This window comes from Cellulomonas sp. PhB143, assembly GCF_003752595.1.
In the GTDB taxonomy this organism is placed as follows: domain Bacteria; phylum Actinomycetota; class Actinomycetes; order Actinomycetales; family Cellulomonadaceae; genus Paraoerskovia.
Genome location: NZ_RKIJ01000012.1, coordinates 114,653 through 171,226, shown reverse-complemented (window position 1 = coordinate 171,226; position 56,574 = coordinate 114,653). Strand labels below are relative to the sequence as shown.

The following is a 56,574-nucleotide window of genomic DNA, read 5'->3' as shown; positions in this document are numbered from 1 at the left end:
TTCCGTCAGATCATTGACGGAAAAATCGGCCTCCCCTACGGTCAGGATCACCAGGCCCTGGACAGCGCTGTCAGGCCGACATGCTGCGCACGACCAGGCACCGCTTCCTGCCGACGGCCACCGACGGCCCCGGCAGGGCACGCTTCGAAGGAGAAGCACCGATGCGAAGAAGACGAGTGGTTCAGGCGGCCGCGGCCGTGCTCGCGGCGGGGGCGCTCGCCGTCCCGGCCGTCGGGATCGCCGAGGGGGCTCCGCTCCCGTCAGCGCCGGCAGTCACGCCGGCCGTCACCGCGGCCGTCGCTGCTGCCGACGCGCCGGCCGGGACGTACGAGAACCCGGTGAGCGCGGGCGTCGTCGACACCTTCCCGGACCCGTCGATGATCCGCGGCAAGGACGGGCGCTACTACGCCTACGGCACCCAGAACCCCGTCTTCGACAGCGCGGGCGAGGCCGGCGAGCGCATCGTGCCCGTCCTCGTCTCGGACGACATGGCGCACTGGCAGTACGCCGGCGACGTGTTCCCGCAGGGCGCCCGGCCCGGGTGGTGGCCCGGCGACTCGCGGATCTGGGCGCCGGACATCCGTTACGTGGACGGCAGCTACCACCTGACGTACGGGCTCTCGAACGGCGGGATCGGGCTGTCGACGGCGCCGACGCCGACAGGCCCGTGGACGGACCGGGGCGCGGTGGTCGCGCACGGCTCCGACGGCGGCTGTCCGTCCGGGACCATCGACCAGGCGATGTTCACCGACGACGACGGCACGCGCTACCTGTACTGGGGCAGCTACGACGTGCTGTGCGTCTCCGCGATGACCGCGGACGCGACGGCGCTCACCGGCCCCGTGACCCAGATCGCGGCGGGCCGCCGCGCGGAGGGCTCGTTCGTCGTCCGCCACGGCGACCACTACTACCTGCTGTACTCCGACGCGGGCTGCTGCGACGGCGAGTTCAGCGGCTACACCGTCAAGGCGGGCCGCTCCACCAGCCCGCTCGGCCCGTTCGTCGACCCGGACGGGGTCGACCTCATGGCCTCCTCCAGCAAGGGCGGGATCGTGCTCGCGGGGAACGGCAACGGCTTCGTCGGGCCCGGCCACAACGCCGTCCAGACGGACCTCGCCGGCCAGGACTGGATGGTCTACCACGCCATCGACGAGAAGGACCCGAACTTCGGCCTCGTCCCCGGCGCGCCCGGCAACCTCTCGAAGCGGCCGCTGATGATCGACCGGCTCGACTGGATCGACGGCTGGCCCGTGGTGAACGCGGGCGCCGGGGCGTCCGCCGGGCCGCAGCAGGCCCCGGTCACGACCTGGGACGTGGGCTCGACCTTCGACGACCTCACCGGCTGGGACGCCACGGACGCCTCGCCCGCCACGGAGGCCGACGCCGGCGGGTACGTCGCGCTCGACGGCGGCACCGTGCGCAGCCGGGCCACCGTGGACGGCGACGTGCGGGTGCAGGGCGACGTTCGGCTGGCCGACGCCGGCAGCGTGAGCATCGGGCTCGACGGCTCCGGCACGGGCGCCGACGTCACCGCGTCTCTCGACGCCGCCACCGGCGAGCTCGTCGTACAGGGCTCCGGCGGTGCCGCCAGGGCGCCGCTGCCCGCGGGCTTCTCGGCGACGTGGGCGACGCTGAGCGTCGAGGTCCGCGGCGGCGAGGTCACGGCCTCGCTCGCCGAGGACGCGGCGGGGGAGCCGCTGGCGACCGTGACGACGTCGTCCGCCGGGGCGGTCGACGGCGCGGCCGTCGTCGCGTCGTCGACGGGCGCGGCGGACGTGGACAACCTCGGCGCGGCCGCGCTGTCCACGCCGGTGACCGAGCGCGTCCCGGACCCCCGGGTGGGTGAGCTGCTGCCCGCATACTCGGACGACTTCGACGGCTCGGGCCGTCCCGAGACGGGTGACCCCGCGTGGCGCTGGGTGCGCGGCGGTGCGTCCCAGGCGACCCTCACGGGCGGGCGGCTGTCGTGGCCGACGCAGGGGGCCGAGCTCTACCGCACCGACAACAGCGCCTCGGTGCTGCTGCGCGACGCGCCGGAGGGCGACTTCGTCGTCGAGACGAAGCTCGACCTGCCCGCGCAGAGCGCCAACCGTCAGGCGGGCCTGCTGCTGTACGCGAACGACGACAGCTTCGTGAAGCTGGTGCACTCCGTGCTCCCGCTGAGCCGGATCAACAGGTCCGCGCAGGTCACGGAGTTCACCAAGGAGGCACCCCGCCCGACGACGGTCCCCGCGACGGCCGTCTTCTCCGGGCCGATGTTCGGCCCGGCCCCGGCGGACACGATGTGGATGCGCCTGAAGTACCACCACGACGTCGAGAACGGGGAGCACGAGGCCCGCATGGCCACGAGCACGGACGGGTCGACGTGGACGTGGGGCGGCACCTGGACGTGGCCCGACGGCCAGCCCGTGCAGATCGGCCTGGTCTCGATGAACACGGCGGGCGCGACCGCGAGGTTCGACTACGTGCACACCTACGCGGTCGCCGACCCGGTGCCGGACCCGCAGGTGGAGGTGACCGCCCAGGCGCGGTGCGTGGGGTCGAGCGCGGTGCTCGCGGTGCGGGCGCTGAACACGGGCGACGCGCCGGCGGGGGTCGCGATCGCGACGCCGTTCGGGTCCAAGCCCGTCGCGCAGGTGGCGCCCGGGCGCAGCGCGTACCAGTCGTTCGCGGTGCGCAAGGGCACGGTGCCGGCGGGCGAGGCCACGGTGACGGTGACGCGCCAGGGCGGGGAGCCGCAGCCGGTGGTCGCGGCGTACGACGCGGTCAGCTGCACCTGAGCGTGAGCGTCCGGGGCCGGGCGGCGAGCGTGCCGCCCGGCCCCGGGCGTGCTGAGGTGGTGGCACATCACCACCGGCGAAGGAGCCCGCCATGATCCACCGCATGCTCGCCCACTGCACCGTCACCGATCTCGACCGTGCCGAGCGCTGGTACACGGCGCTGTTCGAGCGCGGCCCCGACGCCCGCCCCATGCCCGGCCTGGTCGAGTGGCACCTCGGCGACAGCTTCGGCCTGCAGGTGTGGTCCGAGCCCGACCGCGCCGGGCGGTCGACGGTGGTGCTCGACGAGACCGACCTCGACGCCGCTGCCGCCCGGGCCGCCGACGCCGGCATCGAGCACGACGGTCCCCAGCCGGGCGGCGGGGCACGCATCCTGCAGCTCAGCGACCCCGACGGCAACCGCGTGGTCCTCACCGGGTCCTGACGGCCCGGCGGGCCAGTGACGAGCGGGTGCCGGACGATGAGCCGATGCGACGACACGGAGCACGCGCGGCGGCACGACGGACGGCTCAGCGGCAGCTGCAGCGGGTCGCGGCCGGCGCCGCCGCGACCGGCGCGATGACCGCGTGGCTGCTCGCGGCGCAGGCCGCCGGGCTGCTCGAGCGCCAGCCCCCGCGCCTGATCACCGACCATCTGCTCCCGCACGGGGACCGCACCCCGGGGCACGCGGCGACGATGCTCTCCCACGTCGCGTACGGCGTCGGCGCGGGCCTCGCCTACCAGGCCCTCGTGCCGCGGTCCCGCCGCGACGCCCTGACCGGTGCCGGGTACGGGATCGCCCTCTGGGCCGCCGGCTACGAGGGGTGGGTCCCGGCGCTGGGCATCCTGCCGCCCGCGCACCGGGACGACCGCCGCCGGGCCGCCACGATGCTCACCGCCCACCTCGTCTACGGCGCGTCCCTCGGACGGCTCAGCCGGTAGCGCCGCCGGAGGAAATCTTCCGGACGTCCGGAAGATAGTTCTGTCGGGTTGTTGACGGAATAATTCGGGCATCCCAGGATCGTGCGCATGACACCGCACGACGACGTGTACGGGCCCGTCCGCCAGCAGCACCAGGCGCGCGTGCTCAAGGTGCTGCGGGCCCACGGCGCGTGCACGCGGGCGGAGCTCGCCGAGCGCGTGCGCCTCTCGCGCAGCAGCCTCTCGGAGATCGTCGGCGACCTGATCGCCCGGGGCGCGATCATCGTCTCCGCGACCGACGCGGGCTCGCGCCGGGGGAGCGGGCGGCCCGCCGAGCGCCTCTCGCTCGACCCGGGGTCGGCCCAGTACGTCGGGATCGACCTCGGCCACCGCCGGGCGCACGTCGTCGTCGCCGACGCGGCGCACGAGATCATCGGCGACGCCGGCCTCGACTATCCGGAGACGTCCACCTGGGACGAGCGGCTCGACCGGGTCGTCGCGCTCGTCGCCGAGCTCGGCCGGGACCAGGGGCTGGGGTTCGCCGCGCTGCAGAGCGTCGCGGTCGGCGTCGTCGGCCCGGGCAACGCGCGCTGGCCGGGCGCCCAGGAGCGCCAGGACGTGCGCGGCCACGTGCACCGCCGGATCTCGCAGGCGTACGGCGGGGTCACCGTGATCGTCGGCAACAACACCCGGTTCGCGGCGCTGGCCGAGGCCTCCGTCGAGGGCCGCGGCAGGGCGAAGGACCTCGTCTACGTCCGGCTCTCCGAGGGCATCGGCGGGGGAGTCGTCGTCGGCGGCAGGCTCGTGCCCGGCTCGGGCGGCGCCGCCGGCGAGCTCGGGCACGTCACCGTCGTCCCGGACGGCGCGGTCTGCCGGTGCGGGCGCCGCGGGTGCCTCGAGACCGTCGCGACCGCGCCCGCCGTCCTCGCCGCCGCGCGCGCCGCGGGCCTCGTCGTCGACGACCTGGCGGCCCTCGGCCGCGCCGCGGACGCCGGGGACCCCGTGGCGGGGCGCATCGTGCGCACGGCCGCGGGCCACGTCGCCACGACCCTGCTCGCTGCGGTCCAGCTCCTCGACCCCGCCCAGGTGGTCGTGGGCGGGCGGGTCGCGCGCGAGCTGCCGCGGTTCGTCGACCACGTCCGCGAGGAGATCGACGCCGACCTCGCGCCCTCGTGCGGGCGGCCGGTGCTCGTGCGGGCCGCCGTCCTCGACGACGACGACGGCGCGCTCGGCGCCCTCGAGGTGCTCTACCACCAGAGCCCGCTGATCGCGGGCGACACCGATCTCGCCGGTCCCGGCCCGGGGCGGCAGCACGCGAAGGAGCTGCACATGAGACAGACAGCGACGACGTCGGCCTGGGTGGTGGGGGCGTGACCGGCGTCGCGGTGCTCCCGCGCCGCCGGGCCGCGTCCGGGCGCCAGGGCGCCGGGGGCGGCCGGCGGATGCTGGTCCTGAACATCGTCTCGGTGCTCTTCGGCATCGGCGTGTGGTGGCTGCTGTCCGCGACGGTCGAGAACATCCCGTCGCCGCCCGCGGTCGCCGAGCGCGGCTGGGAGCTCCTCGCCGACGGGACCCTCGAGGGCGACATCCTCGCGAGCCTCACCCGCGTGATCGCCGGGTTCGCGATCGGCACCGCGCTCGCGATCCCGGTCGGGTTCCTCATGGGCTGGTACTCGACGGTGCGCGGGCTCGCGGAGCCGTACATCCAGTTCTTCCGCACGATCCCTCCGCTCGCGATCATCCCGCTCGCCATCGTGCTCATGGGCATCGGCGAGACGCCGAAGATCTTCGTCATCGCGCTCGCCGCGTTCCTCGTGTGCGTCATCTCGGCGTTCCAGGGCGTCGTCGACGTCGACAGGACCCTGATCAACGCTGCCCGGGTGCTCGGCGCGGGGGACCGGACCATCTTCCTGCGCGTCGTCGTGCCCGCCTCGACCCCCTTCATCCTCGTCGGGATGCGGGTCGGGCTCGGCTCGTCCTGGGCGACCCTCGTCGCCGCCGAGCTGATCGCCGCCCAGCAGGGCCTGGGGTTCCGCATGCAGAACGCGCAGGTCTACTACGACCTCCCGACGATCTTCGTCGGCCTGATCACCATCGGGATCCTCGGCCTCGTGATGGACCGGATCCTCCTCTTCGCAGAACGGAAGCTGACCTCGTGGCAGGAACGACGATGACCCCGGACCGGCCGACCGCGAGCACGGAGGGCGCCCCGCCGAAGATCTCCGTCGACGCGGTGAGCAAGGTGTTCCCCGTCAAGGACGGCGAGTTCGTCGCCCTCGACCGCGTGTCCCTGGACATCGCGGAGAACGAGTTCGTCACCGTCGTCGGCCCCTCCGGCTGCGGCAAGAGCACGCTGCTGAACGTGCTCGCCGGGCTCGAGGAGCCCTCGGGCGGCCGCGCGACCGTGGACGGCGTCGAGGTCGACGGCCCGGGGCCCGAGCGCGGCGTGATCTTCCAGCAGTACGCGCTGTTCCCGTGGCTGACGGTGCGCAAGAACGTCGAGTTCGGGCTGCGCACCGCCGGGGTGCCGGCGCGCGAGCGGGCCGAGCGGGCGGACCACTTCATCCGGCTCGTCGGGCTCGAGCAGTTCGCCGACGCGCTGCCCAAGACGCTCTCGGGCGGCATGAAGCAGCGCTGCGCGATCGCCCGCGCCTACGCCGTCGACCCCTCGATCCTGCTCATGGACGAGCCGTTCGGCGCGCTCGACGCGCTGACCCGGGTGCGCCTGCAGGAGCAGCTGCTCGAGACCTGGAGCCAGGACCGGCGCACGGTCGTGTTCATCACGCACGACGTCGACGAGGCCGTGTTCCTCGCCAACCGCGTCGTCGTGATGGCCGCCCGCCCGGGCCGCATCCAGGAGGTCGTCGACGTCGACCTGCCCTATCCCCGGACCGAGGACGTGCGCCTCAGCCCGGAGTTCGGCGAGCTGCGCAACCGCGTGTGGCACGCCGTCTACCACCAGTCCACCTCGCTCGCCCAGCCGTCGACGACGACGGCCTGACCCCCAGGAGCACCACATGTCCAGCACCAGGAACGCCGCCCGCCTCGTCGCCCTCGTCGCCTCCGTCGGGCTCCTCGCCACCGCCTGCAGCGGCGGCGACGACGCCGGGTCCGACGGCGCCGACGGCGGCTCGACCACCGACGTGAAGTTCGGCTACATCGGCGACTTCAACGGCGCGAGCCTGCTCGCCGTCGCCGAGGACCAGGGCTACTGGAAGGAGAACGGGATCTCGGCGGACACCTCGGTGTTCACCGACGGCCCGACGCAGATCCAGGCGCTCGGCGCCGGCGACCTCGACTTCGGCTACATCGGCCCCGGCGCGATGTGGCTGCCGGCCTCCGGCAAGGCCCAGGTCGTCGCGATCAACACCCTCGGCAACGCCGACCGCGTCTTCGCCCAGCCCGGCATCACCTCGCTCGCCGACCTCAAGGGCAAGAAGGTCGCCGCCCCCGAGGGCACCTCGGGCGACATGATCCTCACGCTCGCGCTGCAGTCCGTGGGCCTGACGAAGGACGACGTCGACTTCGTGCCCATGGACCCCGCGACGATCGTCTCGGCGTTCGGCTCCGGGCAGATCGACGCCGCCGGCCTCTGGTACCCGATGCTGGGCAACATCAAGAAGCAGGTCCCCGACCTCGTCGAGCTCGCGAAGAACGAGGACTTCGCGGACACGGTCTCGTTCCCGACGGCGTTCGTCGCCGGCAACGACACCGTCAAGGACGACCCGGACACGGTCGAGGCCGTCGTCGCGGCGCTCAAGGAGGCCACGGACTACCGGGCCGAGCACCCGGAGGAGACGGTCGCCCTCACCGCGAAGATGCTCAAGGCGGACGAGGCCGACGTCGAGGCGGACGCGGCGAACTCGAAGACGATGAGCTCGCAGGAGCTGGACTCCCTGACCGAGGACGGCACGGTCGGCACCTGGCTCGACGGGATGAACGACTACTTCGTGGAGGCCGGCAAGATCACCGAGAAGAAGGACCCGACGACCTTCTACACCGGCGACCTGTACACGGAGGCCGGGAAGTGACGTCCCGCCCCAACATCCTGTTCCTCATGACCGACCAGCACCGGGCCGACACCCTCGGCGCCTACGGCAACGACCGGGCGAGCACCCCGGCGATCGACTCCCTCGCGGCGTCGGGCACCCGGTTCGACCGGTGGTACACGCCGTCGGCCATCTGCACGCCCGCCCGGGCGAGCCTGCTCACCGGGCAGGCGCCGTTCCGGCACAAGCTGCTCGCCAACAACGAGCGCAACGTCGGCTACATCGAGGACCTCCCGCAGGACCAGTTCACGTTCTCCCAGGCGCTGCGCGAGGCCGGGTACAGCTGCGGGCTCGTCGGCAAGTGGCACACGGGCACCGAGCGCGAGCCGGCCGACTTCGGGTTCGACGGCGTCCACCTGCCCGGGTGGCACAACCCCGTCGACCACGAGGACTACCTCGCCTACCTCGCGGAGCGGGACCTGCCGCCGTACGCCATCAGCGACCGGGTCCGCGGCACGCTGCCGAACGGGGGGCCGGGAAACCTGCTGGCGGCGCGCCTGCACCAGCCGGTCGAGGCGACGTTCGAGCACTACCTCGCCACGCGCGCGATCGAGATGCTCGAGCGGTACGCGGCGCAGCGCGAGGCGGACGGCACGCCGTTCTACCTCGCGCTGAACTTCTTCGGTCCGCACCTGCCGTACGTGGTGCCGGACGCCTACTTCGACCTCGTCGACCCCGAGACCGTGGAGCTGCCGCGCTCGATCGCCGAGACGTTCCAGGGCAAGCCCCCGGTGCAGAAGAACTACAGCGACCACTGGACGTTCGACACCATGCCGATCGAGGTGACGCGCAAGCTCATCGCGGTCTACCGGGGCTACGTGACGCTGATCGACGAGCAGGTCGCCCGGGTGCTCGCGGCGATGGACCGGCTCGGCCTGACGGACGAGACGGCCACGTTCTTCACGTGCGACCACGGGGAGTTCACGGGCTCGCACCGGCTGCACGACAAGGGACCGGCGATGTACGAGGACATCTACCGGACGCCGGGGATCGTGCGGATCCCCGGCGGCCCGGCCGGGCAGGTGCGCACCGAGTTCGTCAGCCTCATGGACTGCACGGCGACGATCCTCGAGCTCGCGGGCGTCGAGGACCGCTCGGGCGCCTGCGACTCGCGCAGCCTGGTGCCGCTCGTCTCGGGGGAGGACGTGCCGTGGGACCAGGAGATCGTCTGCGAGTTCCACGGGCACCACTTCCCCTACCCGCAGCGCATGCTCCGCGACGCGCGCTACAAGCTCGTGGTCAACCCCGACTCGACCAACGAGCTCTACGACCTGCTCACCGACCCCGACGAGCTGATGAACGTCTACGGGCACCCCGAGATGGCACCGGTCCGCTCGGACATGCTGGGGCGGCTGTACCGGCGCCTGCGGGACCGGGGGGACAAGTTCTTCCACTGGATGACGTCGATGTACGACGTCGGGGAGGTCTCCTACGACCCGACCATGAGCGGTCTCGACGAGTCGACGTACCGCGCGGACGAGGCCTCCCCGCACGGCGAGCCCGCGGCCCGGGGCGGGGGAGGCGGTCGCGCGTGACGTCGTCGGGCACGGCCGGGCGGCCGAACGTCGTGCTCGTCCTCACGGACGACCACGCGAGCCACGCGATCGGCGCCTACGGGTCGCCGGTCGCGCGGACGCCGCACCTCGACGCGCTCGCCGCCTCGGGGGCGCGGCTCGACCGGTGCTTCGCCACCAACTCGCTGTGCGCGCCGAGCCGCGCGTCGCTGCTCACCGGCACGTACAGCCACGTCAACGGCGTGTCCACGCTGCTGACGCCCATCGACGCGAGCCAGCCGACGTTCGTCTCACAGCTGCGTGCCGCGGGGTACCGGACCGCGATCGTCGGCAAGTGGCACATGGGCGACGGGCCGGGGCACGACCCGGAGGGGTTCGACCACTGGGACGTGCTGATCGACCAGGGCGAGTACCTCGACCCGACCTTCCGGTCGGCGGCGGGCCTGCGCACCGAGACCGGCTATGCCACCGAGGTCATCACGGACCTCGCGCTCGCGTGGCTCGACTCGGTGGATGCCGACGGCGGCGGCCCGTGGTGCGTGCTGGTGTGGCACAAGGCCCCGCACCGGCCGTGGGTCCCGGACCCGCGCCGCGAGGTCCGCGCCCTGCCCGACCTGCCCGTCCCGGAGACGTTCTTCGACGACCACGCGGGCCGCAGCGACTCGGTGCGGCGCGCGGAGATGAGCATCGCCGAGCACCTGACGGCCACGGACCTCAAGCGGCCCGTGCCGGACGGGCTGAGCGCGCCCGAGCAGGCGGCGTGGAGGTACCGGCGGTTCATGGAGGACTACCTCGCGTGCGTCGAGTCCGTGGACGACGGCGTGGGGCGCATCGCGGGCTGGCTCGCCGACCGCGGGCTCACGGACGAGACCCTGCTGATGTACGCCTCCGACCAGGGCTTCTTCCTCGGCGACCACGGCTGGTTCGACAAGCGGCTCATGTTCGAGGAGTCGATCCGCATGCCGTTCCTCGTCAGCTGCCCGGGGCGGGTCCCGGCGGGCTCGGTGCTCGGCGACATCGTCACGAACGTCGACGTCGCGCGGACGGTGCTCGAGGCGGCCGGCGTCGAGGCGCACCCGCGGATGCAGGGGCGCAGCTTCTGGCCGCGGCTCGTCGGGCCCGGGGACGGGCACGGGCCCGACGGCCCGGAGCCCGAGGGGATGTACTACCGCTACTGGGAGCACGACGACGTCGACCACCACGCGCCCGCGCACTACGGCTACCGGACCGCGACGCACAAGCTCGTCTACTACTACAACGACGGGCTCGGCATCCCCGGCACGAGCCCCCACGTACACCCGCCGGAGTGGGAGCTGTACGACCTGGTCGAGGACCCGCGCGAGCTCGTCGACGTCTCCGACGACCCGGCCTACGCGGACGTGCGGGCGGAGCTGGAGCGCGCGATGTGGCGCGAGCAGGCGCGCGTGGGTGACCGGCCGCACCCGAGCCAGGCACGGCCGGCGGGCGTCTGACGGGGAACCTGCGCGCCGCCGCGCAGCAGCGTCCCGGTGCGGGCAGGATCAGGCCATGACCGAGGAGACGGCCGCGCCCGTTCCCGTGCTGGTGGCCGACGGCCTCGTCCTCGTGGGCGACGCCGACGTCGGGCCGTTCGCGCTCACGCTCGCACCGGGCGCGCTCGTCTCGGTCCCGGTCGCCGACACCGAGACGCGCGACCTGCTGGCCCTGACGCTGGCCGGTCGGCTGGCGCCCGCCGCGGGCACGCTGACGCTCGACGGCTCGCCGGGGCTCGGCTGGCTCCCGGGCCTGCGCCTGTACGAGGACCTGGCGCGGGTCGAGGAGGTGCTGCGCGACGGCCGGCGGATCCTCGGCGTGCGCACCACGCGGGACGAGGCCGCCCGGGCGCTCGTGGACGCAGGCCTCGCGGGCGTGGCCCGCACGCCCGCCGAGCGGCTGCGACCCGTGGCGAAGGCGACGCTCGGCGTCCTGGTCGCGGCCGCGCCGCGCCCGCCGGTGCTCGTCTCGGTCCTGCCCGCCGGGCGGGACGACGACGTCGCCGCCTTCCACGCCGTCGTCGGCGCCGCGCGCGAGGCGGGGACCGCCGTCGTGGTCGTGACGACCGGGACGCCGCCGGACCGTGGGAGCCCCGTCGGCCACCTGCACGGGCGGCACGCGAGCGAGGCGGTCGCGTGACGACCGCCGGCCTGCTCCTGGCGAGGTTCTGGCGCGAGCGCTTCGCCGTCGTCGTGCTCGTGGGGGTCCTGCTGGTCCCCGCGATCTACGGCGCCGTCCTCGTCTGGGCCTACTGGGACCCGTATGCCCGCTCGGAGCGGATCCCCGCGGCGCTGGTGAACCTCGACGAGCCGGTGACCGTCGGCACGGAGAAGGTCGCCGCGGGCGACGAGCTCGTCGACCAGGTGCTCGACGACGGCGACCTGGTCTGGACGACGACGGACGCGGCGGCGGCGCAGGCGGGCCTGCAGGACAAGACGTACTACGTCGTCCTGACGATCCCGCGGGGCTTCTCCGCGCAGATGGCGTCGTTCGCGACGTCGGAGCCGGTGCGCGCCGAGCTGCGCGTGACGACGGACGACGCGGCGAACTACCTCGTCGGCGTGCTCGCGAAGGACGCCGTCACCTCGGTCCAGGGGGCCGCCTCCAGCCAGGTCCAGGCCGGGTACCTCGACGTCGTCTACGACGCGGCCGGCAGCGCGAAGGACGACGCCGGGTCCCTCTCCGCGGGTGCGGACGACCTCGCCGACGGGACCCAGGACGCGTCCGACGCCGCCGGCGACCTCGCCGACGGTGCCTCGGCGGTCGCCGCGGGCGTGCAGCAGGTCGCCGACGCGCTCGCCGAGGTCGACGACGGCGTGCAGGGTCTGCCCGACGCCGTCGCCGGGCTCGAGGACACCGCGCAGAAGATCGCCGACGGCGCGGGCACGGTCGACGACTCGGCGGCGAAGACGGTGGCGGACCTGACGGCGATCCAGGACCAGCTCGCCGACGCGGGCCAGGACGACCTCGCGCAGGCCGTCGGCCAGGTGGCCGACACGGTCCGCCAGACCGCGGTCCCGGCCGCGGACCAGGCCGCCTCGGACGCGGACGACCTGGTGGGCGCCGCGGGCGACCTCGCCGACGCCGCCGCGAAGGCGGTCTCCGACGCCGACGCGGCGGACGCCGCCGCCGGCGACCTGGCCGACGGTGCGGGGCAGGTCGCCGACGGCGCGGCCGACCTGCACACGGCGCTCTCCGACCAGCTCGCGCCCGGCGCCGCGCAGCTCGCGGCCTCGCTCGACCAGCTCGCGAGCCTCGACCCGCCCGTCACCGACGCGGACCGCGCAGCGTTCACCCGGGCGCTGTCGCAGCCGGTGTCGGTCGAGCGCACCGCCGAGAACCCCATCGGGCACTTCGGCGACGGGTTCGCGTCCTACTTCGCCGGGCTCGGCCTCTTCGTGGGCGCGGTGTTCGTCTTCCTCGTCCTCGCGCCGCTCGACCGGCGCACGCAGCTCTACCGGGGCTCGCCGTGGCGGGCGGCGTGCGCGCCGTTCCTCGCGGGGGCGGCGATCGTCGTCGCGCAGGCCCTGCTCCTGTTCGCGGCGCTGCTCGCGGTGGGGCTGCGGGCCGACGCGGGAGCCGGGCTGCTCGGCATCCTCGTCGCCTCGGGGCTGAGCTTCGTCGCGCTGCTGCAGGTGCTCAAGGCGGCGTTCGGGCTCGTCGGGGAGTTCCTCGGCGTCGTCGTCCTCGTGCTGCAGGTCGCCGCGGGGGAGGGCGCGTACCCGATCCAGACGTTCGGCTCGTTCTTCCAGGCCCTGCACCCGTGGCTGCCGATGAGCTACACGAACGACGCCGTCCGGCGGACGGTCGCCGGCGGTCCGCTCGGGCCGTGGCTGTGGACCGACCTGGCGGTGCTGCTCGGCGTGGGCGCCGCGTGCCTCGCCCTGAGCGCCTGGGTGGCGCGGCGCCGGCAGCGGATCACGCTCGCCGAGCTGCGGCCCGTGGTGGAGCTGGCCTGAGCGCCGATCCCCTGAGACGACGCAGCCGGCCGGCACGCCCCCGAGGGGCGCGCCGGCCGGCTGTCTCGCCTGCGGACCGTGCCGCAGGTCGCGCGTCGCCGGCGCGCTACTCCAGGTGCGCCTCGTCGGCGTCGGCGCCGGGCCGCGGGACGACCAGCGGCCGCAGCCGCACCCAGATCAGGAACCCGGCGGAGACGACGATCAGCGCCACCCCGGTCCACAGGTTCAGGTTGAACCCGGCGTCCATCTCGAGGTCGGCGTCGGACGCCGTCAGACCCATGATGAAGATGACGACGCCGTAGATCCCGAGCAGGACGCCCACGATCGTGCGGATGTCGAAGGCGCGGACCGCGCGGGCGTCCTGCGCGTCGGCGCTCTGCCTGATGCTCTCGGACGGGGACTTCTCGTCAGACGACATGGTGGCCTCCGATCAGTGGAAGATGATGTTCAGGGCGACGACGAGCACGAGCGAGATCCCGGCGAGCCGGGTCGGGCGCCGGTACCAGGGCAGCAGGTGCTCGTCCGGGTCGACGCGGTCCTCGCGCGGCGTCAGGGAGTACACGAGACCGCGCAGCTCCTTCTCCGGCTTGGGTTGGGTCGCGAACGTGACGAGCACGCTCACCACGATGTCGACGACGAACGCGGCGCCCGCGGCGACGAAGCTCGCCCCCTGCCCGGAGAGCGGGATGGCGCCGATGCTCAGCGGGCCGAGCGCGTCCTCGCTCAGCACGGCCACGAGGACCGCGCCGATGGTGCCGCTCGCGAGGCCCGCCCAGCCGGCCGTCGACGTCATCCGCTTCCAGAACATGCCGAGGATGAACGTGGCGAACAGCGGGGCGTTGAAGAACCCGAAGAGCGTCTGCAGGTAGTCCATGAGGTTGGAGTACCCGGAGGCGAGGAGCGCGGTGAAGATGGCCACGACCGTCGCCACGACGGTCGCGACGCGGCCGACGGACGTGTAGTAGTTGTCCGGCTTGTCCTTGCGGACGTACTGCTGCCAGATGTCGTAGCTGAACACGGTGTTGAACGCGGAGATGTTCGCGGCCATGCCGGCCATGAACGACGCGAGCAGGCCGGCGATCGCGATGCCGAGCATGCCGTTGGGCAGCAGGTCGCGGATGAGCAGGAGGATCGCGTCGTTGTAGGTGACCGACCCGTCGCCCTGCCCTTCCTTGAGCTGGGTGATCTGCGGGACGAGGACGCTCGCGATGATGCCGGGGATCACGATGATGAACGGGATGAACATCTTCGGGAACGAGCCGATGATCGGGGCGCTGCGGGCTGCGGACATCGAGTTGGACGCCATCGCGCGCTGGACCTCGACGAAGTTCGTGGTCCAGTACCCGAAGGACAGGACGAACCCGAGGCCCATCACGATGCCGATCACGGACCACACCGGCGAGTCGAACCCGGTGAGCGCCTCGCCGGGCCACGACGAGAGCATCGTGTCGCCGGCGGGACCGGCCTCGACCTGGTCGACGAGCCCACCGATGCCGCCGACGCGGTGCAGGCCGGCGATCGTCAGGGGCGTCAGCGCCGCGACGATGACGAAGAACTGCAGGACCTCGTTGTAGATCGCCGCGGACAGGCCGCCCAGGGCGGTGTAGGTGAGGACGACGGCGCCCGCCGCGATCAGCGAGACCCACAGCGGCCAGCCGAGCAGGGCATTGACGATCGTGGCGAGCAGGTAGAGGTTCACGCCCGCGATGAGGAGCTGGGCGACGGCGAAGCTGATCGCGTTGGTCAGGTGCGCACCCGTACCGAACCGCCGTCGCATGAACTCGGGGACGGACCGGACCTTCGACCCGTAGTAGAACGGCATCATCACGACGCCGAGGAACAGCATCGCGGGGACGGCGCCGATCCAGTAGTAGTGCATGGTCGCCATGCCGATCTGGGCGCCGTTGGCCGACATGCCCATGATCTCGACGGCGCCGAGGTTGGCGGAGATGAACGCCAGCCCCGTCACCCAGGCGGGCAGCGACCGCCCCGACAGGAAGAAGTCGAGGCTCGTCGAGACCTGGCGCCGGGCGAGGAGCCCGATCCCGAGGACGAAGACGAAGTAGAGGGCGACGAGCCCGTAGTCGACGGCACTGGCGTCCAGCTTGAGGACGTCGTCGGCTCCATGCAGGATCACGGAGAGTCCTTTCGTGCGGCGGAGGCATTTGCTTGCTGGGGGCGACCTCGCCCCTCCGCCGCACGACGTTAGACCCTCGTACGGAACTCGCGAACCGAGCGTTCAGGTGCTGAACGCCGGGTCGTGTCGCTCACGCCGCCGCGAAGACGTGCCGCGGGGCCCTGCGCAGCGGGAACCACATGCGGGCGCGCAGCTTGTTGCCGCGGGTGAGCGTGCTGAACGGGACGGGGGTGCGGCCGGCGTCGCGGACGGTCTGCTCGAGGTAGTCGCGCAGCTCCCAGACGTCGACGGGGTCCGAGGGCCCCGTCGTGCCCAGGGTGGCGTCGAGACGCTCGGGCGTGTACCCGAGGTCGGCGGCGACCTCGGCCGCCGTCAGGCCGGTGAGCTCGAAGTTCGCGCGCAGCTCGCTGCGGGTCCGGGCGAGCTCTTGGGTGGTGAGTGACATGCTCTTCCTTCGGGGATGTGCGGTGGGTCAGGCGATCGAGCCGGCGGCCGGGGGGACGCTGGCGTCGAGTGCTGCGAGCGTGGAGGCGTCGAGGACGATGTCGCCGGCGGCGACGTTCTCCTCGAGGTGGCCGACGGACGTCGTGCCCGGGATGAGCAGGGTGCGCGGGGAGCGGTGCAGGAGCCAGGCGAGGCCGACCTGCGACGGCGTGACGCCGAGCGCCTGCGCGGCGGTGCGGACCTCCGGGACGTCGACGACCTTCGGCATCCCGGGGAAGGCGCTGCCGAGCGGGAAGAACGGGACCCAGGCGATGCCCTCGGCCTCGCAGAGCTCGAGCAGCTCCTCGTCGTCGCGGGCGACCAGGCTGTAGGGGTTCTGCACGCACGCGACGCCGGCCGGGAGGGCGCGGCGCAGGGTCTCGAGCGTGACGCTGCTGAGGCCGAACGCGCCGACGAGGCCCTCGTCGCGCATCGCGGTCATGGCGGCGAGCTGGTCGTCGAGGTCGACGATCTGGTCGTCGGGCACGGGGATGCTGACGCGACCCTCCATGCGGCGCAGGTTCACCACCGGGATCTGGTCGACCCCGAGGCTGCGCAGGTTGTCCTCGACGCTCGCGCGCAGCTCCGCCGGCTTCTGGGCGGGACGCATGGGGGCGGGACCGCCGGAGTGCGGGTCGGCGCCGATCTTCGAGACGATCGTGACGCCGTCCTCGGGGCGCAGCGCCTCGCGCAGGAGCCCGTTGGAGAGCCCGTCGCCGTAGAACTGGGCGGTGTCGACGTGGTCGATGCCGAGCTCGACCGCGCGCCGCAGGAGGCTGACGGCCGCGTCGCGGTCGCCGCGGAGGCGCTCGAGCTGCATGGCGCCGTAGCCGACGCGGGCGACGGCGTGGTCGCCGAGGGGCGCGGAGCCGCCCGGGCGGGGGGCGTTCGAGCTGCTGGACGTGGTGGTGGTGGACATCGTCGAACCTCGGTCCGTGTGAGACGATAGAGAAAAGCGGAGGTTACTCCGCTTCAATCACGATAGCACTACCGGAGGGTCCTCCGCTATGGGAACGCCCAGTTCCGTCCGCCCGCTGCGGGCCGACGCGCAGCGCAACCGGGACCGGCTGCTCGCCGTCGCCCGCGCCGCCTTCGCCCGCGCCGACGACTCCGTCCCGCTCGAGGGGATCGCCCGGGAGGCGGGCGTCGGTATCGGGACCCTCTACCGGCACTTCCCGACGCGCGAGGCGCTCGTCGAGGCCGTCTACGCCGCCGAGCTCGACGACCTCGTCGCGGACGCCGCCCAGCTTCTCGAGGAGCTCGACCCCGAGGAGGCGATGCGCGCGTGGATGCGCCGGTACGCCGGGTTCGCCGCCGCCAAGCGCGGGATGATCGACACCCTCCGCGCCGGGTGGGCGTCGGGCCGGATCACGACGTCCGCCACGCGCGCCCGCATGACGAGCGCGGTCGGCGCGATCCTCGCGGCGGGGGCGAGCGCCGGCGTCCTGCGCGACGACGTCGACCCCGGCGACGTGATCACGATGGTGCTCGGCGTCTTTGTCGCCGTGGGCGGCGACGGGGCAGGGGGCAGCGCGGCGGGGCGCGGCGCGGAGAGCGCCGCGCGGACGGCGCGGCTGCTCGACCTCATCGTCGACGCGGTGCGGGCGCCGCGCGGCTGACGGGTCGCCGCGCGCACCTCAGGAGCGGCGTCGGGCCAGCAGGAGCGTGATCCCCAGCAGGAGGAGCGCGGCCGACGCGACCGCGGCCGGGACCGTCGCCGCCGAGCCCGTGGCGGCGAGCCCGCCGGTGTCGGCGGGGCCCGTCACGCCGTCGGCGGCGAGGTTCGGGCCGTCGGCGGCCGCCGCGAACGACGCCGTCGCGGCGGGGAGCGCGGTGGCGGTCGCGACGGTGGTCGGCGTCTCGGTCGGCTCGGTGCTCGGCGTCGGCTCCGCGGTCGCGGACGCCGTGGGCGTGGGCGCCGGCGTGGGTTCCGTCGGCGTGGGCTCGGTGGGCGTCGGCGTCGGCGTGGGTTCCGTCGGGGTGGGCGTCGGCGTGGGCTCCGGGTCCGGTTCCGTCAGCGTGAAGGCCGGGACGACGACGTCGTCGCAGCCGACGGTGACGCTCGCCTGCGCCGGCTCGACCGTCGCGTCGGAGCCGGCGGCCGGCTCGAGCGTGACGACGTACTCGCCGGGCGCGACGTCGTCGAACGCGTACGCGCCGTCGTCGGCGGCCGTGGTGCGGACCGCGGCGCCGGCCGCCGGTGTGAGGACGACGGCCGCGCCGCCCGCGCCGGGGCCCGTGGCCGTGCCCCGGACGGCCCGGGGCACCGTCACGTCGAGGTCCGGGGCGGTGACCTCCGCCAGGTCCAGCACGCCGAGGTCCCGGGGCGTGCTCGCGGCGCCCGCGGGCAGCGTGCCCGGGTCCACCCGCACCGTGTAGCCGACGCCGCGCGCGAGGGGGCCGAAGGCGTAGGAGCCGTCGTCGCCTACGGCCGCCGTGGCGACGACGGCCCCGTCGGCGGAGAGCAGCTCGACCGACGGCGGGTCCTCGAGCGGGCAGGCCGGCGCCACGGCGCCGGTGATCGTGCCGCGCAGCGTGGCGAACCAGGTCTGGTACGCGGGGAGCCCTTGCTTCTGCGTCGACGTGATGGTCAGCGACGTCAGCGGCACCGTGGGGACGAAGAACGCCGCGGCGCCCTGGGTGTCGCACCGGGTCGCGTCGATGGTGGGGCACAGCGGGTCCTCGACGGTGACCGACGTCGCCGCGGGCACGACCGTGGGCGTCGCGTAGGGCGCGGCCTGCCCGGAGCAGCTCGACGAGCGGGGCGAGGCGGCGCAGTAGCTGTACGGCGGCCCGAAACCGAGGTCGGCGGCGGCGACCGGGAGCCCGTCGGCGCCGAGCGCGCTGACGACCAGCCGCTCCGCGTCGACGTCGCCGAGGTTGACGCCCCACGTCCCGACGGGGGTCGGGGTCGCGAACGTGTAGGTGGTCGTCGAGGGCGACGTCGGGTTGTCCGCGTACGGGCGCAGGCTCAGGTACGGCTGGTCCCGGCTCGGGCCGAACGTGCCCGCGAACGGGGTGCCCAGCGGGAGCCACACCGTGGAGCCGGAGACGACCGGCGGGCTCGGGGGTGTCCGCGAGTCGCTGGCCAGGGTGACGGCCGGGAACCCGGTCGCCAGGTCGACGGTGCCCGCGTAGCTGTGGTTGGTGCCGGTGAAGGTCCACGAGGCGTAGTCGGTGTCCGTCGCCGCGACCGCGCCGAGCGGTCCGAGGATCCCGATCGAGCCGACCGACACGGTGCCGGCCAGCGCCACGGCCAGCGCGGCGACGAGCCCGCGGCGCGCTCGAGGCCGTTGCCGCACCGCCGACCGCTGACCAGTCATGAGGGCTCCTGACGCGTCGGTCCGCCCGCCCCAGGGCCCGGTCCTGTTGTACTGCCCCGCGAGCCGGTGCGCACCCGGGGGCGGACCGTGCGGTCAGCCCCGTGCGGCAACCATCCCCTCCAGCGCGCTGCGCACCGTCGCCGTCGGGCGGCCCAGCAGGTCGGTCAGCGTGGGGTCGACGACGTCGAACTCCCCGCGTCGCGACGCCCGGAACAACCCGAGCGTGAACTCGGCCGCCCTCTGCGGCATGCCCTTCGCGACCGCCGCGGCCGTCCACTCGTCGTCGGGGAGGACGACGCGGGTGATCGTCCGCCCGGTGAGGTCGGACAGCTCGCGGGCGACGTCCGCGAGGTCGAGCGTCTCGGTGGCGGTCAGCGGCGGGGTGATGCCGTCCAGCGTCCCCTCGGTGGTGAGCGCGGTGACGGCGGCCTCGGCGAGGTCGGCGTGCGCGGTCCAGGAGACGGGGCCGTCGGCCGGCAGCGCGAGGGTGCCGGACTCGAGCGCGTCGCCGACGTAGTAGCCGAGCGTGCTCGCGTAGAACCCGTTGCGCAGCGACGTGAAGGGCACGCCGGCCCCGCGCAGGTGCTCCTCGGTCGCGGCGTGGACGGGCTGGGGGTCGAACAGCGAGTCCGGCGACGCGGCCTGGTGGCTCGTGTAGAGCACGCGACCTGCCCCCGCGGCGCGGGCCGCGTCGACGGCGGCGCGGTTCGCGGCCACGGCCGCGTCCCCGGTCATGCTCGCGGAGACGACGAGCACCTGGTCGGCCCCCGCGAAGGCGTGCTCGAGAGTGGCGGGGTCGGTGAAGTCGCCCGTGCGGACGCGCACGCCGCGGACGGCGAGTCCGGCGGCCTTGTCCGCGTCGCGGACGCTGACGCCGATCTCGGCGGCCGGGAGCCGCGCGAGCAGCTGGTCGACGATCTGGGATCCGAGGTTCCCGGTGGCACCGGTGACGACGATCATGGGGCACTCCTGACTATCGATGAAATCATCGATACGTTATCAGCGATATGCGCTTGATAACAAGTCGCTGCTATCGTTGATCCATGAGCGATGCGGACGTCACCGGGACGCGGGCCGGCGTGCGTGCCCAGATCGTGGAGGCCGCGGCGCGGCTCCTGCGCGAGCACGGCGCAGCCGCCGTCACGACCCGCGGCGTGGCACAGGCCGCGCGGGTCCAGGCGCCCACGATCTACCGGCTGTTCGGTGACAAGGACGGACTGCTCGACGCCGTCGCCGAGCACGTCATGGCGACGCACGTCGCCGCGAAGGCCGCGAGCGTCGCCGCGACGGGCGGCGCGCCCCAGGACCTGCTCGCGGACCTGCGCGAGGCGTGGCAGGTCAACCAGGACTTCGGGCTCGCCAACCCGGAGCTCTACGTGCTCCTCAACGCCCCGGGACGCGCCCGCCCGTCGCCGGCGACCGAGGCCGGCATCGACGTGCTGCGCGCGCGGGTGCGCCGGCTCGCCGCCGCCGGGATGCTGCGCGTGGGCGAGCGCCGTGCCCTCGAGATGATCCACGCCGCGGGGTCCGGCGTCGTCCTCACGCTGCTCGGGCAGCCGCCCGGGGACCGCGACCTCGCGCTCGCCGACGCGATGTTCGACGCCGTGGCCCGGGCGGTCCTCGTCGACGTGCCGCAGGCGCCTGGGGAGCACGACGGCGACGCGGTCACCTCCGCCGCGGTCGCCCTCGGGGCCGTCGTGCCCCGGCTACCCGGGCTGACCGGCGCCGAGCGCGGGCTGATGGCGGAGTGGGTCGACCGTGCCGTGACCGGTCTCCAGGACGCCGGTCCGCGCCCCTGAGACCCGCTCGCGCGAGGCGCGCGCCGGCCGCACGTCGCGCGGCGACAGGTGGATCCCCGCGACCATGCAGCGCACCGACCCGCCCGCGAGCTCGATCGTCGGGATGTCCAGGGCGAGGATCGGCGTCGTGCGCTCGATCGCCCGGCGCTGCGGCGCGGTGAGGCTCGCGGCGGCCCGCGTCGACATGACGAGCACGCGCCCGCGCCGCCCGCGCACCTCGATGGCGTTCCCGGCGAACTCGCGCACCTGCCGCTCGTCGAGGGCGACGACGCGCCGCCCGGACGCGCGCAGCCGCTCGGCCACGAGGCGCCGCTGCGCGGGCGCGGTGATCAGGTCGAGGCCCACGAGGGCGACGTCCGTGGCGATGCACATCAGCACGTTCGTGTGGTAGATCGGCGTCCCGTCGCCGTCGGCCGCGTCCACGACGAGCGGCTCGTACCCGAACTGCGAGCAGAAGCGGAAGAGCGCGTCGGGGTTGGCCCGGTGCGAGCGCGCCGTGTACGCGACGCGGTCGAGGTGGTCGAGGACCATCGCGCCCGTGCCCTCGAGGAAGACGTCGTCGTGCTCGAGGGGGGAGTAGTCCACGACCTCCTGGACGCGGTAGGTCCGGGCGAGCAGGTCGACGACGTCGGCCCGCCGCTCCGTGCGCCGGCTGGGGGAGTACATCGGGTACAGCGCGACCCGCCCGCCCGCGTGCGTGGAGAACCAGTTGTTGGGGAACACGGCGTCGGGCCGGTGGTCGTCGGTGTCCTCGAAGACGTGCACGCGCACGCCGGTCGCGCGCAGCGCGTCGGCGACCCCGGTCGCCTCCGCGTACGCGTCGGCGGCGAGGGCGGCGGCGTCGCGCGTCGGGTCGGTCGACTGGAAGGCGTTGTCCGTCGTCGTGGCCGGGTTCGGGGAGAACCGGTGCGGTCGGACCAGGACGACGGCGGACGGCGCCTGGGCCGAGGGCGGCGTCCTCACACCGTGACCATCGCCGGCGCGAGGAGCGAGAAGAGGTCCTTCGGGTCCGCGGGCTCCGCCACGAGGTCGATCTCGGAGACGTACCCCGTGCCGCGGGTCGCCTCGTAGGCGTGGCACAGCGCGGAGAAGTCGGCGATCGCGAAGCCCACGGAGTCGAAGAGCGTGATGTCGCCCTCCGAGGTGCGCCCCGGTGCGGCTCCGGTCAGGACCGTCCACAGCTCGGTGACCGGGAAGTCGGCGGGTCGTTGCTGGATCTCGCCCTCGATGCGGGTCTGCGGCTCGTGCTCGACGAACACGCGGGCGCGGTCGAGGATCGTGGCCTCGAGCTCGGTCTTGCCCGGGCAGTCGCCGCCGATCGCGTTGAGGTGCACGCCCGGGCGCACCATCGCGTCGGTGAGCACGGCGGCGTTCGTCTTGTCCGCGGTGCAGGTCGTCACGACGTCCGCCCCCTCGACGGCCTCGGCGCCGCTCGCGCACACGGCGACGTCGAACCCGAGCGGCGCGAGGTTCGCCCGGAGCTTCGCCATGGCCCGCGGGTCGGTGTCCCACACGCGCAGGGTGGAGATGCCGAGCGTCGCGCGGAACGCGAGCGCCTGGAACTCCGCCTGGGAGCCCGCGCCGACCATCGCCATCGTCGTGCAGTCGCGCCGGGCGAGCGCCGTCGCCGCGAGGGCCGACGTCGCGGCGGTGCGCAGGGCGGTCAGCAGCGTCATCTCGGCGAGGAACCGCGGGTAGCCGGAGGCGACGTCCGCGAGCACCCCGAAGGCGGTGACGGTCTGCAGCCCGCGCGCCGGGTTGTCCGGGTGGCCGTTGACGTACTTGAACCCGTAGGTGCTGCGGTCGGCCGTCGGCATGAGCTCGATGACACCGACGGCGCTGTGGCTGGCCACGCGCGGTCGCTTGTCGAACTCGGGCCAGCGGCGGAAGTCGGCGCGCAGGCGCGCCACCAGGTCGGCCAGGACGTGCTCGACCCCGGTCTCGGAGACCCACCGCGCCATGCCTGTCACATCGAGAAAAGCCACCATGTCGCCCACCTCCGCGCTCGCACCGGAACCGCCGTGGCTCGAGGCTAGGCCTGGGCGATATGCACGGACAATGCGCAGAAAGTACTACCGCAGCGGAAGCAGTGCGCACACGGTGGTGCCTCGGCGTACGGTGTGCGCATGGCCGACCTGGACGACCTCGACCGCCGCCTGCTCGCCGCGCTGCGCGCCGACGCGCGCGAGCCGGTCGCGAGCCTCGCGCGCCGGCTGGGCGTGACGCGCGCGACGGTCAACGCCCGCATGGACCGGATGGTCGCGAGCGGCGTCATCGCCGGCTTCTCCGTGCGCGTGCGCGAGGGACAGGAGCCGGACACCCTGCGCGCGATCGCGTTCGTCGAGGTGCGCGGCCGGGACACCGACGACGTCATCCGCACCCTGCGCGGGGTGCCCGGGATCCAGTCGATGCACACGACCAACGGCGGGTGGGACCTGGTCGTCGAGCTGCGCACCGACTCCCTCGCGAGCTTCGACCGGCTGCTGGCGACGATCCGCCGCACGGAGGGCGTGGTCAACAGCGAGACGAGCATCCTGCTGACGTCCGTCCTCGGGTGACGCGCCGCACTACCCTGGCCGGATGAGCGGCGTCGTGCACACGGACTACTCCGGGGACGGGCTCGACGAGAGCGCCCTCGCCGCCACCCCGCTCGAGCAGGTGGCCCGCTGGCTCGCCGAGGCGGAGGCCCGCCAGGCGGAGCGCGGCGACGTGCCCGAGCCGCGCGCGCTGTCGGTGGCCACGGTCGACCGCGCCGGGCGGCCGAACGTCCGCACCGTCCTGCTGCGCTTCCTCGACGGACGCGGCCCCGGGTTCGTCACGGACCTCGGCTCGGCGAAGAGCGTGGAGATCTCCGCGACGGGCGGCGTCGCGGCGTCGCTGACCTGGCCGTCGATGTACCGATCCGTGCGCTTCCGCGGGACGGCGACGGCCCTGGGCCGCGACGAGGTCGCCGACTACTTCGTCGCGCGGCCGTGGGGCTCGCGGATCAGCGCCTGGGCGTCGCACCAGTCGCGGCCCGTGCGCGGGCGCGCCGAGCTCGAGGCGGCCTACGCCGGCGCCGCCGCGCGCTTCCCGGACACCGGTTCGCCCGACGACGTCCCGGTCCCGGACGGGTGGGGCGGCTGGCGCGTCGCGTGCGACGAGGTCGAGCTGTGGGCCGGCCGCCGCGACCGGCTGCACGACCGGCTCGTGCTCGCGCGCGTGGGGCCCGGCGGGCTGGACGACGCGGCGGCGTGGGCGGTGCACCGGCGTCAGCCCTGACGCAGCGCCCGCCGTCCGGGTCACCTACCGTCGTCGCGTGCCCACCGTCCTCGAGCCGTCGTTCCTCGCCGCCGCCGGGACGTCGTCGTCCACCGCGCCGTTCCTCGCCGCCGCCGGGACGTCGTCGTCCACCGCGCCGTTCCTCACGGTGCTCGCCGGGCTCGGCTTCGGGCTCGGGCTGATCGTCGCGATCGGCGCGCAGAACGCGTACGTGCTGCGCCAGGGCCTGCGCGGGGAGCATGTCGGGATGGTGGTGGCGATCTGCGCGGCGTCCGACCTCGTGCTCATCGCGGTGGGCGCCGCGGGCGCCGGCGCCGTGGTCGCCGCCCACGAGACGGTGCTGGTCGTGGTGACGGTGCTGGGCGCCGGGGTGCTGCTCACCTACGGGGTGCTCTCGGCGCGCCGGGCCGTGCGTCCCGGTTCGCTGGAGGCGAGCACCGACGGTGCCGCCGTGCCCGCCGCCGCGGTCGCGACCACGACCCTCGCCCTGACCTGGCTCAACCCCCACGTCTACCTCGACACCGTCGTCCTGCTCGGGTCCGTGTCCGCGACGCACGGCGACGGGCGCTGGTGGTTCGCGGCGGGCGCCGCGCTGGGCAGCGTGCTGTGGTTCTCGGTGCTCGGCTTCGGCGCCGCAGCCCTGCGGCCGGTGTTCGCGCGGCCGGCCGCCTGGCGGGTGCTCGACGCCGCGATCGCCGTGATCATGGGGCTGCTCGCGGTGACGCTGCTGCTCGGTCTGCGCGGCTGAGCGACGCCCGGGGTCGTACCCTGGCCGACGTGGACGCGGAGACCGGGACCGAGCGGGCCGGACACGCATCGTGCTGCGCGCCGGCGCGGGTGCAGGACGTCGCGCCCGGGCGGACGCCGGCCGTCCGCGGCGCCGACGGTCCCGGAGCGCGCGCGGGCACGGCTGCGGGCGCGGCCGGCGCCCCGGGCCACGCCGTCGAGCAGGTGCCGGTCCCGGCGCAGACCTTCCGGATGGGCGACGCGCACGGCGACGGCCGGTGGCCCGACGGCGAGGGGCCGGTGCACGAGGTCGCGCTCGACGCCTTCTCGATCGACGCGACGAGCGTGACGAACGCCGACTTCGCGCGGTTCGTCGCGGCCACGGGGTTCCGCACCGAGGCGGAGGGCTTCGGCTACTCCGCGGTGTTCCATCTCGCGTTCACGGGCGAGGAGGGTGACGTCCTCGGCGCGCCGGCGCAGACGCCCTGGTGGTACGGGGTCCGCGGGGCGTCGTGGCGCGCGCCCGGGGGGCCGGGCTCCGGCGTCGAGGGCCTCGAGGACCACCCGGTGGTGCACGTGAGCTGGAACGACGCGCAGGCGTACTGCGCGTGGGCGGGCCGCCGGCTGCCGACCGAGGCCGAGTGGGAGTGCGCGTCGCGGGGCGGCCTCGACGGGGCGCGCTACCCGTGGGGCGACGACCTGCCCACCGACCCCTGGGCCTGCAACATCTTCCAGGGCAGCTTCCCGGCCGAGAACACCGTCGAGGACGGGTGGCTGACGACCGCCCCGGTGCGCAGCTACGCCCCGAACGGCTACGGGCTCTGGCAGACGGTCGGCAACGTGTGGGAGTGGTGCGCGGACCGCTGGGCTCCCGACTACTACGCGGCCTCGCCGCGCCACGACCCGCGCGGCCCGGTGAACGGCGACCAGCGCGTCATGCGCGGCGGCTCGTACCTGTGCCACGACTCGTACTGCAACCGGTACCGCAACGCCGCCCGGTCGTCGAACACCCCGGACTCCTCGACCGGCAACACGGGCTTCCGTACCGTCAGTGCCCGTCCCCCCGCGCCGGCTCCGGGCGTGCGTTCCTAGCGCCCCGCGTCCTCGGCGATCCGCTCCAGCCGCGCGACGTGCGCGGACCAGCCGTCCGCCGCCAGGTCCGGGATGTTCGTGTTCGCCACGCGCAGCCCGACGGCGCCGTCGATGCCCTCGCGCAGGATGTCGGCGTGCCCGGCGTGGCGCGCGGAGTCGACGGCGACGTGCACGATCACCTGCTCCAGGGTCACCGTCGCGCGCTCGGCCGGCCACCACGGCACGCGACCGGTGGCGTCGAGGTCGAGCTCCGCGATCGTGGTGTCCGCGAACGCGCACGCCCGGCGGTAGAGGTCGACGATGCTCGCGACCGACTCGTCCTCGTTCGCGAACATGTCGGCGTTCGCGTCGTCGTCGGCCTCCCAGGTGAGCTCCGCCGGATCGGGCCACGGGCGGGCGAACACGTCCCCGAAGTAGCCGATCTCGATCGCCGCACAGTGCTTGACGAGCCCGAGCAGGGAGGTGCCCGTCGGCGTGCGCGGCCACCGGGCCTCGCGCTCGTCGAGGCCGTCGAGCTTCCACAGCAGCGCCTCGCGGGGCGTGCGGAGGTATCCGTGCAGCATCTGCTTCTTGGCGTCGGTCATCGGAGCGTCGGTCATCGGAGCGTCGGTCATCCGGGAGTCGGTCATGGCGCCAGTGTGGCGGGCGCCACCCACACCGGCCCGGCGGCGGCGAAACCTTGCTCGACGGGCAAGGTTCCTTGCGCCGGGGGCCCGTCGGCGCCCACGCTGGAGGGATGGAGAGCAGCGAGGACTTCTGGGAGAACCACTATCGGCGGCTGAGCGAGGGGTGGGGCGCCCGCCCGAACGCCCGCCTGGTCGAGCTCGTGGGCGCGCTGGCGCCCGCGCCGGGGCGCGCCCTGGACCTCGGCTGCGGCCACGGGGCCGACGCCCTCTGGCTCGCCGGGCGGGGCTGGGCGGTCACGGCCGTGGACGTCTCGGCGACCGCCCTCGACCGCGTCGCGGCGGCGGCTCAGGCGGCGGGGCTCGCCGACCACGTCTCCACCGAGCGCCACGACCTGTCCGTCAGCCGGCCCGAGGGCCCGTTCGACCTGGTGACGGCGAGCTACTTCCAGACGCCGCTGGACGTGCCCCGGGCGCCGATGGTCCGGGGCGCCGCCGCGCTGCTCGCGACCGGGGGCCTGCTGCTCGTCGTGGACCACGGTTCTGCGGCGCCGTGGTCGTGGGACCCGGACGCGACCTTCCCGACGCCCGAGGAGACCCGCGCGGGCCTCGACCTCGGCGACGGGTGGGAGACCGTGCTCCTCGACGCGCCGCAGCGCGTCGCGAGCGGTCCGGACGGCGCGACGGCCACGGTCACCGACCTCGTCGTGGTGCTGCGCCGGCGCTGACCGTCCTCAGCCGCGCGTCGCGGCCCGCGGCGGCCACGGCACGAGCATCGAGGTGCTGCGGCGGTAGTCCTCGAACCCGGGGTTCCGGCCGGCCGAGATGCTCTCCGTGAACACCGTCGACCCGACGAACAGCAGGGTGAGCAGCACCGCCCCCGCGACCGTCGCCAGCCACGCCGTGCCGGCGGCGAGCGCCCCGAAGGCGAAGACGACCCACCACTGGCCGACCTCGCAGAAGTAGTTGGGGTGGCGGCTGTACCGGTACAGCCCGGTGCGCAGGACGCCGTCGGCGCGCCCCGCCGCCTTCGCCCGGTGGAAGTCCCACCGCTGCTGGTCGGCGACGCTCTCCCCGGCGAGCAGGACGAGGAAGGCGAGCGTCGCGACGACGTCGGCCGGTCCCAGCGGGCCCGGGTGCTGAGACGCCGTCCAGGCGGGGAGGGTGATGAGCAGCAGGAGGGCGTTCTGGTACGCCGCGATGAAGACCAGGTTGAACACCTGGAAGCGCCAGCCGGGCAGGCGCTCGCGCAGGATCCCCCAGCGGTAGTCCTCCCCGCCGGGCGCGTACCCGCCGCGGCGCGCGAAGTTGAAGGTCAGCCGCGCGCCCCAGACCGTGACCAGCACGGCCATCAGGGTGACCCGGGCGTCGTCGGCGTCCGCGGCGAACACCCACAGGTACGCGACGGGGACGATCGACCACAGGCGGTCCACCCACGAGTACTCCCGCGTGACCACCGACGCCAGCCAGCACGCGGCGGTCACGGCGGCGAAGATCCACAGGTTCACGGTGAGGGCGTCCACCCCACCCACGCTAGGGGCCCGACGGCGTCCCGTCCCCCCTGGGCACGGCGCGCCGACGACTATCCTGGCGCCGTGCCCTCCCCGTCCGCAGGTCCGCTGCGCCTCGTGCGCGCGCTGCTCGTCGCGGCGGTGACCGTGGCGCTCGGGGAGGCGGCGCACGTCTCGGGCGGCGGCACGCTCCCGCCCGCGCTGGTGACGCTCGCGCTCGTCGCGGGCACGCTCGCGGTGACGGCGCGGGTCGTCGGCCGGCGGGTCGGCGGGATCACCGCGGTCGCGCTGCTCGGCGCCGGGCAGCTCGTGGTGCACGCCGTGCTCGGCGCGACGGGGTCCATGGGCTGCATGGCCTCCGGGGCCACGGCTGCGCTCGCGCGCTCGGCCGAGGCTGCCGCGATGCCGGGGATGGCGGGCATGGCCGCCCCCGCCGCCCACGCCGCGCACGCCGCCGGCACGGGGTGCGCCGCGGGCGGCGCGCTCGCCGCGGCACCGGACCCGCGCCTGATGCTCCTGGCGCACGTCGCCTCGACCCTGGTCACGGCATTCCTGATCGCCCGCGCCGACCGCGCGCTGTGGTGGCTCGTGGAGCTGCTGCGCCCGCTGTTCCGCGCCCTCCCGGCCCCGACCACGGTGCCGGCCGCGCGCCTGACGCAGCCGTCCGTCGCCCGCCGCGCCGCGCGGGACGCATGGCGGGCCGTCGTGTCGCCGCGGGGGCCGCCGACGGCCCTGCGCGCGTCCACCTGCTGAGCCTGCGGGCATCCGTCGGTCGGCGCGCTCCGAACCTCGACCGACCCTGCGGCCACGCCGCACCATCATCAGGAGCCTCGCCATGCCCAGAACCACCAGGACCACCACCCGCTCGGCCGTCGTCGCGACGGCGGCGGGCCTCGCCCTCGCCCTGTTCCCCGCGGCGGGCGCCTCCGCGCACGTGCGCGTGACGCCCGACGAGACGGCGGCGGGCGGGTTCTCCGTCCTCACGTTCCGCGTGCCCAACGAGTCGGCGACCGCCGAGACCTCGAAGGTCACGGTCGACCTGCCGACGGACACCCCGTTCCTGTCGGTCTCGACCAAGCCGGTGCCCGGCTGGACCGCCAAGGTCGAGAAGGCGAAGCTCGACGAGCCCGTGGAGTTCTACGGCACGAAGCTCACCGAGGCCCCGTCCGAGGTCACGTGGACCGCGGACAAGGGATCGGAGGTCGCCGACGGCCAGTTCCAGGAGTTCGAGGTCTCGGTCGGCCCGCTGCCCGACGCCGGCACGGACGTCCTGCTCCCGGCGCACCAGACGTACACCGACGGCAGCGTCGTCGACTGGGACGAGCCGACGCCTGCCGGCGGCGAGGAGCCCGAGCACCCCGCCCCCGAGCTGACGACCACGGCGGCCGAGGGCGACGACGCGGCCGGCGCCGGCGACGGGGCGACCGCCGCCGCGGCGTCGTCGGGCACCGCTGCCTCGTCCGACGAGTCCTCGCCCGACACCGCGGCGCGCGTGCTCGGCGGTGCCGGGCTGCTGCTGGGCCTGGCGGCGCTGGTCGTCGCCGTGCTCTCCGGGCGTCGTCGGGCAGGGAAGGGCCAGGCGTGAGCCGGGCCCGGCGCCTGCGCGACGGCGCCCTCGCGCTCGGCCTCGCGGGGCTGCTCGCGACGGCCGGGGCGAGCGCGGCGCAGGCGCACGACGTCCTCGTGAGCACGGACCCCGACGACGGGTCGACGGTGGACGCCGCGCCCGGCACGGTGTCCCTGACGTTCGACCAGCCGGCGCTCGCGGTCGGCACGCAGATCGACGTCTTCACCCCCGACGGGACCGACGTCAGCGTCGGCGACGCGCAGGTCGTGGACAACGTCGTCAGCCAGGACGTCGGCGGCACGCTGCCGGCGGGCGACTACACCGTGCAGTGGCGCGTGGTCTCCGCCGACGGGCACCCCATCGACGGAGAGTTCTCGTTCACCGCGTCGAAGGACACCTCGGTCGCCGCGCCCGCCGCGTCCGGGGGGCCGTCGCGCGCGCCGGAGGCGGCCGGGTCCTCGGCCTCGGCGGGTGCCGGGGGCGCGTCGGTGGACTCCGCCGCGGACGCCGCGTCGTCGGGCGCCCCGGTGGTGCTGCTGAGCATCCTCGGCGTCGTCGTCGTCCTCGGCGCCGCCGTGGTGGTCCTCGCGGTACGCCGGCAGGGCCGGGGCGGAGCCTGAGCGGGCGGCGCGGGCGCGAATCGTTTCGGTGCACCGGGCCCCGGCGGCTATCGTGGGGCGCCGGAGCGTAGGTGAAACGATTCGGCCCGCGCCTCCCGCGCCCGCGCCGTCGTCCCGAAAGAACACCATGAGCACCGCACACCCCTACCTCGACCCCACGCTGCCCGTCGCGGAGCGCGTCGCCGACCTCGTCGGCCGGATGACCCTCGAGGAGAAGATCGGCCAGATGATGCAGCTCTGCGCCGAGGAGGACCTCGAGGACATGGTCCTGCGCAAGCACGTGGGCTCGATCCTGCACACCCCGCCGGACCGGATGGCCCGGGCGCACGCCTACGTCGCCCAGACCCGCCTGCAGGTCCCGCTGCTCGTCGGCGAGGACTGCATCCACGGACACTCCTTCTTCGCGGGCGCCACGATCTACCCGACGCAGCTCGGCATGGGCGCCACCTGGAGCGCCGACCTGCTCGAGCGCGTCGCGCGCGCCACGGCCGTCGAGGTCGCCTCCACCGGCACGCACTGGACCTTCTCGCCCGTGCTCTGCATCGCCCGCGACCTGCGCTGGGGCCGCGTGAGCGAGACGTTCGGCGAGGACCCGTTCCTCATCGGCGAGCTGTCCTCCGCGATGGTCCGCGGCTACCAGGGCGAGGGGCTCGACGACCCGACCGCGATCCTCGCGACCGCGAAGCACTTCGCCGGCTACTCCGAGACGCAGGGCGGGCGCGACGCGAGCGAGGCCGACATCTCCCGGCGCAAGCTCCGCTCGTGGTTCCTGCCGCCGTTCGAGCGGGTCGCCCGCGAGGGCTGCCGCACCTTCATGCTCGGCTACCAGTCGATGGACGGCGTCCCCGTGACCGTCAACGACTGGCTGCTCAGCGACGTCCTGCGCGGGGAGTGGGGCTACACCGGCACGCTCATCACCGACTGGGACAACGTCGGGCGCATGGTCTGGGAGCAGAAGATCCAGCCCGACCACGCGCACGCCGCCGCCGCGGCCGTGCGGGCCGGCAACGACCTCGTGATGACGACGCCGCAGTTCTTCCAGGGCGCGCTCGACGCCGTCGGGCAGGGCCTGATCGCGGAGGCGGACCTCGACCCGGCCGTGGGTCGCATCCTCACGCTGAAGTTCGAGCTCGGGCTCTTCGAGGACCCGCGCCACCCCGACGCCGAGCGCCAGGCCGCGGTCGTCGGCTCCGCGGAGCACGCCGGGCTCAACCTCGAGGTAGCCCGCCGCTCGCTCGTCCTGCTCCGCAACGACGGCACCCTGCCTTTCGCGGGGGCTACCCGGACGGTCGCCGTCGTCGGGCCCAACGCCGACGACGCCGACACCCAGCAGGGCGACTGGGCCGGCTCGTCCGGCCAGGCGCGCTGGATCCTCGACGGGCACCCGCGCGAGATGTCCGAGACGGTGCTCGACGGGTTCCGCGACCAGGCGCCGGACGGCTGGACCGTCACGCACGCGCGCGGCGCCGACATCCTCACGGTCGGCCCCGACCCCGAGGGCGCGTTCTTCCCGGACGGCCAGCCGCGCCCGCAGGTCGTCGTCCCCGCGGAGCCCGACGACGCGATGATCGCCGAGGCGGTCGCCGCCGCCGAGGGGGCGGACTACGTGGTCGCCGTCGTCGGCGACCGGATCGAGCTCGTGGGCGAGGGGCGCTCGACGGCGACCCTCGACCTCGTCGGCGGCCAGGTCGCGCTGCTCGACGCGCTCGCGGCGACCGGGACCCCGATGGTCGTCGTGGTGATCGCGTCGAAGCCGCTGGTGCTGCCGGCGTCGGCGCGCGGGGCGGCGGCGATCGTGTGGGCCGCGAACCCGGGCATGCGGGGCGGGCGGGCGGTCGCCGAGCTCGCGCTCGGGCTGATCGAGCCGTCCGGGCGCCTGCCGATCTCGTTCGCCGAGCACGTGGGCCAGCTGCCGGTGTTCTACAACCAGCTCCCGGGCCAGCACGGCACGCGGTACGCCGACCTGACGCAGCGCACGCCGTTCGCGTTCGGCGAGGGCCTGAGCTACACCACCGTCGAGTACGCAGACCTCGAGGTGCTCACGCCGCAGGTCTCGGCGGGCGGCACGGGGGCCGGGGAGAGCGTGCGGGCGCGGGTCACCGTGCGCAACACCGGGTCGCGGCCGGCGCTCGAGACCGTGCAGGTCTACGTGCACGACGTCGTCACCTCCGTCACCTGGGCGGAGAAGGAGCTCAAGACGTTCCGCCAGGTCGAGCTCGCGCCGGGCGCGAGCGAGGTCGTCGAGATCGAGGTGCCGGTCGCGGACTGCACCCTGGTCGACGCCGCCGGGCGCCGCGTCGTCGAGCCGGGGGCGTTCGAGCTGCTCGTGGGGCCGTCGTCGCGTGACGAGGTGCTGCTGCGCGCGGGGTTCACGGTCTCGGCCTGACGGACGCCGGCGGGCTGCCGCATGACGGCTGCCGCTTGCCGCCTGCCGCGCGACTGCTTCGCTGAACTCGCCGAGTTCGATGCGTACGCGCGAGTTCGATGCCGCCGGGGTCGAACTCGCGCGGCAGGGTCGAACTCGCGGGCGGGGGCGGCCGGCCCGAGGTGCGAGCGCCCGGCGCAGCGTCGACCGTGAAGGTGTCGGGGCGCCGCCGGGGCGTCCCGCACCGACGAGACGGAGGACGCGATGAACGGCGTGGCCGTGCTGAAGGACCTGTTCGGACGGATCGGACCGACCGTGACGCATGCCGTCGACGGCCTCGACGAGGACGCCCTGACGGCCCGCATCGACCCCGAGGCCAACACGATCGCCTGGCTGGCGTGGCACGCGGCCCGCGGCCAGGACGTGCAGGTGGCCGACGCCGTCGGGCGCGAGCAGGTCTGGACCTCCCAGGGGTGGGCGGAGAAGTTCGACCTGCCGTTCGACGACGACGCGATGGGCTACGGCCAGTCGCCCGAGGAGGTCGGGCAGGTGCGCGTCAGCGCGGAGCTGCTCAAGGGCTACCTCGACGCGGTGCAGGACGAGAGCACCGACGCCCTGTCGTCCCTGAGCGACGCCGACCTGGACCGCGTCGTCGACGAGGACTGGGACCCGCCGGTCACGCTCGGGGTGCGGCTCGTGAGCGTCGCGGGCGACTGCCTGCAGCACGCGGGCCAGGCGGCGTACGCGCGCGGGGTGCTGGAGCGCTCTGCCCGCTGAACCGCTCTGCCCGCTGAACCGCTCTGCCCGCTGAACCGCTCTGCCCGGCGGGTGAGATGTCGGCCGGACGCTGCCGGTGGTGCGCCGGCGGCCTAGGCTCGAAGGATGGCTCACCGCCGCCGCCGGGCGGCCGCCGGGCACCCGGTCGTGTTCGAGCTCGTCGTCGCCGACGAGGCGCCGGAGCGCGCCGGGCCGCGGGAGCCGTCGTCGGTTCCCGGTGCAGCCACTGATGCCGACCGAGCCGCCGACCGCACGTGGCACGCCTGGCGGCTGGGTGTCCCGGTCGGGCTCGTCGGGCTGGTCGGCGCCGTGCTGCTCGTGGGCGGGATCGTCGACGCCGGGCGTGACGAGGGTCGTCTCGGGCAGGCCACCGCGGCGCTGGCCCCGCTGCCCGCGGAACCCGCTCCGACGTGGACCGTGGACGTCGCCCTCGACGGCGTCGTCGAGCGGTGGGGCGCGCTGGTCACGCTGCACGAGGGGACGGCCGTCGCCCGGGACGTCGCCACGGGCGAGGAGCGCTGGAGCGCGCGCGTCGGCGACGGCGCGGACTGCGGGCAGGTCGACGGGCGGGCCCCCGCGACGCCGGGCACCGACCCGCTCGTGTGCGTGGCGGGCGCCGGGGGCGAGCGCACCGTCGTCGTCCTCGACCGCGACGGCGAGGAGGTCGCGCGGCGCGACCTGACGGTCGGCGGCGGCTCCGTCGAGCCGGGCGCCGACGGCACGGTGCTGGTCGCGCGCCGCACGGGCGAGCCCGTCGACGCCCGGGCGCTCCTGCCCTACGGGTGGACGGCGGACGAGCAGGTCGAGGTCCCCGGCGGGCGGGGCGCCGACGTCGTCGCGCAGGACGCGGTCACGGGCGAGGAGCGCTGGCGTACGAGGCTGGCGTTCCTCGCTCCGGCGAACATCTGGGAGTGCGTCGGGTTCAGCGACGACACGGCCGTCGTGGACGTCGACCGGCTGGAGGTGAGCACGGTCGGCGGCCTGGTCCACGTCGACGGCTGCGGGGTCGGGGCCGACCTCACGAGCGCGGGCGTGCGGCTGGACGTGCCCGGGTCGCCCGACGCCGTCGTCCCCCTCGAGGACGGCACGTACCTGCGGACGGCGCCCGGCGACGGGACCGGGTCGGGTCCTGTCCGGGGCCGCGGCGGGACCGGGGCCGGTGGCGACGTCGTCCTCGACGGCTCCGGCGAGCAGGTGTGGCGCGCGCCCGGCTCGCTGCTCGTGCCGGGCGCCTCGGACGGCTCGAGCGCCCGGACGCGGCTGGTGCGCACCCAAGACGGGCTGGCGGCGTTCGGCACGGACGGGGCCGAGCGGTGGCGCGACCTGCAGGACGCGGACCGCGTCCTCGTGCAGACGGTCGACACCGCCGTGCTGCTCGAGGGTGGCGACGTCACCGCCGTCGACCTCGCGACCGGCGAGCGCCGCTGGGAGCACGAGGTCGACGACGGCTGGCAGGTCGAGAGCGCCTTCACCGACGGCGACCGGGCGGTGCTGTGGACGACGTCGGCGGGGAACCTCGAGGGGGAACGGTCCCGCGTGACCGCGTACGACCTGGGCGACGGCGACCGCGCGTGGCGGGTCGGCAGCTCGCGGATCCGCGAGTCGGTCGTCGCCGTGGACGGGTCGCTGCTGCGGGTCACGGACGACGGCGTGGCGAGGCTCGGCTGACGGGCGCACGCTGGGTGCGCACACGCGACGGTGACGGCGAGAGGCTCCACGATGACCGACGACACGGCTCCGTGGGAGCCGCCGTTCTCCGGGCCGGCCGACGCGCAGATCGTCGCGGCGCTCGACCGGCTGCGGGCGACCTTCCGGTGGAAGGCCGACGGGCTCGACGCCGCGGGCCTGCGCGCGCGGGTCGGTGCGTCCGCGCTGACCCTGGGCGGGCTCCTCAAGCACCTCGCGCTCATCGAGGACCACTGCTCCGCGGTGAAGATGGCCGGGGAGCCCCTCGGCGCCCCGTGGGAGGGCGCCGGCGCGCCGGACGACGAGTTCGTCTCGGCCGCCGGCGACGCGCCGTCGGACCTCTACGCGCTCTGGGACGGCGCGGTGGCCAGGTCGCGGGCGCGCCTCGCCGCGGCGTCGGGCGACAGCGGTCTCGACGGGCCCGCGCACGTCACCGGGCCCGGCGGGGAGCCGGTCAGCCTGCGTCGCCTCGTGTGCGACCTGGTGGAGGAGTACGGCCGGCACACCGGGCACGCGGACCTGCTCCGCGAGGCGGTCGACGGGCGCGTCGGCGAGGACCCGCCCGACGCGTGGCGTCCGGTCGGCGCGGTCGGGTAGGCGGACTTCACCCGGCACCTCTCGACGCCGGCCCGGCCCGTGGGTAGGTTCGCGCCGTGAGCCCCCGACGACGTGCCTCCCGCGACGTGGCGGGCGCGCGGGGCGAGCCCGTCTCGTTCGACCTCGGCGGCCTGGCGGACGACGCCCCCGCGGTCGTGGCCGCGCCCGCGCCCGGGACGGCCCCGTCCCGCGGCGGCCGACGGCGTCGGCGCGCGCTCGTCGTGGTCGTCGCCGCGGGCGCGATCGTTGCCGCGGGCCTCGTCGTGGTGGCGGTGGTCGGGGACGACCGGTCCGAGGCACGCCTGGTCGCGGCCCCCGGAGGGCTCCTGCCGCTGCCGGACGCCCCGGCCGAGACGTGGTCGGTCGACCACTGGAACGGGGAGGGGCTCGTGGACCGGGGGTCGACCCTGGTGCTCACCGGCGGCAGCCTCACCGCCCTCGACCCCGCGACCGGCGCCGAGCGCTGGCACCTCGAGACCGGCGGCCCCACCTGGTGCGGCGGGTCGGCGGGCCGCGACCCGCGGCCCGGCGGCTGGCCCCTGACGTGCGTCTCGCGCGACGGGGACGACACGCGCGTGACGCTCGTGGACGAGGGCGGCACCGTCGTCGGGCGGCGCGACGTGACGTTCCCGGCGGACCTCCCGCTCGCCGCGCTGGCCGACGGCGGCGTGGTGTCGGCCGAGCGCGTCGGCAAGCCGCCCGCCGGCGGCGACGGCTTCGAGTTCGACTACGAGGGCAGCACCCACCCGAGCACCCTGCCCGCCGGGCGCGACGTGCTCGTCCGCGCGACGGACGCCGCCACCGGCGAGCCGCGGTGGGAGCGGACCGTCCCGTACGTCGAGCCGCAGGACGCCTGGCCGTGTGCGGACTGGAGCGGGGAGACCCCGGTGGGCGACGTGTCCGTCACGCAGCTCCAGGCGGTCGGCGGCGTCGTCCAGGTCTCCGGCTGCGGGGTCGACGCGGCGTTCTCGCAGGACGGCACTCGCCTCGACGACCCCGCGACGCCCGACCGCGTCGAGGCCCTGGCCGACGGGACGATCCTGCGGACGCTGCGGGACGACGCGGGGGACCGGCCGATCAGCCAGGAGGTGCTCGACGCCGCGGGCGAGGTCCGCTGGGAGGTGCCGGGCCAGGCCATGGTCCCGGCGGCGACCGACGGGACCGACGGGCCCGGGCAGGGGACGTGGGTGGTGGAGGACGGCGCCGCCCTGTCCGCCTACGACGCCGACCACACCCGGCGCTGGTCGGAGCGGACGCACGTGGACAAGGTGCTCGTCCAGGCGTCGGGCCTGGTCGTGGTGGCGCGGCTCGGGATGCTCGTCGGGCTCGACCTCGCGACCGGGCAGGAACGCTGGCGGACGGCGCCCGAGGCGGACCCCGCGGGCAGCGAGGCGTTCACGGACGGGGCCTCGGCCATCGTCACGTCGGCGATCGAGGGGCGCGTCGACGAGGACGGCGAACCGGTCACGGACGGCACGCTCGACCGCTCCACCAGCGACGCGACCGGTCCCGTCGGGACCCGCGTGACCGCCTACGACCTGGCCGACGGATCGGTGCGCTGGACCACGACGGCGCCCTCCGGCGCCGACCTCGAGGCGGTCGACGGGCACCTGCTCTCGATCGAGCCGCGCTACCTGCGGGGGCTCGGGTGAGCCCCCGGCGCGGCGGGTCCGGCGGGGGCACGGTCGTGCTCGACCTGAGCGACCTGCCCGACGACGGCGGCGGCGGCGGGAGCGGCGGCGACCTGCCCGGCGAGGGTGCCGCGCCCGGTCCGCGCCCCCGCCACCGGCGTGCCCTGCTCGCGGCCGTCGGGGGCGCGGTGGTCGTGGCGGTCGCGCTCGGGACGGTCTCCGTCGTCGCGGCGCACCGCGACGAGGCGCGGCTGGTCTCCGCGGCGGGCGGGCTCCGGCCGCTGGACGACGCGCCGGGCCGGACGTGGTCCCTCCCCGTGTCCGGCGACGCCGGCGTGGTGCACCGGGACGGCACGGTCGTGCTCACCGGTGCGGGCACGGACGGGAGCGAGGACTCCGGCATCGAGGCGGTCGACGCCGCGACGGGCGCGGTGCGCTGGCGCGTCCCGGTCGGCGGGTCCGCCACCTGCGACGACGGGATCGGTCCCGGCGGGGACGCGGGTGACGCCGCGGGCAGCGGCTGGCCGATGACGTGCGTCGGGCTCGACGGGGACACCGCGACGGTGACGCTGGTGGGCGAGGACGGCACCGTCGTCGGGCACCGGGAGGAGGACGTCACGGGCGACCGCCCGCTCCTGCCGATCGCCGGGGGAGCGCTGGTCACCGCGGTCCGGGTCGGCGACCCGCCGGAGGGCGGGGAGGGGTTCGCGTACGACCTGGACGGGGCGGAGCCGAGCGAGCTGCCGCCGGGGCGCGACGTCCGGGTCACGGTGACCGACGCCGCCACCGGCGCCGAGCGCTGGTCGCGGACCCTCCGGTACGCCGAGCCGGACGACCCGTGGCGCTGCGTCGTCTGGACCGACGACGACCCCGTCGGCGACGTCGCGGTGACAGACCTGTGGGTCTCGGGCGGCGTCGTCCAGGTCTCCGGCTGCGGCGTCGACGCCCAGCTCACGCCGGACGGCGTGCGGCTCGACGACCCGGCCGTCGACGACAGCGTCCAGCCGCTCGGGGACGGGACGTTCCTGCGGGAGGCGACCAACGTCACCAGCGGCGTCGTCACGGCGCAGGAGGTGCTCGACGGTGGTGCCCGGGTGCTGTGGGAGGTTCCCGGCACCCTGCTGGTGCCCCTGGCGTCGGACGGGACGGGGGCCGAGACCCGCCTCGTGCTGGGCGACGGCCGGCTCACCGGCTACGGCCCGGACCACCGCGCGCGCTGGAGGTCGCCCGTCGCCGCGGACGCGGTGCTGGTGCAGACCGCCGACGTCGCCGTCGTCGCCGCGGCGCTGCGCCTCGTGGCGGTCGACCTCGCGACCGGCGAGACCCGCTGGACGCGCGAGCTCCAGGAACCGGTCGACGGCTACCAGGCGTTCACCGACGGGAGCTCCGCGATCGTCACCACCACGCTCATGGGGCGTCCGCTCGACGGCGGCGCCGGCGACGGCGCACCGGTGGACGTGGACTCCGGGGAGGTGACCGGTCCCTCCGGGGTCCGGGTCGACGCGTACGACCTGGCGGACGGCGCCGAGCGGTGGACCGTCACCGAGCCGCCGGACCGGAACCTGGTGGCCGTGGCGGGCAGCCTCCTCGCGGTCGACGGGCGCAGCGTCTCGCGGCTCGGCTGAGCGGTGCCGCCGGCGCGGGCACGCCCGGGCCGGCCGCGGCTCAGTCCTCGATCAGCCCGCCGCCCACCCAGGCGCGCAGCGCCGCGACGTCGCCCGGCGTGAGCTCCATGCGGGCGCCGCGGCACAGGCCCACGACGTTGTCCGCGAACGCGGCGGCGAGGTCGGCGGCGCTCGGGCTGTCGCCCAGCTCGGTGCCGCCGTAGAGGATCCCGGAGATGACGAAGTTGACCGTCGAGCGTCCGACCGGCACGCCCGCGTCCTGGCAGGCGTTGCGCACGCGGCGCGAGGTGGCGGCGCGCTCGAAGGGGTGCGCGGCGACGTCGTCGGCCAGCGTGGTCAGCAGGGCGCGGTAGTTCTCCGCGCTGAGGCCCGGGACGTCGGTGACGTTGATGACCTGGCGCTGCAGGGCGCTCGGGTCCGTGTCGGCGACGGCCGCGCCGGGCAGGTCGGCCTCGCCGAAGCGCTTGGCGTCCCACACGTGGCCCGGCGGCCGCGAGGACGCCCCGACCTCGGGCACCTCCTGCGCCAGCCACGCCGCGAAGCCGCCGGTGCCGCCCCAGCTGTCGTCCGCCACCGACGGGTCGGCCTTCTGCGCCGCCTGCGCGACGGAGCCGAGCGTGAGCGGGCGGTCCGCGGACAGCACCCGCTTGAGGACGGCGCGGCGCGCCACGGGGCTCAGGGGCGCGGCCGGGGGAGCGGTCGCCTTCGGCGGGGCGGCGCGCTCGGGCACCACGATCTCGGACGGCTCGAGCGGGCCGGTCCCCGACGCCTTGCGGCTGCGGGAGCCGCTGGCCCGGGACGTCTTGGGCTTGCTCGCGGTGCCCGACGGCGTCGTGGTGGCCCCGGCGGTCCCGCTCGCCTCGGCGGCCTCCGTGGCCTCGAGGGTCTCCGTGGCGTCGAGGACGTCGCCGGTCTCGGCGGCGGCTGTGCCCGCGGACGCGCCGGTGGCACCCGCGGCGGAGGTGCCGGCCGACGTCGTCGTCCCCGACCGGCGGCCCCGGCCACCGCGCGAGCGGGACGGTGCCTGCGCGGGGGCGGGCGCGGGGGCGTGGTGCTCGTCGTCGCCGTCCGTGGAGGCGCCGGTGACGAGCTCGGCGAGGTCGTCGGCCGTGATGACCGTGTCCGCGACGGCGCGGTAGGCGCTGGCGGCGGGGCTCGCGGTGATGATCGTGACGCGGCGGTCGTCGGCCCGGCAGCGCTGGGCGAGGGGCGTGAAATCGGCGTCGGCGGAGACGATGACGATCTCCTCGTAGCGGGTCTGGGCCGCGAGGGCGTCGACGGCGTCGAGCACGAGGTTGATGTCGGCGCTCGACTTGCCCTGCTGGGTCAGCGACGGGCAGTCGACGACCTGGAAGCCGGCGCGCGTGAAGTTGGGCCGGAACTGCGAGAACACCGACGGGTTGAGGTAGCAGGAGCGCACGAGGAACCGCCGCGTGAAGTCGCCGTCCGCGTCGCTGCCGGTCTCGAGCTCCGACAGCCAGTGGCCGGGGTCGCTCGCGAAGGCCTCCGCGGCGGCGGGGTCGAGGCGGCGCAGGCCGATGTAGACGTTGTCGAAGTCGACGAACATCGCTGCGCGCAGGTGGCGGGTGGTCTCGGTGGCGCCCGAGGGGGACGTGCTGGGGGAAGTCACGTGCGCCATCATCCTCGGTCCGGGCGGCGGGGGCCATCTCGCCCGGACGGTCAGGCCTGCGCGCCGCGCACCTGCTCGAGATAGCTGCCCATCGTCTCGGGGTCCGACGGGCTGTCCTCGACGATCTCCCGCACGACGACCGGCTGCTGCAGGGGCACGCCCCCGGGCCCTGGCACGGCCGAGACGCGCGCGGCGATCTCGAGGGCCCGCGCCTCGGACGGGACCTCGACGATCTGGTAGCCGGCGACCCACTCCGCGATCTCCGCGAACGGGCCGGCCGTGACCATCGGCGCGCCGCCGTCGCTCGTCACGATCTTCGCCACGTCCGGCCCCGCGAGGATCTCTCCCCCGACGAGCTCGCCGGAGGCCCGGAGCTCGTCGTTCAGCGCGGTGTAGTGGTCGAGGTGGGCCTGGACCTCCGCGGGCTCCCACCGGTCCATCGGGGTGTCGATCACGCCGGGCTGGAAGTTCACGGCGAGCAGGTACCTGGTCATGTCGCTCCTCGGTCGGGCCGGTCGGGCCGGCGCCTGGGTGGCGGCCGGTCGGCCGCTCATGGGGACGACGAACGGCGTCGGCCGATCTCGACAGGTCGGGCCGCGCTGCTCTCGTCAGGGGTGGGTCTGCTCGACGGTGGTTCCGGTCAGCGTAGGGCGCCCGGCCCGGCCCCGCGCGAAACGTGCTGGTAGCACGCGCGTGTGAGGATGACCGCCGTCGTCCACCACCCCCGGGCGGCGCACCGTTCCCGTCACCACCCCGGAGGGAAGCCCGATGACCGACCCGCGCCCCGAGACCCCCGCTCCGCGACCGGCCCCCTCGCCGCCCGACGGCGTCCGCCACTCGCTCCCCGAGGACGTGCTGGGGATCCTCACGGGCACGTTCGTCGTCTCGCTCGGGCTGTACCTGCTCGGGTCGGTCGGCGCCGTCACCGGCGGGACCGCAGGCCTGGCGCTGCTGCTCGGGTACGCGGTGGACGTCCCTTTCGGGGTGCTCTTCGTCGTCGTGAACCTGCCTTTCTTCGTGCTCGCGATCTGGAAGAAGGGCTGGGACTTCACGATCCGCACGGGCCTGTCGATCGTGATCGTCTCGGCGCTCAGCGCGCTGCACCCGGCGATGTTCGGCGCGACGCACGTCGATGCCGTCTACGGGGTGCTCGCGGGGAACGTGCTCGCCGGCATCGGGCTGCTCATCCTCTTCCGGCACCGCTCGAGCGTCGGGGGGTTCGGGATCCTCGCGCTCGTGCTGCAGGACACGGTCGGGTGGCGCGCGGGGTACGTGCAGATGGTCCTGGACGCCTGCGTGGTGCTCGCGGCGTTCGCGGTCGTGCCGCCCTCGACGGTGCTGCTCTCGGCGTGCGGCGCGGTGCTGCTCAACCTGGTCCTCGCGCTGAACCACCGGCCGGGGCGGTACACGGGGCACTGAGCACGGTCGCTACGAGGCCTTCGTCTCCGGCACGACGTCGTCCGACGCCGTCGTGTCGCCCCGGCCGTGCCGCACCACGTCGAGCAGGATCACGGTGACCGGCGCGGAGAGCATCGCGCCGAGCAGCCCGGCGACCGCCGCGCCGACGATCGTCGAGCCCAGGTTGACGATGGGGTGCAGCCGCAGCCGGTCCGAGGTGAGCTTCGTGAGCACGAGCGTCTGGACGACGTTCTGCACGACGAGGATGACGGCGAGCAGGATCACCGCGTCGGCCGTGCCCTGCGAGCCGAGGGCGATGAGCACGGCGAAGGCGCCGGAGAAGATCGCGCCGAGGTAGGGGATGTAGGACGTCACGAACGTGACGAGAGCGATCGCCACGACGAGCGGGACGTCGAGGACCGCCGCGGCGACGCCGATGAGCACCGCGGTCAGCGCGCTGGACGTGGTGATCGCCCCGAAGTACCGGCTCAGCGTCGTCGCCGCCTCGTCGACCACGACCTCGCCGGGTGTGGAGGCGACGCCGACCTTTCCCGCCACCCACCGGCGCAGGCCCGCCCAGTCGACGAGCACGAAGTAGAGGAAGAACGCCGCCACGAAGGTCCCGACGAGGAACGCCGTCGCGCTCGAGAACGCGCTGCCGAACCAGCCCGCGATCCCGCCGATCATGCTGGTCACCGTGCCGCCGACGTCGACCGTGCCGAGGTCGAGCCCCGTGACCTGCGACTCGAGCTGGTCCAGCCCGGTGGTGAGGCGGTCGGCGATCTCGGCGCCCTGGTCGGCGATGCCGGCGACCGTGAGCCAGACCGCGAGCGCGAGGACGGCGGCGATGCCCACGAGGACGACGAGCGCCCCGGCACCGCGCGGCACCCGGTGGCGCTCCATCGCGTCGACCGCGGGGTGCAGGAGGATGCCGAGGACGGCCGCGACGACGAGCGGCACCACGAGCCCGGACACCGCGGCGAGCGCGACGTACCCGACGACCGTCGCGGCGGCGATCCCGACGAGCGCCCACGCCGCGCGGCCCGCCCGCTGCAGGGGCCTGGTCGACGGCGCCGGGCCCGCCCCCGGTGATGAGGTCATCGGGGGATCAGGCCACGTCGTCCAGGAACCGCAGCACGCGCTCCTCGAGGAGCACGGCCGACTCCTCGTCGTACTCCGGCAGGCTGTCGTCGGCGAACAGGTGGCCCGAGCCCGGGTAGAGGTAGAGCTCGGCGACCGGGACGGCGTCGACGATCGCGCGGGCGGCGTCGAGGTCGCCCGCGTCGACGAACAGCTCGTCCTCCTCGGCGCCGTGGATCTGCACCGGCAGGTCGACGGGCCACTCGGAACCGAGCTCCGACGGCGTGATGCAGCCCGAGAGGAGGATCGCGCCCTTCGCGCCGGGCGTCGTCTGCGCGAGGATCTGCGCGGGCATCGCGCCGAGCGAGAAGCCGGCGTAGACGACGTCGTCGGGCAGGTCGTCCGCGGCCGCGCGCCCGCGGTCGGCGATCGTCGCGAACCCGATGCGGCCGGCGTGGTCGATGCCCTCCTCGAGGTCCTCGAACGTCTCGCCGTCGTACAGGTCCGGGGTGGTCACGGTGTGCCCGGCGCCGCGCAGGCGCTCGGCGAAGGCCTTGACGCCGTCGGTGAGGCCCTGCGCGTGGTGGAACAGCACGACGGTGGTCACGGGTCGCTCCTCGGGTGGTCCTGCGGACGGCGCGCGCGGGTGCGGTCTCGCCTCGGGTCACCGTAGCCCGGCGCGGGCCGCGGCGACAGCACGGGACGTCGGCGGGGCGGTGTCGGGCGCCGGGGCGATGTCGTGACGATCGTCACAGCATGCATCCGGCCGGGGGGTCGGCTCCGAACCCAGGTCGAGCCCCGACGCGAGGAGGCCGCGATGACCGACGACGAGCTCGAGCACGACCACGCCGCGCTGATGCGGACGCTGGACCGCCTGGAGGGCGGCGGGGCGCGCATCCCCTGCCGGGCCGCGCCCGTGCGGAGCTCGGTGATCTGGATCTCGGAGGACCCGGCCGAGCAGGCGGTGGCGGCGGCGCGCTGCCAGGGCTGCCCGGCGCTCGAGGAGTGCGACCGGTTCGGCCTCGCGCACACGCGCGAGGGCGGGGTCTGGGGCGGGCGGACCGTGGCGGAGCGCCGGGCGGTGGCGCGGCGGCTGCGCCGGGCGTCGGCGGCCTGACGTCCGCTCCGCCGAGCCCGCCCACCCCGCGGAGCCCGCCCACCCCGCCGAGCCCGCCCACCCCGCGGAGCCCGCCCACCCCGCCGAGAAGTGGGGGGGGGGGGCCGGGGGGGGCGGGGGGCGGGGGGCGGGGGGCGGGGGGGGGGGCCCGGGGGGCCCCCCCCGGCGGCCCCCCCCCCCCCCCCCCCCCCCCCCCCCCCCCCCGTCCCCCCCCCCCCCCGCCCCCCCCCCCCACTTCTCGGCGGACGCGGCGCACCCGTCCTGGCGTGTTGCCGGCGACCGGCGTACCGTCCCGGGCGGGCACGAACCGGCGGCCCAGGTGACGCCGACCACAGACTCCCGGACGGACGGAGCGTCGCATGCACCTCGACGATCGAGGACTCCAGGACCGCCCGGTCGCCGCGGGGGAGCGGACCGTCGTCGTGCACGCACGCGAGGTACGCGTTCGCGAGACGGGCGACGCGAGCGGGTCGCCGGTCGTGCTGGTGCACGGGATCGGGCGCAGCCTCGCGGACTGGGACGCCCAGCACGCGCTGCTCGCGGACGGGCACCGGGTGATCAGCCTCGACCTGCCGGGGTTCGGGTTCTCGCAGGCGCCCGACGGGCCGGTCTCGCTGGGGTCGTCGGCCGCGGCGCTCTGGGGCGCGCTCGACGCGCTCGGGGAGGAGCGGCCCGCGCACCTGGTGGGCAACTCGCTCGGCGGTGCCGTGGTCATGCGGGCGGCGGCGGACGCCCCGGGGCGGGCCGCGAGCCTGGTGCTGGCGGACCCGGCGGGGTTCAGCCGCGGCGTGACGCCGGCGCTGCGCGCGGTGGCGGTCCCGGGCGTGGGGCGGTGGCTGCTCTCTCGCTCGGACGCGCAGACGCTGCGCCGGACCGAGCGGTCGCTGTTCGTGGACCCGGCGCTGGTGACCGACGAGCGCCTCGCGCACGCGGCGGCCGTGGCCGTGCGGCCGGAGCGGCTGCGGGTGTTCGCGGAGGCGGCCGGGGAGCTCGGGACGGCGTTCGGCGTGCGGGGGCCGTGGCGGCGCGAGCTGCTCGGGCGGGTGGCGCGGCTCGAGCTGCCGACGCTCGTGGTCTGGGGCGAACGGGACCTGATCCTGCCCGTGTCCGGCCTGGCGGAGGCCCGGCGCGCGTTCCCGTGGGCGCAGACCCATGTGTTCGCGCAGACGGGGCACATGCCGCAGATCGAGCGGGCGGAGGAGTTCGCGCGGCTCGTGCGCGGGCTGGTCGACGCGGTCGACCGGGACAGCTGACCTGACCGGAAGCAGTCGTCAGCAGCGGGCTGCCCGGCGCTCGACCTCGGGGTCGAAGGTCGTGCCGTCGTCGAGCGTCATCGCCGCGACCTCGTCCACCCAGGCGGGCGTGTCCTGCCCGAGCGTCGCATCGGCGCGCACCTTGAGGCGGGCGGCGATGATGTCGGTGCCGGTCACCTGCCGGAGAAAGCGTGTCTCGGGAGTCGTCGCGCTCATCGTTCCTCGCCTCCCTCGGGTGTCGATCGGGTCTCTCGGGTTCCATGGTGCTCCGACGGCACGAGGTCGACCAGACTCGCGGCGGAGAGTGCGGCGATGAGTCGCGCCTCCTCCGGTCCGCGGCCCACTGCGTCCGCCGCCACCGCTCCGCGCGCCGGTCGGCCTCTGCGCGAGGGACCGGAATCCGAGCGCGATCCAGTTTCCCGTGTCCACCACGACCTCCTCCCGACAGCTCGGAAGGTACCGCCGGCCTCGGACACGCGGGCCGCCGTGGTCGAGCGCCGAGGGTGCGTGCGGCGTCCCCCGAACTACCGTGGCGGTCATGCCTGACCTGCTGATCTTCGACGTCAACGAGACGCTCTCGGACATGTCGCCCATGGCGCGACGGTTCGAGGACGTCGGTGCTCCGGCCCACCTCGCCACCTCGTGGTTCGCCGGACTGCTGCGCGACGGTTTCGCGCTCGCGGCGGCCGGCACCGAGGACACGTTCGCGCACGTCGCCGCGGAGGGGCTGCGGGCCGTCCTGGCCCCCGTGCCGCTGGACCGCGGGGTCGACGACGCGGTCGCGTGGATCATGGACGGGTTCGCCGGGCTCCCCGTGCACGACGACGTGCCGGACGGGATCAGGGCGCTCAGCGGCCTCGGCCTCCGGCTGGCCACGCTCACCAACGGCTCGACTCCGTCGCGGACTCGCTCCTGGGCCGGGCCGGCGTCCGCGAGCACTTCGAGCGCCTGCTGTCGGTGGAGGACGCGAGGCGCTGGAAGCCCGCGCCCGAGGCGTACGCCTATGGGGTCGAGGCGTGCGGTGTCGACGCGGCGCAGGCGATGCTCGTCGCCGTCCATCCCTGGGACATCGACGGGGCAGCGCGTGCCGGTCTCGCCACGGCCTGGATCGACCGCAGCGGCGGCCACTACCCCGGGTGCTTCACGCCCCCGGACCTGCGGGTCGCGTCCGTGACCGACCTCGCCGAACGCTTGCGCTGACCCGCTACCGCCGACCGGCCCCCGAGGCGAACCCGAGCCACGTGTGCCGGTTGCCCGCCCAGCACCAGCCGACCTTCGGCGCGCCGCGGTTCTCGCGACCGTCGCGGCCCGTGCCGTTGGAGATCCACAGGGCCGGTGTCCGGGCGTCGAGCCGGCCGTCCGGCCTGCGCACGCGCGAGCCGATCGTCATGTAGCAGTGGTTGCGCTCGACGACCGCGGGCGCCTGCAGCGCCCAGTGGATCCCTTCCGCGAGCGTGAGCGGCGTGCGCCCCGCGCCGGAGATCGCGGGCAGCGCCTCGTCCGGCGACCAGCCCGCCATCTCGTCCCCGCGGTCGGGAAGGTCGACCGCGTAGACCGGGCTGCCCGGAAGGGTGAGGCCCTGGACCGGGGCGAACCGGTCGACGTCGGTCATGTCGACCACGACGAAGCCGGGCTTCTCGCCGAGCCGGAGCAGGGGCGCGAGGGCCGACGGCGGCGCGAGCGCCGGGTCGACGGCGAGCAGCGCCGGCACGGTCGGGTCCGCGACGGTGAGCGCGGCGGCGGCCTGGCGCAGCGCGTCGGGGTCGAGTCCCGCGAGGGTTGGCACCCCGAGCTCGATCAGGCGCTCCGCCTGGTCGAGGAGCGCGGGAAGGGCGGGGACGGCGTCGGACGTGGTCACGGGGCTCCTGGGGTGGGGGAGGGGGAGAACGCGCCGGCGCGCGGCTCCTATTCCGGCGAGTGTCACGTTCGGCGGCCGTGCGGACGACGCGCGGCCGCGGAACGTGACGCTCGGTCCCCGGATCCGTCAGGCGACGGCCCGACGGCGTCCCTCGAGGACCTGGGACAGGCCCACCACCAGCAGGCCGCACAGGGGCACGACGAGCAGGCCCACGCGCAGGCTCGTCGCGTCCGCGATCAGCCCGACCAGCGGCGGCGAGACGAGGAAGCCGACCCGCATCAGCCAGCTCACCACCGCGAGGCCGGTGCCGGGGCGCAGGCCGGGCAGCTCGTCGGCCTCGTGCATCGCGGCGGGCACGAGCGTGGCCGTGCCGAGCCCCGCGGCGGCGAACCCGGCGATCGTCCCGGGGATCGTGGGCAGCGCGAGCGCGAGGCCCATGCCCACGAAGATCAGGGCGCCGCCGGCGCGCGCCACGGCGCGCTGGCCGTAGCGGTCCACGAGGCGGTCGCCGACGGCGCGGCCGACGAACTGCGCGCTCATCATCGCGACGTACCCGAAGGCGGCGACGGCCGCGGCGGCCCCGAGGTCGCCGTGCAGGTAGACCGCCGCCCAGGAGGAGCCGGAGTCCTCGACGAGGGTGCCGCAGGTCGCGACGAGCACGAGCGCCACGAGCACGAGCGTGCGCGTGGTGGGCGACGCCCCGGCCCAGCGGCTGCGCGCGACGTGCACCTCGCCGTCGGGCAGGACGTCCCGCTCCGGGCCGGGCAGCAGGAAGCGGTAGCAGGCGAGGGCGACGGCGCTGAACAGGACGGCCGAGATGCCGAGGTGGACGCCGCGGGGGAAGTCGGCCGCGACGGCGGCGGCGCCCATGAGGCCGCCGGTCACCGCGCCGATGCTCCAGACGGCGTGGAAGGAGTTGATGATCGAGCGGCCGTAGCGGCGCTGGACGCGCAGCCCGTGGGCGTTCTGGCCGACGTCGGTCATCGCGTCGGCCGCGCCTGCGACGAACAGGGCGATCGAGAATGCCCACCAGGTCGGGGCGATGCCCGCCAGCAGCACGCCGGCGCTCGTGACCAGGGTCCCGGCGACCGCGACGCGCGAGGAGCGGAACCGGCGGATCGCGGCGCCCGCGGCGAGGCCCGCCACGAGCGCGCCCGCCGGGAACGCGGCGATCGCCACGCCGTACAGGGTGTTGGAGAGGGCGAACTCGGTCTTGATCCCGGGGTAGCGCGGCAGGATGTTCGCGAAGATCGCGCCGTTGGTGAAGAACAGGGCCGCGACGGCGATGCGCGCGCGGCGGTCCGCCAGGGTCGGTCGCGTCGTCGTCGCCGCCGACGGCGTGGCTGAGCTCATGGCACGACCGTACCGGTCCGGTGAGGCGCGGTCGAATCGTTACGATCCGCGCGGGGGTGCGGCTGGCGGGAGCCCGCCGTTCCGCCGAGACGTCGAATTCCGCCCCCGATTCTTCGAATCTGGGGGCGGAGTTCGACGGCTCGGCGGGTGGGGGCGGTCAGGGGTGCTCGCGCAGCCACGCGAGCACCTGCTCGGCGTGCGCGTCGGGCGGGAACACGGGGTAGAACACGTGCTCGACGACGCCGTCGCGCACCACGAGCGTGAACCGGCGCAGCAGGCGCTCGCCCCCGGCGTCGAACGTCGGGAGGTCGAGGGCCGCGGTGAGCCGGCCGCCGTCGTCCGACAGCATCGAGAACGGCAGGTGGAGGCGATCGACGACCTCGCGCTGGTAGTCCGTCGGCTGGGTCGAGAGCCCGTGGACCGCGGTGGCGCCGGCGGCGAGCAGGTCGCGATGGTGGTCGCGGAACGCGCAGGCCTCGGGCGTGCAGCCCCGGGCGCCGGGGATCGAGTCCCAGCCGTCGGGCGGCGGCGTCCCTGGGCGCGACGTCAGGGGGTACGCGTAGACGACGACGCGTCCCGGGCCGAGGCGGTCGAGCGGGACGCTCGTGCCGTCCGTCGCGGGGAGGGTGATCGCGGGCAGGAGCGCGCCGCGCAGGTGGTCGGTCGCGCCGTCGTCCACGGGGGTCGGCGGCGTCGCGGGGGTCGGGGGCACGGCGCTCAGTCTCGCGCACCCCAGACCGCCGAGACGTCGAATTCGGCCCCTGATTCTTCGAATCGAGGGGCCGAATTCGACATCTCGGCGGGCGGGCGGGCGGACCGGCGGGCGGGCGGACCGGCGGGCGCGTCAGTCCTGCGGCGGGCGGGCCGTCGAGCCCCGTACGATCAGCTCGACCGGCAGCCCGTGGCCCGGGAGCTCGTCCTCCTGCTCCCCGGGGTGCAGGTCCTCCATGAGCAGCCGCACCGCCAGCCGGCCCTGGCCCCGCGGGAACTGCGCCACGGTCGTGAGCCCGAAGAACGCGGCGAGCTCGTGGTCGTCGATGCCCGTGATGGACACGTCGCGCGGCACCACCATGCCGAGGTCGCGCGCGGCGAGGACGGCGCCGATCGCCATCTCGTCCGAGCCGGCGACGATCGCCGTCGGCCGCCCGGCCGGGTCGCCGAGCAGCTGCTTCGCGGCGCTGTACCCGGTGTCGATCGTGTAGTCGGCGGCCCGGTAGTAGCGCGTCGGCGCGTGCAGGCCGGCCGCCTCCATGGCGTGCGTGAAGCCGAGCCGCCGGCTCAGGTTCAGGCCGAACGCGCCGTCGTCCTCGAGCGAGCCGCCGAGGTAGGCGATCCGCGTGTGCCCCAGCGCCACGAGGTGCCCGGTGGTCAGGCCGGCGACGACCTGGTTGTCGATCGACAGGGTCCGCACGCCCTCGAGCGGCCCGCCGACGCCGACGAGCGGCTTGTGCAGGGCGTGCAGGCTCTGCACCTCCTGGTCGGTGAGCTCGAGCGCGACGGCGATCACGGCGTCCACGCGCTGGCGGAGCAGGAACTGCTCGAACACGCTGCGCCGCGACGCGGGGTCCTGCCCGAGGTTGTACAGCGTCAGGTCGTACCCGTGCCGCATGAGCTCCTGCTGCGCGCCCTCGATGACGGCCGAGAAGTACCAGCGGTCGAGGAACGGCACGACGATCCCGACGTTGCGGGTGCGGCCCGACGCGAGGCTCGACGCGCTGGACGAGGCGACGTAGCCGAGCATCTGCGCGGCCTCCGCGACGCGCCGCCGGGTCGCGGCCGAGACGTGCCCGTTGCCGCTGAGCGCGCGCGAGACGGTCGCCTCGGAGACCCCGGCCTCCCGGGCGACGTCCTTGATGCTGGCCATGGCTCCCTCGTCCTACGGTCCCGCCCGGTTCCCCGCTCCGTCCCGCCCGTCCCGGCGCGCTGGGCGGATCGTACTAGCCGCGCGCCGCGACCCAGACGGTGGTGTCGGTGGGCACGCCGCCGCCGGCGAGGGGCCCGCTCGCGGCGAGCAGCGCGCCGTCGGGCAGGGGGACGACGCCGTCGCCCAGGTTCGCGACGACCGTCACGTCGCCGTTGCGCAGCGCGACGACGTCGTCGGGCCAGCCGTCGAGCCACTCGACAGCGCCGGTGCCGAGCCCGCGCGCGGCGCGGGCGGCGAGCAGCGTCCGGTAGAGGTTCAGGGTCGAGGCCGGGTCGGCGGCCTGCACGTCACGGGCGAGCCGCGACCAGCCGGCGGGCTGGGGGAGCCAGCTCGCGCCGGTGGGCCCGAAGCCGAACCCGGGCGCGTCCGCCTCCCAGGGCAGCGGCACGCGGCACCCGTCGCGGCCGTAGCGCTCGCCGCCGGTGCGGAACCACGTGGGGTCCTGGCGGGCGTCGTCGGGCAGGTCGACGGCCTCGGGGAGCCCGAGCTCCTCGCCCTGGTAGACGTACGCCGAGCCGGGCAGGGCGAGCATGAGCGCGCTGGCGGCGCGGGCGCGGCGCAGCCCGAGCTGCTCGTCGGGGAGGGCGGGGCTCGCGGGGCCGATGCCGGCGCCCTGCGGGTTGTCGAACGTCAGGGCGAGGCGGCTCGCGTGCCGCACGACGTCGTGGTTGGACAGCACCCACGTGCTCGGCGCGCCGACGGCGGCGAAGCTCGCCAGCGACCCGTCGACGACGGCCCGCAGCGCGGGCGCCGACCACGGCGTCTCGAGGTAGGCGAAGTTGAACGTCTGGTGCAGCTCGTCGGGCCGCACGTAGCGGGCCAGCCTGCTCATCGGCGTCACCCAGGCCTCGCCGCACAGCGCCCGCTCGCCGTCGTAGGTCTCCACGAGCTCGCGCCAGTCGCGGAAGATCTCGTGGACGCCCTCCTGGGCCCAGTACGGCGGGGTGTCCTGGCCGGCGTCCCCGCCCATGCTCCCGGCGTCCGGCGCCGGCACGTGGTCGGGCAGGCCGGGCGCCTTGACCATGCCGTGGGCGACGTCGATGCGGAACCCGTCGACGCCGCGGTCGAGCCAGAACCGCAGGACGTCGCGGAACTGCTCGCGCACCCAGGGGTCCTGCCAGTCGAGGTCGGGCTGCGAGGAGTCGAACAGGTGCAGGTACCACTGGCCGGGGGTCCCGTCGGGGTGCGCGACGCGGGACCACGCGGGGCCGCCGAACACCGACTGCCAGTTGTTCGGCGGCAGGTCGCCGCCGGGGCCGGTGCCGTCGCGGAAGACGTAGTGCCCGCGCTCGGCGGAGCCCTCCGGGGCCGCGAGCGCCGCCCGGAACCAGGCGTGCTCGGTGGAGGTGTGGTTGGGGACCAGGTCGACGACGACGCGCAGCCCCAGCCCGTGCGCCGCGCGCAGCAGCGCGTCGAAGTCGGCGAGCGTGCCGAAGACGGGGTCGACGTCGCAGTAGTCGCTGACGTCGTAGCCGGCGTCGCGCTGGGGCGAGGTGAAGAACGGCGAGAGCCACACGGCGTCGACCCCGAGGTCGCGCAGCGCGGGCAGGCGACCGGTGATGCCGCGCAGGTCGCCGACGCCGTCGCCGTCCGCGTCCGCGAACGAGCGCGGGTAGACCTGGTAGATCACGGCGTGCCGCCACCACTCGGTGGCCGTGCGGGCGGGCGCGGGGGGCGTGCGGTCGAGTGTCGTCACGAGTGAGCTTCCTTGGTCGTCCGTGGTGGCGGACGTGCGTCGGGCACCTCCGCGATGAAGCGGGGCGAGCGTAGCCCACAACTGGAAGCGATTCCATAAATCTCCGGGAAACCGGGATCCAGCGCTCTTGGAGGGTTGCGCCGATCCTCGAGGACACGTTGCGATAACAAGCGAAACTCGCGGTCACATGACCCTTGCGCCGCCTGGAAGCGCTTGCTATACATGTCCCACTCGCACCAGGGAGAACGACCTCCCGGCCGACGCGCCGGCGGATCCGTTCCCGCCACACCAGGAAGGCACACCAATGAAGGTGACCAGACGACGCTCGTGGTCGGGGGTCGCAGCGATCGCTGCGCTCGCGGCCGTGACCACGCTGACCGGCTGCTCCTCCTCGTCGTCGGACGCCGCGTCGTCCGACGCGAGCGGGTCGGCCTCGGCCCCCGCGGCCGGCGGCTCGATCACGATCTGGCTGGACGCCGAGCGCGCGCCCGCGCTGAAGCCGATCGCCGACAAGTTCAAGCAGGACACGGGCATCGAGGTGAAGATGGTCGTCAAGGACTTCACGACCGTCGACCAGGACTTCATCAGCCAGGTCCCCACGGGCAAGGGCCCGGACATGATCGTCAGCCCGCACGACAAGCTGGGCGCGTACGTGCAGAACGGCGTCGTCGCGCCGCTCGAGCTCGGCGACAAGGCCTCGGAGTTCGCGGACGCCGCGATCCAGGCCGTCACCTACGACGGCGACGTCTACGGCCTGCCGTACTCCATCGAGAACGTGGCGCTGCTGCGCAACACGGCCCTCGTCACGGAGCCGGCGACCAGCTTCGACGACGTGGTCGCCAACGGCCAGGCGGCCGTCAAGGCCGACGCGAAGGTCAAGTACCCGTTCCTGCTGGGGCTCGACCCGAAGCAGGGCGACCCGTACCACATGTACCCGCTGCAGACGTCGTTCGGCTCGTCCGTCTTCGCCCAGAACGACGACGGCACGTACGACGCGAGCAAGCTCACCCTCGGGGACGACGCCGGCCAGAAGTTCGCCGCCGCCGTCAAGACGTGGGGCGAGGAGGGCGTGCTCAACGCCAACATCACCGGCGACATCGCGATCGACGCCTTCACGAAGGGCCAGTCGCCGTACTACCTGACGGGCCCGTGGAACGTCCCGGCCATCAAGGAGGCCGGCATCAAGTACGCGATCGACCCGCTGCCCTCCGCGGGCGGTCAGCCGGCGCAGCCGTTCGTGGGCGTCAACGCCTTCTTCATCAGCTCCCAGAGCAAGAACAAGGTCGCGGCGACGAAGTTCCTCGTCGACTACCTCAGCACCAAGGACGCCCAGGAGGCCCTGTTCGACGTCGGCGGCCGCCCGCCGGCGCTGACCGCGGCCTACGACGACGTCGCCGCGTCCGACCCGGACGTCAAGGCGTTCGGCGACATCGGCCTCACGGGCGTCCCGATGCCCGCGATCCCCGAGATGGCCTCCGTCTGGGCCGACTGGGGCGGCGCGGAGCTGCAGCTCATCAAGGGCGACGGCGACCCGGCGCAGGTCTGGACCAAGGCCGCCGACAACATCGAGGCGAAGATCAAGTAGCGACGTCTCAGGGCGGGGTCCGGGAGACCGGACCCCGCCCCGCGTCCGGCGAAGGAGCTGAGCACCACCATGGCGAACCAGGTCACCGCGGCACCGCCCGCGCCCCCGCGCGGCTCACCGCGCCTGAACGACGGGCCCCCGCCGCGCCGCGGCCGGCCCGCCCTGACCGGGGCGGGCACCTTCGCGGTCCTGGCCAAGATCGTGCTGCTCGGCGGTCTGGACGGGCTCGCGGTGGCCGGCATCGTGGTCATGGTCGGCCTGTCGATGTGGGTGCCGGTGGTCGTCACCGTGGTCGTCACCGGTCTGATCAACTGGATCTACCTCGGCCGCGGCCGGCGCCTGCCGGCGAAGTACCTCACGCCCGGCGTCGCGTTCCTGCTCGTCTTCCAGGTCGGCGTCGTCCTGTTCAGCGGCTACATCGCGTTCACCAACTACGGCGACGGGCACAACGGCTCGAAGGACGACGCGATCGCGTCGATCAGCCGGGCCGGGCTCGAGCGCGTCCCCGACTCCCCGGCCTACCCCGTGACCGTCGTCGAGAAGGACGGCGACCTCGGCCTGCTCGTCACGGACCCTGACTCCGGCGAGGTCGAGGTGGGCACCGCGGACGAGCCGCTGACCGTCGTCGGCTCCCCGCTGACCGACGCGACCGGCACCGCCACGGGCGCGCCCGGGTACACGACGCTCACCCTGGCCGACGTGCTCGGGCGCCAGGGCGACGTCGTCGACCTCACGGTGCCGATCTCGGACGACCCGGGCAGCGGCTTCCTGCGCACCGACGACGCGAGCACCGCCTACGTCTACCGCTCGGCCGTCACCTACGACGCGGCGACGGACACCTTCACCGCGACGGACGGGACCGTCTACCGCGACGGCGGCGACGGGGCCTTCGTGTCCGACGACGGCACGGCCCTGACCCCCGGCTGGAAGATCGGCGTCGGGTTCGACAACTTCGTCCGGGCCTTCACGGACGACCAGATCTCCCAGCCGCTGCTGCGCGTGACCGCGTGGACGTTCACGTTCGCGATCCTCTCGGTGGCCTCCACCTTCGCGATGGGGCTGTTCCTCGCGCTCGTGCTCAACCACCCGCGCATGCGCGGCGTGCGCTACTACCGGGTGCTGGTGATCCTGCCGTACGCGTTCCCGGCGTTCCTCTCCGGCCTCGTGTGGGCGGGCCTGATGAACCCGGAGTTCGGGTTCATCAACCAGGTGCTCCTCGGCGGGGCCGACGTCCCCTGGCTGACGGACCCGTGGCTGGCGCGGTTCAGCGTGCTGCTGGTGAACCTGTGGCTGGGCTACCCGTACATGTTCCTCGTGTGCACGGGGGCGCTGCAGTCGCTGCCGGGCGAGCTCGAGGAGGCGGCCCGCGTCGACGGCGCCGGCCCGTGGCGGGTGTTCCGGGCGATCAAGCTCCCGCTGCTGCTCGTCTCGACGGCACCGCTGCTGATCGCGTCGTTCGCCTTCAACTTCAACAACTTCAACGTCATCTACATGCTGACGCGCGGTTGGCCGCGGTTCAGCGACACGACGCTGGACGTCGGCTCGACGGACCTGCTGATCACGATGGTCTACAAGATCGCGAACGGGCAGGGCGGAGGCCGGGACTTCGGCCTCGCGAGCGCCCTGTCGATCCTCATCTTCATCCTGGTGGCGCTCGTCTCGGTCGTCGCGTACCGCCGGACCAAGGCACTCGAGGAGATCCACTGATGGCCACCACCGAGGTCACCGCTCGCCCCTCCGGGCCCGCCGGACCCACGCCGCCGCCGTCGTCCACCGGGCGGGCGAGGCGTCCCTTCAGCCTGGGCCGCTGGTTCCGCGACACGGGCTGGCGCCACCTGGTCGCGCTCGTGCTCGTCGTGTTCGCGGTCTTCCCGCTGCTGTACGTGCTCAGCGCGTCGTTCAACCCGGGCGGCTCGCTCGTCGGCTCCAACCAGCTGTTCTCGACGATCGACCTGAGCAACTACGTCGACCTGTTCACCGACCCGAGCCAGCCGTTCGGCCGCTGGTTCGTCAACACCCTGGTGATCGCGAGCGTCACCGCCGTCGCCACGGTGTTCCTCGGGGCGCTCGCCGCCTACGCCTTCTCCCGGATGCGGTTCCGGGGCCGGCGGGTGGGCCTGCTCTCGCTGATGCTCGTCCAGATGTTCCCGCAGTTCCTCGCGTTCGTGGCGATCTTCCTGCTGCTGTCGTCGATCGGCGACGTGTTCCCCGCGCTGGGCCTGGGCACCCACCTCGGGCTGATCATGGTCTACCTCGGCGGCGCGCTCGGGGTGAACACCTACCTGATGTACGGGTACTTCAGCACGGTGCCCGTCTCGATCGACGAGGCCGCGAAGATCGACGGGGCGGGCCACGCCCGGATCTTCTTCACCATCGTGCTGCGGCTGGTGGCGCCGATCCTCGCGGTCGTCGGGCTGCTGTCGTTCATCGCGACGAGCGGCGAGTACGTCATCGCGAGCCTCGTGCTGACGGACCCGCAGAGCCAGACGCTCGCCGTCGGGCTGTACATGTTCGTCTCGCAGGCGTTCTCCAACAACTGGGCGATCTTCGCCGCCGGGGCCGTGCTCTCCGCGGTGCCGGTGATGGTCGTCTTCCTGCTGCTGCAGAAGTACATCGTCGGCGGGCTCACCGCCGGCAGCGTCA

The 56,574-nt window shown here is 74.8% G+C and carries 53 protein-coding genes and 1 pseudogene (1 of these 54 running past the window's edge); 34 read left to right on the top strand and 20 right to left on the bottom strand.

Annotated features, from left to right (window positions below; translation table 11 throughout):
• The first annotated feature begins 161 nt into the window (after positions 1–161).
• From EDF32_RS09010 to EDF32_RS08960, 11 genes are all read left to right on the top strand, one after another.
• Positions 162–2,780 (top strand): family 43 glycosylhydrolase, encoded by a 2,619-nt coding sequence (locus tag EDF32_RS09010; RefSeq protein ID WP_123308202.1) that lies wholly within the window; start codon positions 162–164, stop codon positions 2,778–2,780.
• 91 nt (positions 2,781–2,871) lie between these two features.
• Positions 2,872–3,204: a VOC family protein gene (locus tag EDF32_RS09005; RefSeq protein WP_123308201.1), complete on the top strand. Its 333-nt coding sequence runs from the start codon at positions 2,872–2,874 to the stop codon at positions 3,202–3,204.
• A 44-nt stretch (positions 3,205–3,248) separates the two neighbouring features.
• On the top strand, positions 3,249–3,701 hold the full coding sequence (locus EDF32_RS09000) for a hypothetical protein (protein WP_199734879.1): 453 nt from the start codon (positions 3,249–3,251) through the stop codon (positions 3,699–3,701).
• 87 nt (positions 3,702–3,788) lie between these two features.
• Positions 3,789–5,054 carry an ROK family transcriptional regulator gene (locus EDF32_RS08995; RefSeq protein ID WP_123308200.1) on the top strand — a complete coding sequence of 422 codons (1,266 nt, stop codon included), beginning with the start codon at positions 3,789–3,791 and terminating at the stop codon, positions 5,052–5,054.
• Positions 5,051–5,854 carry an ABC transporter permease gene (locus tag EDF32_RS08990; protein WP_233565827.1) on the top strand — a complete coding sequence of 268 codons (804 nt, stop codon included), beginning with the start codon at positions 5,051–5,053 and terminating at the stop codon, positions 5,852–5,854. Before EDF32_RS08995 ends, EDF32_RS08990 begins: the two co-directional genes overlap by 4 nt.
• A complete protein-coding gene (locus EDF32_RS08985) occupies positions 5,836–6,681 on the top strand; it encodes an ABC transporter ATP-binding protein (protein ID WP_233565826.1) in 846 nt (281 codons plus the stop codon). Before EDF32_RS08990 ends, EDF32_RS08985 begins: the two co-directional genes overlap by 19 nt.
• A gap of 16 nt (positions 6,682–6,697) precedes the next feature.
• Positions 6,698–7,711, top strand: coding sequence for an aliphatic sulfonate ABC transporter substrate-binding protein (locus EDF32_RS08980; protein WP_123308198.1), 1,014 nt, complete (start codon positions 6,698–6,700; stop codon positions 7,709–7,711).
• The gene (locus EDF32_RS08975) at positions 7,708–9,264 is read left to right on the top strand and encodes a sulfatase-like hydrolase/transferase (RefSeq protein WP_233565825.1); all 1,557 of its coding nucleotides are present in this window, start codon (positions 7,708–7,710) and stop codon (positions 9,262–9,264) included. The genes EDF32_RS08980 and EDF32_RS08975 overlap by 4 nt, the downstream gene beginning before the upstream one ends.
• Positions 9,261–10,715: a sulfatase gene (locus tag EDF32_RS08970; RefSeq protein WP_123308197.1), complete on the top strand. Its 1,455-nt coding sequence runs from the start codon at positions 9,261–9,263 to the stop codon at positions 10,713–10,715. The genes EDF32_RS08975 and EDF32_RS08970 overlap by 4 nt, the downstream gene beginning before the upstream one ends.
• 55 nt (positions 10,716–10,770) lie before the next feature.
• The gene (locus EDF32_RS08965) at positions 10,771–11,394 is read left to right on the top strand and encodes a hypothetical protein (RefSeq protein ID WP_123308196.1); all 624 of its coding nucleotides are present in this window, start codon (positions 10,771–10,773) and stop codon (positions 11,392–11,394) included.
• Positions 11,391–13,214: a YhgE/Pip family protein gene (locus tag EDF32_RS08960; RefSeq protein ID WP_123308195.1), complete on the top strand. Its 1,824-nt coding sequence runs from the start codon at positions 11,391–11,393 to the stop codon at positions 13,212–13,214. Before EDF32_RS08965 ends, EDF32_RS08960 begins: the two co-directional genes overlap by 4 nt.
• Before the next feature lie 106 nt (positions 13,215–13,320).
• Here the strand turns inward: EDF32_RS08960 and EDF32_RS08955 are convergent, their stop codons facing one another.
• From EDF32_RS08955 to EDF32_RS08940, 4 genes are all read right to left on the bottom strand, one after another.
• A complete protein-coding gene (locus EDF32_RS08955; protein ID WP_123308194.1) occupies positions 13,321–13,632 on the bottom strand; it encodes a hypothetical protein in 312 nt (103 codons plus the stop codon).
• Positions 13,633–13,644: 12 nt separating this feature from the next.
• Positions 13,645–15,351, bottom strand: a complete 1,707-nt coding sequence (locus EDF32_RS08950; protein WP_233565824.1) for a sodium:solute symporter family protein — start codon at positions 15,349–15,351, stop codon at positions 13,645–13,647.
• 130 nt (positions 15,352–15,481) lie between these two features.
• The gene (locus EDF32_RS08945; protein ID WP_123308193.1) at positions 15,482–15,796 is read right to left on the bottom strand and encodes a DUF2316 family protein; all 315 of its coding nucleotides are present in this window, start codon (positions 15,794–15,796) and stop codon (positions 15,482–15,484) included.
• A gap of 27 nt (positions 15,797–15,823) precedes the next feature.
• Entirely contained in the window at positions 15,824–16,753 is a 930-nt protein-coding gene (locus tag EDF32_RS08940) for an aldo/keto reductase (protein WP_123308192.1), read from the bottom strand.
• A gap of 88 nt (positions 16,754–16,841) precedes the next feature.
• On the opposite strand from EDF32_RS08940, the gene EDF32_RS08935 reads away from it, so the two are divergent.
• Positions 16,842–17,453, top strand: coding sequence for a TetR/AcrR family transcriptional regulator (locus EDF32_RS08935; protein WP_123308191.1), 612 nt, complete (start codon positions 16,842–16,844; stop codon positions 17,451–17,453).
• Between the two features lie 18 nt (positions 17,454–17,471).
• Here the strand turns inward: EDF32_RS08935 and EDF32_RS14695 are convergent, their stop codons facing one another.
• A complete protein-coding gene (locus tag EDF32_RS14695) occupies positions 17,472–19,157 on the bottom strand; it encodes a hypothetical protein (RefSeq protein ID WP_199734878.1) in 1,686 nt (561 codons plus the stop codon).
• A gap of 93 nt (positions 19,158–19,250) precedes the next feature.
• Complete coding sequence (locus EDF32_RS08925) at positions 19,251–20,117, bottom strand: NAD(P)H-binding protein (protein WP_123308189.1); 867 nt, start codon at positions 20,115–20,117, stop codon at positions 19,251–19,253.
• An 83-nt stretch (positions 20,118–20,200) separates the two neighbouring features.
• Between EDF32_RS08925 and EDF32_RS08920 the strand changes: the two genes are divergently transcribed.
• Positions 20,201–20,956, top strand: a complete 756-nt coding sequence (locus EDF32_RS08920) for a TetR/AcrR family transcriptional regulator (protein WP_123308188.1) — start codon at positions 20,201–20,203, stop codon at positions 20,954–20,956.
• Here EDF32_RS08920 and ctlX read toward each other — a convergent pair.
• The gene (gene ctlX, locus EDF32_RS08915; protein ID WP_123308187.1) at positions 20,864–21,919 is read right to left on the bottom strand and encodes a citrulline utilization hydrolase CtlX; all 1,056 of its coding nucleotides are present in this window, start codon (positions 21,917–21,919) and stop codon (positions 20,864–20,866) included. The two genes, EDF32_RS08920 and ctlX, sit on opposite strands and share 93 nt — an antisense overlap.
• Positions 21,916–22,944 carry an ornithine cyclodeaminase gene (locus tag EDF32_RS08910; protein ID WP_123308186.1) on the bottom strand — a complete coding sequence of 343 codons (1,029 nt, stop codon included), beginning with the start codon at positions 22,942–22,944 and terminating at the stop codon, positions 21,916–21,918. Before EDF32_RS08910 ends, ctlX begins: the two co-directional genes overlap by 4 nt.
• 138 nt (positions 22,945–23,082) lie before the next feature.
• Here EDF32_RS08910 and EDF32_RS08905 point away from each other — a divergent pair, with 138 nt between their 5' ends.
• The 4 genes from EDF32_RS08905 to EDF32_RS08890 all read left to right on the top strand — a co-directional run bounded on the left by EDF32_RS08905 (position 23,083) and on the right by EDF32_RS08890 (position 26,035).
• Positions 23,083–23,514, top strand: a complete 432-nt coding sequence (locus EDF32_RS08905; protein WP_123308185.1) for an Lrp/AsnC family transcriptional regulator — start codon at positions 23,083–23,085, stop codon at positions 23,512–23,514.
• A gap of 22 nt (positions 23,515–23,536) precedes the next feature.
• Positions 23,537–24,217 (top strand): pyridoxal 5'-phosphate synthase, encoded by a 681-nt coding sequence (locus EDF32_RS08900; RefSeq protein WP_123308184.1) that lies wholly within the window; start codon positions 23,537–23,539, stop codon positions 24,215–24,217.
• A 148-nt stretch (positions 24,218–24,365) separates the two neighbouring features.
• Entirely contained in the window at positions 24,366–24,965 is a 600-nt protein-coding gene (locus EDF32_RS08895; protein WP_123308400.1) for a LysE/ArgO family amino acid transporter, read from the top strand.
• Between the two features lie 29 nt (positions 24,966–24,994).
• Complete coding sequence (locus tag EDF32_RS08890) at positions 24,995–26,035, top strand: formylglycine-generating enzyme family protein (protein WP_370449951.1); 1,041 nt, start codon at positions 24,995–24,997, stop codon at positions 26,033–26,035.
• On the opposite strand, the gene EDF32_RS08885 is transcribed toward EDF32_RS08890, so the two are convergent.
• Positions 26,032–26,664 carry a DinB family protein gene (locus EDF32_RS08885; protein ID WP_233565823.1) on the bottom strand — a complete coding sequence of 211 codons (633 nt, stop codon included), beginning with the start codon at positions 26,662–26,664 and terminating at the stop codon, positions 26,032–26,034. The genes EDF32_RS08890 and EDF32_RS08885 overlap by 4 nt on opposite strands.
• Positions 26,665–26,771: 107 nt before the next feature.
• Between EDF32_RS08885 and EDF32_RS08880 the strand changes: the two genes are divergently transcribed.
• Positions 26,772–27,386 carry a bifunctional 2-polyprenyl-6-hydroxyphenol methylase/3-demethylubiquinol 3-O-methyltransferase UbiG gene (locus EDF32_RS08880; protein WP_123308183.1) on the top strand — a complete coding sequence of 205 codons (615 nt, stop codon included), beginning with the start codon at positions 26,772–26,774 and terminating at the stop codon, positions 27,384–27,386.
• A 6-nt stretch (positions 27,387–27,392) separates the two neighbouring features.
• On the opposite strand, the gene EDF32_RS08875 is transcribed toward EDF32_RS08880, so the two are convergent.
• Positions 27,393–28,181, bottom strand: a complete 789-nt coding sequence (locus EDF32_RS08875; protein ID WP_123308182.1) for a DUF1295 domain-containing protein — start codon at positions 28,179–28,181, stop codon at positions 27,393–27,395.
• A gap of 72 nt (positions 28,182–28,253) precedes the next feature.
• Between EDF32_RS08875 and EDF32_RS14575 the strand changes: the two genes are divergently transcribed.
• The 9 genes from EDF32_RS14575 (at position 28,254) to EDF32_RS08830 (ending at position 39,037) form a co-directional block, all read left to right on the top strand.
• Positions 28,254–28,922, top strand: a complete 669-nt coding sequence (locus EDF32_RS14575; protein ID WP_158614078.1) for a hypothetical protein — start codon at positions 28,254–28,256, stop codon at positions 28,920–28,922.
• Between the two features lie 82 nt (positions 28,923–29,004).
• On the top strand, positions 29,005–29,754 hold the full coding sequence (locus EDF32_RS08865) for a YcnI family protein (protein ID WP_123308181.1): 750 nt from the start codon (positions 29,005–29,007) through the stop codon (positions 29,752–29,754).
• Complete coding sequence (locus EDF32_RS08860; RefSeq protein ID WP_123308180.1) at positions 29,751–30,356, top strand: copper resistance CopC family protein; 606 nt, start codon at positions 29,751–29,753, stop codon at positions 30,354–30,356. Before EDF32_RS08865 ends, EDF32_RS08860 begins: the two co-directional genes overlap by 4 nt.
• Positions 30,357–30,483: 127 nt before the next feature.
• A complete protein-coding gene (locus EDF32_RS08855) occupies positions 30,484–32,742 on the top strand; it encodes a glycoside hydrolase family 3 N-terminal domain-containing protein (protein ID WP_123308179.1) in 2,259 nt (752 codons plus the stop codon).
• A 243-nt stretch (positions 32,743–32,985) separates the two neighbouring features.
• The gene (locus EDF32_RS08850; protein ID WP_123308178.1) at positions 32,986–33,498 is read left to right on the top strand and encodes a DUF664 domain-containing protein; all 513 of its coding nucleotides are present in this window, start codon (positions 32,986–32,988) and stop codon (positions 33,496–33,498) included.
• A gap of 105 nt (positions 33,499–33,603) precedes the next feature.
• Positions 33,604–35,166: a PQQ-binding-like beta-propeller repeat protein gene (locus EDF32_RS08845; RefSeq protein ID WP_123308177.1), complete on the top strand. Its 1,563-nt coding sequence runs from the start codon at positions 33,604–33,606 to the stop codon at positions 35,164–35,166.
• Positions 35,167–35,217: 51 nt separating this feature from the next.
• Positions 35,218–35,781 (top strand): DUF664 domain-containing protein, encoded by a 564-nt coding sequence (locus EDF32_RS08840; RefSeq protein WP_123308176.1) that lies wholly within the window; start codon positions 35,218–35,220, stop codon positions 35,779–35,781.
• A gap of 56 nt (positions 35,782–35,837) precedes the next feature.
• Positions 35,838–37,433 carry a PQQ-binding-like beta-propeller repeat protein gene (locus tag EDF32_RS08835; RefSeq protein ID WP_148061584.1) on the top strand — a complete coding sequence of 532 codons (1,596 nt, stop codon included), beginning with the start codon at positions 35,838–35,840 and terminating at the stop codon, positions 37,431–37,433.
• Entirely contained in the window at positions 37,430–39,037 is a 1,608-nt protein-coding gene (locus EDF32_RS08830) for a hypothetical protein (protein WP_123308174.1), read from the top strand. Before EDF32_RS08835 ends, EDF32_RS08830 begins: the two co-directional genes overlap by 4 nt.
• A 40-nt stretch (positions 39,038–39,077) precedes the next feature.
• On the opposite strand, the gene EDF32_RS08825 is transcribed toward EDF32_RS08830, so the two are convergent.
• On the bottom strand, positions 39,078–40,667 hold the full coding sequence (locus tag EDF32_RS08825; protein WP_158614077.1) for an NYN domain-containing protein: 1,590 nt from the start codon (positions 40,665–40,667) through the stop codon (positions 39,078–39,080).
• Positions 40,668–40,717: 50 nt separating this feature from the next.
• Positions 40,718–41,161: a YciI family protein gene (locus tag EDF32_RS08820; protein ID WP_123308172.1), complete on the bottom strand. Its 444-nt coding sequence runs from the start codon at positions 41,159–41,161 to the stop codon at positions 40,718–40,720.
• A gap of 274 nt (positions 41,162–41,435) precedes the next feature.
• On the opposite strand from EDF32_RS08820, the gene EDF32_RS08815 reads away from it, so the two are divergent.
• The gene (locus EDF32_RS08815) at positions 41,436–42,086 is read left to right on the top strand and encodes a YitT family protein (protein ID WP_123308171.1); all 651 of its coding nucleotides are present in this window, start codon (positions 41,436–41,438) and stop codon (positions 42,084–42,086) included.
• A 9-nt stretch (positions 42,087–42,095) separates the two neighbouring features.
• Here the strand turns inward: EDF32_RS08815 and EDF32_RS08810 are convergent, their stop codons facing one another.
• Positions 42,096–43,166, bottom strand: a complete 1,071-nt coding sequence (locus EDF32_RS08810) for an AI-2E family transporter (protein WP_123308170.1) — start codon at positions 43,164–43,166, stop codon at positions 42,096–42,098.
• A gap of 7 nt (positions 43,167–43,173) precedes the next feature.
• Positions 43,174–43,761: pseudogene (locus tag EDF32_RS08805) on the bottom strand (dienelactone hydrolase family protein); the annotation flags it as partial.
• A gap of 201 nt (positions 43,762–43,962) precedes the next feature.
• On the opposite strand from EDF32_RS08805, the gene EDF32_RS08800 reads away from it, so the two are divergent.
• Together EDF32_RS08800 and EDF32_RS08795 are read left to right on the top strand one after the other, a co-directional pair.
• Positions 43,963–44,262, top strand: coding sequence for a WhiB family transcriptional regulator (locus EDF32_RS08800; protein ID WP_123308168.1), 300 nt, complete (start codon positions 43,963–43,965; stop codon positions 44,260–44,262).
• A gap of 359 nt (positions 44,263–44,621) precedes the next feature.
• Positions 44,622–45,515 carry an alpha/beta fold hydrolase gene (locus tag EDF32_RS08795; protein WP_123308167.1) on the top strand — a complete coding sequence of 298 codons (894 nt, stop codon included), beginning with the start codon at positions 44,622–44,624 and terminating at the stop codon, positions 45,513–45,515.
• An 18-nt stretch (positions 45,516–45,533) separates the two neighbouring features.
• Here the strand turns inward: EDF32_RS08795 and EDF32_RS14475 are convergent, their stop codons facing one another.
• The gene (locus EDF32_RS14475; protein ID WP_148061583.1) at positions 45,534–45,731 is read right to left on the bottom strand and encodes a hypothetical protein; all 198 of its coding nucleotides are present in this window, start codon (positions 45,729–45,731) and stop codon (positions 45,534–45,536) included.
• Between the two features lie 426 nt (positions 45,732–46,157).
• On the opposite strand from EDF32_RS14475, the gene EDF32_RS14690 reads away from it, so the two are divergent.
• A complete protein-coding gene (locus EDF32_RS14690) occupies positions 46,158–46,715 on the top strand; it encodes an HAD family hydrolase (RefSeq protein ID WP_370449950.1) in 558 nt (185 codons plus the stop codon).
• A gap of 4 nt (positions 46,716–46,719) precedes the next feature.
• On the opposite strand, the gene EDF32_RS08785 is transcribed toward EDF32_RS14690, so the two are convergent.
• From EDF32_RS08785 to EDF32_RS08765, 5 genes are all read right to left on the bottom strand, one after another.
• Entirely contained in the window at positions 46,720–47,373 is a 654-nt protein-coding gene (locus tag EDF32_RS08785) for a DUF5701 family protein (RefSeq protein WP_123308166.1), read from the bottom strand.
• 126 nt (positions 47,374–47,499) lie between these two features.
• Positions 47,500–48,726, bottom strand: a complete 1,227-nt coding sequence (locus EDF32_RS08780) for an MFS transporter (protein WP_123308165.1) — start codon at positions 48,724–48,726, stop codon at positions 47,500–47,502.
• Between the two features lie 157 nt (positions 48,727–48,883).
• The gene (locus tag EDF32_RS08775) at positions 48,884–49,438 is read right to left on the bottom strand and encodes a peroxiredoxin (protein WP_233565822.1); all 555 of its coding nucleotides are present in this window, start codon (positions 49,436–49,438) and stop codon (positions 48,884–48,886) included.
• A gap of 132 nt (positions 49,439–49,570) precedes the next feature.
• The gene (locus EDF32_RS08770; protein WP_123308163.1) at positions 49,571–50,590 is read right to left on the bottom strand and encodes a LacI family DNA-binding transcriptional regulator; all 1,020 of its coding nucleotides are present in this window, start codon (positions 50,588–50,590) and stop codon (positions 49,571–49,573) included.
• A gap of 73 nt (positions 50,591–50,663) precedes the next feature.
• Positions 50,664–52,346, bottom strand: a complete 1,683-nt coding sequence (locus tag EDF32_RS08765) for a glycoside hydrolase family 13 protein (protein ID WP_123308162.1) — start codon at positions 52,344–52,346, stop codon at positions 50,664–50,666.
• Between the two features lie 304 nt (positions 52,347–52,650).
• Here EDF32_RS08765 and EDF32_RS08760 point away from each other — a divergent pair, with 304 nt between their 5' ends.
• From EDF32_RS08760 to EDF32_RS08750, 3 genes are all read left to right on the top strand, one after another.
• The gene (locus tag EDF32_RS08760) at positions 52,651–53,931 is read left to right on the top strand and encodes a maltose ABC transporter substrate-binding protein (protein WP_123308161.1); all 1,281 of its coding nucleotides are present in this window, start codon (positions 52,651–52,653) and stop codon (positions 53,929–53,931) included.
• A 69-nt stretch (positions 53,932–54,000) separates the two neighbouring features.
• Positions 54,001–55,638 (top strand): ABC transporter permease subunit, encoded by a 1,638-nt coding sequence (locus EDF32_RS08755; protein WP_123308160.1) that lies wholly within the window; start codon positions 54,001–54,003, stop codon positions 55,636–55,638.
• Positions 55,638–56,574: the 5' portion of a sugar ABC transporter permease gene (locus tag EDF32_RS08750; protein WP_123308159.1), read on the top strand. 5 nt of this gene lie beyond the right edge of the window; the window shows 937 of its 942 coding nt (coding positions 1–937); its start codon is at positions 55,638–55,640; its stop codon lies beyond the right edge, outside the window. The genes EDF32_RS08755 and EDF32_RS08750 overlap by 1 nt, the downstream gene beginning before the upstream one ends.

Bases quoted from the DNA above. Each gene is read 5' to 3' on its own strand.
- EDF32_RS08955 (WP_123308194.1), bottom strand. From the start codon at position 13,632: ATGTCGTCTGACGAGAAGTCCCCGTCCGAGAGCATCAGGCAGAGCGCC.
- EDF32_RS08885 (WP_233565823.1), bottom strand. From the start codon at position 26,664: ATGACCGACTCCCGGATGACCGACGCTCCGATGACCGACGCTCCGATG.
- EDF32_RS08920 (WP_123308188.1), top strand. From the start codon at position 20,201: ATGAGCGATGCGGACGTCACCGGGACGCGGGCCGGCGTGCGTGCCCAG.
- EDF32_RS09000 (WP_199734879.1), top strand. From the start codon at position 3,249: ATGCGACGACACGGAGCACGCGCGGCGGCACGACGGACGGCTCAGCGG.
- EDF32_RS08770 (WP_123308163.1), bottom strand. From the start codon at position 50,590: ATGGCCAGCATCAAGGACGTCGCCCGGGAGGCCGGGGTCTCCGAGGCG.
- EDF32_RS08965 (WP_123308196.1), top strand. From the start codon at position 10,771: ATGACCGAGGAGACGGCCGCGCCCGTTCCCGTGCTGGTGGCCGACGGC.
- EDF32_RS08855 (WP_123308179.1), top strand. From the start codon at position 30,484: ATGAGCACCGCACACCCCTACCTCGACCCCACGCTGCCCGTCGCGGAG.
- EDF32_RS08820 (WP_123308172.1), bottom strand. From the start codon at position 41,161: ATGACCAGGTACCTGCTCGCCGTGAACTTCCAGCCCGGCGTGATCGAC.
- EDF32_RS08845 (WP_123308177.1), top strand. From the start codon at position 33,604: ATGGCTCACCGCCGCCGCCGGGCGGCCGCCGGGCACCCGGTCGTGTTC.
- EDF32_RS08980 (WP_123308198.1), top strand. From the start codon at position 6,698: ATGTCCAGCACCAGGAACGCCGCCCGCCTCGTCGCCCTCGTCGCCTCC.
- EDF32_RS08995 (WP_123308200.1), top strand. From the start codon at position 3,789: ATGACACCGCACGACGACGTGTACGGGCCCGTCCGCCAGCAGCACCAG.
- EDF32_RS08755 (WP_123308160.1), top strand. From the start codon at position 54,001: ATGGCGAACCAGGTCACCGCGGCACCGCCCGCGCCCCCGCGCGGCTCA.
- EDF32_RS08815 (WP_123308171.1), top strand. From the start codon at position 41,436: ATGACCGACCCGCGCCCCGAGACCCCCGCTCCGCGACCGGCCCCCTCG.
- EDF32_RS08900 (WP_123308184.1), top strand. From the start codon at position 23,537: ATGAGCGGCGTCGTGCACACGGACTACTCCGGGGACGGGCTCGACGAG.
- EDF32_RS08780 (WP_123308165.1), bottom strand. From the start codon at position 48,726: ATGAGCTCAGCCACGCCGTCGGCGGCGACGACGACGCGACCGACCCTG.
- EDF32_RS08940 (WP_123308192.1), bottom strand. From the start codon at position 16,753: ATGTCCACCACCACCACGTCCAGCAGCTCGAACGCCCCCCGCCCGGGC.
- EDF32_RS08905 (WP_123308185.1), top strand. From the start codon at position 23,083: ATGGCCGACCTGGACGACCTCGACCGCCGCCTGCTCGCCGCGCTGCGC.
- EDF32_RS09010 (WP_123308202.1), top strand. From the start codon at position 162: ATGCGAAGAAGACGAGTGGTTCAGGCGGCCGCGGCCGTGCTCGCGGCG.
- EDF32_RS08935 (WP_123308191.1), top strand. From the start codon at position 16,842: ATGGGAACGCCCAGTTCCGTCCGCCCGCTGCGGGCCGACGCGCAGCGC.
- EDF32_RS14695 (WP_199734878.1), bottom strand. From the start codon at position 19,157: ATGACTGGTCAGCGGTCGGCGGTGCGGCAACGGCCTCGAGCGCGCCGC.
- EDF32_RS14475 (WP_148061583.1), bottom strand. From the start codon at position 45,731: ATGAGCGCGACGACTCCCGAGACACGCTTTCTCCGGCAGGTGACCGGC.
- EDF32_RS08925 (WP_123308189.1), bottom strand. From the start codon at position 20,117: ATGATCGTCGTCACCGGTGCCACCGGGAACCTCGGATCCCAGATCGTC.
- EDF32_RS08760 (WP_123308161.1), top strand. From the start codon at position 52,651: ATGAAGGTGACCAGACGACGCTCGTGGTCGGGGGTCGCAGCGATCGCT.
- EDF32_RS08800 (WP_123308168.1), top strand. From the start codon at position 43,963: ATGACCGACGACGAGCTCGAGCACGACCACGCCGCGCTGATGCGGACG.
- EDF32_RS08865 (WP_123308181.1), top strand. From the start codon at position 29,005: ATGCCCAGAACCACCAGGACCACCACCCGCTCGGCCGTCGTCGCGACG.
- EDF32_RS08910 (WP_123308186.1), bottom strand. From the start codon at position 22,944: ATGGTGGCTTTTCTCGATGTGACAGGCATGGCGCGGTGGGTCTCCGAG.
- EDF32_RS08850 (WP_123308178.1), top strand. From the start codon at position 32,986: ATGAACGGCGTGGCCGTGCTGAAGGACCTGTTCGGACGGATCGGACCG.
- EDF32_RS08840 (WP_123308176.1), top strand. From the start codon at position 35,218: ATGACCGACGACACGGCTCCGTGGGAGCCGCCGTTCTCCGGGCCGGCC.
- EDF32_RS08880 (WP_123308183.1), top strand. From the start codon at position 26,772: ATGGAGAGCAGCGAGGACTTCTGGGAGAACCACTATCGGCGGCTGAGC.
- EDF32_RS08795 (WP_123308167.1), top strand. From the start codon at position 44,622: ATGCACCTCGACGATCGAGGACTCCAGGACCGCCCGGTCGCCGCGGGG.
- EDF32_RS09005 (WP_123308201.1), top strand. From the start codon at position 2,872: ATGATCCACCGCATGCTCGCCCACTGCACCGTCACCGATCTCGACCGT.
- EDF32_RS08810 (WP_123308170.1), bottom strand. From the start codon at position 43,166: ATGACCTCATCACCGGGGGCGGGCCCGGCGCCGTCGACCAGGCCCCTG.
- EDF32_RS08945 (WP_123308193.1), bottom strand. From the start codon at position 15,796: ATGTCACTCACCACCCAAGAGCTCGCCCGGACCCGCAGCGAGCTGCGC.